The sequence below is a fragment of the Anaerotignum sp. genome, assembly GCF_030625865.1.
In the GTDB taxonomy this organism is placed as follows: Bacteria; Bacillota; Clostridia; order Lachnospirales; family Anaerotignaceae; genus Chakrabartyella.
The window spans coordinates 1-43,878 of sequence record NZ_DAOUQB010000026.1 but is presented as its reverse complement, the minus strand read 5'-3'; the positions used below and the strand labels follow the sequence as shown (position 1 = coordinate 43,878).

Genomic DNA, 43,878 nt, shown 5'->3' with positions numbered 1-43,878 from the left:
AGAATAACTCAGACATCTTTTTGTAAGACTGGTATTTTTCTGTTGCCTGTTCTGCGGCTTCTTTCAACAATATTTTGGCTGTTTCAGGGAAGGTACGAACCAAAGAGGAATAACGAACCTCACCCATAATAAAGTCATTGTAATCCATAGTAGGCTCTTTGGAGTCTAAAATAAACGGATTTTTCCCTTCTTTTTTCAAATCAGGGTTGTAGCGATACAAGAACCAATAGCCCGCATCTACCGCTAGCTTGCTTTCCAGCTGGGCGTTTGCCATACCTTTCATAATACCGTGGTTAATACAAGGCGCATAAGCAATAATTAAGGATGGTCCTTTATAAGCCTCTGCCTCTTTCATTGCTTTAATCAGCTGTGCTGGGTTTGCACCCATAGCAACCTGTGCCACATAGATATAGCCATAGCTCATGGCCAGCATACCTAAATCCTTCTTTACTGTAGGTTTACCACCGGCAGCAAACTGTGCAACTGCGCCAATAGGAGTTGCTTTGGAGGACTGTCCACCTGTGTTGGAATAGACTTCTGTGTCAACAACCAAAACGTTTACGTCTGCACCGGAGGCTAAAACATGATCCAGACCACCATATCCAATATCGTATGCCCAGCCGTCACCGCCGTACATCCACATGGATTTTTTGGTAAGGTGTTCTTTGTTATCCAGGATAAAGGCTTTCAATTCAGCACCTTCTCCGGAAACCTTAGCTTTTTCCAAAGCGACAATCAAGGCCTTGGTATCTTCTTTACTTCTGTGGCCGTCATCGTAATGGTCAAACCAAACTTTTGCCGCTGCATGTAAAGCTTTATCATCGCAAACAGCCAATAATTCTTTTAACTGCATTTTAATGCGTTCTCTTTGCTGTTCTACAGCAAGAACCATACCCATAGAGAATTCAGCGTTGTTTTCAAACAAAGAGTTACTCCATGCAGGGCCCCAACCGTCCTTATTCGTGGTATAAGGTACGCAAGGAGCTGCTGCGCCCCAAGCCTGGGTGCAGCCTGTTGCATTAGCAAGATACATTCTGTCACCGTAAAGCTGTGTCATTAGTTTTGCATAGGGTGTTTCACCACAGCCGGCACAAGCACCGGAGAACTCAAGTAAAGGCTGTTCAAACTGGCTTCCCTTTACACTGTATTTGTCCATAGGATTTTCTTTATGGGAAAGGGCTAAAGAGTATTCCCAGTTTGTCATTTCACCCATTTGTGTATCCAAAGGTTTCATGGTCAAGGCTTTTTCTTTTGCAGGGCAAGCTACAACGCAAGCGCCGCAACCCTGGCAATCCAGAGGATCAATTTGAATACGATAACGATATTTGCCAATTTCCCCAGCACCGTTTGCCTTCTTTGTTTCATAGCCGTTAGGTGCATTGTTTGCTTCTTCCTCGGTAAGGAGGAAAGGACGGATGCAGGCATGAGGGCAGACATAAGAACATTGATTACACTGAATACAGTTATCGATGTTCCATTCAGGTACGTCGATAGCAACCCCACGTTTTTCATAAGCAGAGGTACCCAAAGGCACTGTGCCGTCCTCTCTGCCTAAGAATACGGAAACGGGGAGGGTATCACCCTTTTGCGCATTCATAGGAATTAAGAGTTTTTCCACATATTCTGGAAGAATGCGTTTTAGATCATCTTTATTTACATCCTTTGCATTTTTCCAGCTTTCAGGCACATCAATTTTTTCTAAACCGCTTAACCCTGCGTCTACCGCAGCAAAATTCATATTTACAATCTTTTCACCTTTTAATCCATAGGATTTTTCAATGGCAGCTTTCATATAGCCTACGGCATCCTCTGCAGGAATAATGTTTGCCAATTTAAAGAAAGCAGACTGTAAAACGGTATTTGTTCTGTTACCCAGACCAATTTCACGGCAGATTTCCACAGCGTCAATGGTATAGAAAGAAATATTGTTGTTAGCAATATATTTTTTTACTTCCGCAGGAAGGTGGGTATCCAATTCATCTGCTTTCCAGCCACAGTTTAAAAGGAAAGTACCACCCGGTTTGATTTCGGAAACAATATCATATTTATTAATATAGGATTGATTATGGCAAGCAACAAAGTCAGCCTTAGAAATCAAATAGCTGGAGCGGATTGGTGTGTCACCAAAACGCAAATGACTTTTTGTGATACCGCCTGATTTCTTTGTGTCATATTCGAAGTATGCCTGCGCATATTTATCGGTATGGTCCCCAATGATTTTAATGGAGTTTTTATTGGCGCCTACGGTACCATCAGAACCAAGCCCCCAGAATTTACAAGCAATGGTAGATTCGCTTGCTACTTCCGGTTCTGCACCAACAGTAAGAGAACTCATGCTTACATCATCATGAATGCCCACGGTGAAGTGATTTTTTTGTTCTCCCTTCATGTTATCAAATACGGAGATAATTTGAGCAGGCGTAACATCTTTGGAGGAAAGGCCATATCTTCCCGCAAGGACTTTAAGAACTCTGCCTTTTTCCATTAAAGCGGAACAAACGTCTTCGTAAAGGGGTTCGCCTAAAGCACCGGGCTCTTTTGTCCGATCCATAACAGTGATGACTTTGGCTGTTTCGGGCAGAGCCTTCATAAAGTGTTCCATGGAGAAAGGACGATACAGATGAACCTGTAAGAAGCCAATCTTTTCGCCTTTTTCGTTAAGATATTCCACAACTTCTTGAATTGCACCGGAAACGGAGCCCATGGCAATGATGACATGTTCTGCATCGGTAGAACCAAAGTAGTTAAAAAGCTTGTAGTTTCTGCCTGTAATTTTATTGATTTCGTTCATATATTCTTCCACAATGCCAGGAAGTCGTTTGTAAAAAGGAGAGCAAGCTTCTCTGTTTTGGAAGAAAACATCAGGATTTTGTACGGTGGAACGCTGAACGGGACGCTCGGGATTCAAGGCGTTTTTGCGGAACTTTCTCAGTTCATCCTGATCCATGAGTTTTCCGATTTCTTCATAATCCATGATTTCGATTTTTTGCAGTTCGTGGGAGGTTCGGAATCCATCAAAGAAATGGATAAAAGGAACACTGCCTTTAATTGCTGCCAAATGGGCAACACCGCCCAAATCCATAACTTCTTGTACGGATGCAGAGGAAAGCATAGCACAACCGATTTGACGACAGCTCATTACGTCGGAATGATCGCCAAAAATAGAGAAGGCATGGGTTCCCACGGTTCTGGAGCTAACGTGGAAAACACCGGGTTTTAGCTGTCCTGCAATACGATACATGGGGGGTATCATTAATAAAAGGCCTTGAGAGGCAGTATATGTAGTTGTTAAAGTCCCTGCTTCCAAGGCACCATGCATAGCACCTGCAGCACCTGCTTCGGATTCCATTTCAACCAAACGAACGGTTTGACCAAAAAGGTTTTTCTTGCCATTGGCTGCCCAGGTATCAACATGTTCCGCCATAGGGGAGGATGGGGTGATAGGATAGATGGTTGCAACTTCAGTAAAAGCGTAGGAAATATACGCAGCAGCTTCGTTACCATCCATAGTTTTCATGATTTTAGTATTCATGAGTGTTCTCCTTTCATATACAGTATACAAAATACTTCTAAAATACATCCCGTATCCATCGAAACGAACACAGGGTAAATACGTCTTTCCTAATTTGATGATAGTTTGCAAGTTTGTTGTTGTCAATATTTCACCAATAAAATTTATTGGAAAGAGTGCTGAATCAGCTATAAAAAATAATTTTTGTGTATTTTTACTATATAGTAATTGTATTCGATTCAAAACATATATAATTATATTAAAAAGGAAAAGGCGATATGATTTAGTTGGTAAAAAATAGGAACTGCGAAACGAAGAAAATTGTACAAAAATACAAACAATTTATTTTTTTTATGAAAGCTAAGGGGTTTTAAATAGGTTATTATGAAAAATAAGTTGGAAGCATTTCTGCATTGTATGACAATAAATACATATTTTTATGGGGAAGAGGGGGAGATTATATGAAAATTGCAGAGGTTCGTTTTTTGGAAGAAAGAGAACAATTATCCTTACCTGGTTGGACCAACATTTTAACGAAGAAATTACGGGAAAAATATATTCTTTCAAAGAAACCTTACACCATTTATGAAAAGGACGATACACTGTTTGGGGTGTTGTCCACTGTTCCAGGGCAAGGCTTGCCAACACCTTGGCGGGGCAAGGCGGAGGCTTTGATAAAAACCTTGGCGGCAGAAGGCGCGGGAATCATTGTTGGGCCCCATGAAGGTGAATTTCCTCAAAAAATTTTGCCTGTTGCCAACGGGAGAATTTTGGCAGCGTTATTTGCCTTTGACGGAGCGGCAGAAGCATTACGACGTCAGGGGAAAAATCCGGAGGAAGCACATTATGTGATTTCCGGTACCGATCCCCAAGTATTGCCGCTGGTTTTGGCAGGTATGGGTGATTATGTGAATCATCTTTCGTTTTTTGCGGATAATACTGGGGAACTGGAAGAAATACAAGAGGAGCTTTTTGCAGAAAAGGGCTTGTTGACAGAGGTATTTTCTTCCCCCAAAAATCCCTTGTTTTCTGAAGGGGATGGGATTATCGTTTGCGGTATGGAGCAGACGGGTTATGAGCATATATTAAAAAGATATGCCGTTTTTATTGATGCTGCGGGAAACCGTCCCACATTACGCAGATTGTCCCAAAGACGTTGGGATGTTGTAGCAGCCGAGGGGTTTTATTTTATCTTAGATGGCAAGCAGTTGGAAGGCAGAAGGGCAGAAGCTGAGGCATTTATCAATTGTATGAGTTTCCAAAATTTTTGGTTGGATCATTTTCCCAAAATGCAGGCTGAGGAAATTTATTTTGACTTAAAAGAGAAGGGCTTTTGTGTCAGCGGGTTTTCCACTCTGGGCAAGCGGGTAAAAATTCCGAAAAATCAAGGATGATTTCCATTTTCGGGGGATTTAAACATTGACAACCCTTCTTTAAGTATTATATAATTTATCAATGAATTTTGAGGGTCGAGGCCCTCTTTTTTCCTTAGTTAATGTAGTATGGACAAGGAAAAATGAAAAAGCGGAGAATTCCGGGAAAAAGGGAGATGACAACGGCCATGGCTGATAAAAAGGTTGTTTTAACTTATGATGGATTGAAAAAGATGGAAGATGAACTGGAGAATTTGAAAACCGTCAAAAGAAAAGAAATTGCAGAAAAAATTAAAGAAGCGAGAGGACAGGGTGACTTGTCTGAAAATGCGGAATATGATGCAGCCAAGGAGGAACAGGCTGAAATTGAAGCAAGAATTGTTGTTCTTGAAAAAATGCTGCGTAATGCAGAGGTAATTGATGATGAAGATGTTTCAAACGATGTAATTGGTTTGGGTTCCACGGTAGAGCTGTATGATGAGGAGTTTGACGAAGTTATGACCTATACCATTGTAGGTTCTGCAGAGGCAGATCCCATGAATGGGCGTATTTCTAATGAGTCCCCTGTGGGTAGTACCCTTTTAGGACACAAAAATGGTGAAAAAATCAGTATTGAAACGCCGGATGGTGAAGCAGTTTTTGAAGTAAGATCTATTAAAAGATAACGGAGTGTGAAGTTGGCAGAACAAAAGCCAAAAGGGAATGGAGGAAAGAACGTGGCAGAGCAGAAGGAAAACGTACAGGAGAAGGAATTAACGCAGCAGGAGTTGAGCGAGCAAATTCTTATCCGTCGTGATAAACTGGCACAATTGCAGGCAGAGGGAAAGAATCCTTTTGAAATCGTGAAATTTGATGTAACCCATCACGGCGATGAAATTAAGGATGGATTTGATGCGTTGGAAGGAAAAGATGTGGCCATTGCAGGGCGTTTGATGAGTAAACGTATTATGGGGAAGGCGTCTTTTTGCAATATTCAAGATCGTAACGGAACCATTCAGTCTTATGTTAGCCGAAACGATATTGGCGATGAGGAATACGCTGCATTTAAAAAATTTGATATTGGCGACATTATCGGCATCAAAGGCTTTGTTTTCCGTACCAAAACAGGCGAAACCTCTGTACATGCAAAAGAAGTGACTTTGCTTTCAAAAAGCCTACAGGTTCTGCCTGAAAAGTTCCACGGCTTAAAGGATCAGGAATTGCGCTATCGTCAAAGATATATGGACTTAATTGTGAACCCGGAAGTAAGGGATACATTTATTAAACGTTCCAAAATTATCAGTGAAATCAGAAGATTTTTGGACGGAAAGGGCTTTTTGGAAGTGGAAACCCCTGTTTTGCAGACCATTCCCGGCGGTGCCTCCGCAAGACCGTTTATTACCCACCACAATACACTGGATATTGATATGTATTGCCGTATTGCCTTGGAATTGCCTTTAAAGCGTTTGATTGTGGGCGGCTTTGAAAGAGTATATGAAATTGGACGTGTATTCCGTAATGAAGGGATTTCCGTAAGACATAACCCTGAATTTACGTTGATGGAATTGTATCAGGCATATACGGACTATAACGGCATGATGGACATCACAGAAGAGATGTTCCGTACCGTTGCACAAAGTGTGCTTGGTTCAACAAAGGTTCAATATGGCGGTCATGATTTAGACTTGGGGCAGCCTTTTGCAAGAAAAACCATGGTTTCCCTGGTTAAGGAGTTTACAGGAGTAGACTTTGATTTGGTGAAAGATACTGAGGAAGCAAAGGCTTTGGCAAAAGAACGCCATGTAGATTTTGAGGATCGTCATGTGAAAGGGGATATTCTACTGTTATTCTTTGAAGAGTTTGTAGAAAAGAACTTGATTCAGCCAACCTTTGTTATTGACTATCCTGTGGAGGTTTCTCCTTTGACGAAGAGAAAGCTTGAAAACCCTGAATATACAGACCGTTTTGAGTTATTTATTGTGGGTAGAGAATATGCAAACGCATACTCCGAATTAAATGATCCCATCGACCAGCGTGGACGTTTTGAATATCAGGAAATGCTCCGTGAAGCGGGAGACGACGAAGCAAATATGATTGATGAAGACTTCTTAACTGCATTGGAGTATGGTATGCCTCCTACCGGTGGTTTGGGCGTAGGAATTGACCGTTTTGTTATGTTGTTGACAGAAGCTGTCTCTATCCGAGATGTTATTTTGTTTCCGACGATGAAGCCCTTGGATAAATAATTTCCAATGTAACATTTTTCAGAATGCTGATATGAAAAATATGCTTTTATTTGGGGCAGGGATACAGTTTCAATAAACTGAATTTTGTAAGAACACTTTCATGGAGAAATCTTGGAAGTGTTCTTTTTTGGTGCTGAGAAGATTTCATTTGCCATATTCTGTTCTATAGGGGTTTTCATAGACTTTATATAACAATTCAGTTGCGTTTATGCTATAATGTGTATAAAGAATGCAAACAAGAGTCTATGTGTATTTTTACAGGAGCTTGAAGTTCGAAAAAATGTTCAATAAAGATATGCAATTTTTTTCTGCTTCTTAAGATTCTATGGTATGATATATAAATGGGAAGGAAGTCAATTTTTAAGGAATTGGGTGTGTATTATGGAAGCGTTTATGGGTTTTTTTGATAACTTAGGGGTAACCGGCTTTGTACGGCCTTCTTTTGGTTTTTTTGATATTTTGGACATTCTGATTGTTGCATATATTATTTATAAAATTATTTTTTGGATTAAGGAAACCAGAGCGTGGGTTTTGTTTAAAGGTATTTTGGTTATTCTGGCTTTGGCGGCGATTGCAACCATTTTGCAGTTAAATACAATCCTTTGGATACTGTCTAATACGATTTCTGTTGGTATTATTGCTGTTATTGTTGTTTTCCAGCCGGAATTGAGAAAAGCCTTGGAACAGCTGGGAAAAGGTCAGTTTTTTTCCTATTTTATGCGCACAGAGGAAGAGGAAGGCAAGAAAGTAAGTGTCCGTACGGTGGATGAAATTATCAAGGCCGTAGATAAAATGGGAGCCGCACGCACAGGGGCTTTGATTTTGATTGAACAGGAAGTGCCTTTAGGAGATTTAGAAAGGACGGGAATTCCCATTGATGGGGTGATTTCCAGTCAGCTTTTAATAAATATTTTTGAACATAATACACCGTTGCATGATGGTGCAGTGATTGTTCGCAGAAACCGTGTGGCGGCGGCAACTTGCTTTTTGCCTTTGACAGACAGTAATGAAATCAGTATGGAATTAGGCACGAGGCACCGTGCGGCAATTGGTGCCAGCGAGGTATCGGATGCCTATGTCATTGTAGTGTCAGAAGAAACGGGCTCTATTTCTGTGGCAAGGGGCGGTGTCCTTTACCGGGATTTGACCGCGGAGCAATTAAGAACGATGCTTTCACAAACCAAGAAAGTTGGTAAAAAGAAACTCTCTTTTTGGAAAGGAAGGCAGGCTAAATGAAAAAATTTCAAGAATTACTGATGAAGGATTTGGGATGGAAACTTCTCTCCATCGGCATTGCCATTATTATGTGGTTCATGGTAATCAATATCAATCAACCTGTGGATACCAGAACCTATTCGAAATACATTACTTTAGAAAATATGAATGTTTTAACCAATAGAGGGCTTACTGTGGAGAATGCGGGGGATTTAACCGCAACAAAGGTAAGTATTAAAGTCAAAGCTCAAAGAACGGCTCTTGACCGTTTGAACCAGTCTAATGATTGGCTTGATGTTTCTGTAGATTTATCGGGGCTAACCTCTGTTATGGATGGAGATACCGTTTCATTACCAGTTAATGTGGAAATGATAGGTGTTTACTCGGGATATACCATTGTGAGTAAGGTGCCCACGACGGTTGAGGTGCATATTGAAAAAATTGCAAGCAAAGAGCTTCCTATTACCATATCCATGGAAGGGGAACTTCCGGCAGACGTTTTATATTCCGGGCCTGTTCTAAGTGCGGAAACGGTTACAGTGAATGGACCTGCGTCGGCGGTGGAACAGGTTGCAACAGTAAGCGCCGGGATAAATGCCAAGGATGTTGCAGATAATATACAGCTTGGTGCGAAGCTGATTGCTTTTGATGCCAAGGGGGTTCCTGTGAAAGGGGTTAGTCTTGGGATATCAGAAATCAGTGTTACATATCATGCGTTGAATTTAAAAACAATCCCCATTAAAGTTAATATTTCTGGCACACCGGCTGAGGGCTATGAACTAGGAGAAACAACGTGTACCCCTCAAACTGTAGAGGTGGTTGGCGCTGCGGAAGCGCTAACTGATTTTGTGTATTTACAGCTTCCGGATATTGATATTTCGGGACGTAGCTCTGATGTAAGCAAAAGCTTTCCAGTGGCAGATTATCTTCCGGAGGGCGTACAAGTAAAAAATGGGAATAGTTCTACAATATTGATTGATGTACAAATTTTAGGAGTGAATAGCCGTGAAGTAACAGTTGATTCAGATCAGTTGACTGTCCAGAAACAGGAAAAAGGAAAGGACTACCAACTTAGTGGAAGTACCAATGTGAACATTACCGGTGATGAAGCGTTGATTAATAGCATAGATGAGAGTACTTTGACAGGAACTGTTGATGTAAGTGGACTTACTATGGGTCAGCATAAGGTTCTTATTGCATTAGACTTGCCTGATGATGTAACGGCAGGTTATGCTTATATTGATGTTATCGTTACGGAGGAAACAGCCGTATCGGATAACGAATCGTGATTGTTGGAGGAGAAAGAAGATGGGAAGATTATTTGGTACTGATGGTGTTAGAGGTGTTGCCAATACGGAATTGACCGGTGAGATGGCATATCAGCTTGGTCGGGCTGGGGCTTATGTTTTGACGAAGGAGAAAAAACATGCTCCCAGAATTTTGGTTGCAATGGATACACGAATCAGTGGGGATATGCTGGAATCTGCTTTGGTAGCAGGAATATGCTCTGTGGGGGCGCATGCAGTGCTTGCAGGGGTAATTCCTACACCTGCTGTGGCATATTTGGTACGTCACTATCGGTTGGATGCAGGGGTTATGATTTCCGCATCCCATAACCCTGTTGAATATAACGGCATCAAGTTTTTCAGTAATCAAGGTTATAAATTGAGTGATGAATTAGAGGAAGAAATTGAAGATATCGTATTAAGCCGTATGGAAGTTTTACCTTGCCCAATAGGCAGTGGGATTGGAACAAAATCCTATGCAGAGGATGCACTGGATGATTATATTGCCTTCCTTAGGGATACTACAAAAGAGCGCTTCCGAGGGATAAAAGTAGCATTGGATTGTGCCAATGGAGCAGCTTTTAAGGCGGCACCCATTACGATGCTGGAACTGGGTGCACAGCTTTGCATTATACATAATGAGCCTGATGGAACAAATATTAACGAAAAATGTGGTTCTACCCATATGGAGGATTTAGCTGCGTTGGTGAAAGAAAATGGCGCCGATATTGGTTTTGCCTTTGACGGTGATGCAGACCGCTGTTTAGCTGTGGATGAAAATGGAGAATTGATAGACGGCGACAAAATTTTGGCAATTTGCGGTTGTGAAATGAAAGCCAAGGGAGAATTGAAAAAAGATACCGTTGTGGGCACAGTTATGTCTAACCTAGGGTTGACGATTATGGGTCGTGAACAGGGAATTTCTGTGTTGCAGGCTAATGTTGGTGACCGATATGTTTTAGAGTGTATGCTGGCAGAAGAATATAATTTAGGCGGTGAGCAGTCAGGGCATATCATTTTTCTGGATTATAATACAACGGGTGATGGTGTTTTAACGGCAATTCAGCTTTTAACTGTCATGAAACGCAGTGGCAAAAAAGCATCAGAATTGGCTAAAATTATGGAGGTTATGCCTCAGGTTTTAGTAAATGCTCGGGTTAACAATACCAAGAAAAATGATTATATGAGGGTGCCTGAAATAAAATTGGCCATAGAAGCTTTGCAGGAAAAATTTTCTGGAGAGGGAAGGGTATTAATTCGTACTTCAGGGACAGAGCCTTTGGTTCGTGTAATGATCGAAGGTAAAGACAAAGAGGCCATGGAGAGAGAAGCGAAAAAGTTGGCTTCTTTTATAGAAGATAAGCTTCAATAAAAAAATTCCCCTGTTGTAGCAGAAAATAACTTGACTACAACAGGGGTTACGCATAAAATAGAAAAGGACTGATTATTAAATGCTTTTATAAAATCTGTCTCCGTAATATATGTCTCAGTAGCTCAGCTGGATAGAGCGTCCCCCTCCTAAGGGGAAGGCCGCAGGTTCGACTCCTGTCTGGGACATCATAAAGGGTTGAAGATTCAAGGTTTCTTGGGTTTTCAGCTCTTTTTCTTTACTTAAAATTCTACTTTCCTAATAAATGGAAGCAAGATGACCTGTGAGGGGTGGTCTTTTTTATTTTTGCTTTTTTAATCACAGGTTAAGTTTTTGAAGCGTTAATTAAACAATTGCTCAATTGTAAATGCACAATATCCACGTTAAAATGAATGTAAGAACAGGAGGTCGAGATAATGAAAATGAGTGAACAGATAAAGCTTCATAGAAAAGATATAGGTTTAACTCAAGAACAAGTGGCAAATTATTTGGGGGTTTCAACTCCAGCGGTGAATAAATGGGAAAGAGGAAGTACATATCCTGATATATCATTGCTTCCTGCCCTGGCTCGGTTGTTGAAAATAGATATGAATGAACTGTTTTCTTTCTGTGAGGAGTTGACAGAGCTTGAAATTGCGCAGTTTTCAAATGAACTTTCGGAAGTTGCACTCAATAAAAATATTGATTTTGCTTTTGAAATGGCAGCAAAAAAAATTCAAGAATATCCACATTGTGATTCATTGATTTATATGGCTGCAACAATCTTGAATGCCGCATTGACATTGTCTGCAACTAGGGAAGAAAAGAAGGAAGAATATGAAAAAAAAAATTATGGTATGGCTTGAACATTCTGCGAATAGTCAAGACGAAAAAATAAAATTTCCAGCTATTTATATGCTCGCTACAAAATATATTCAGCTACAAGACCATGAAAAAGCCAACCTTCTTTTGGAAAAAATCCCGGATATCAATATTGATAAAGCAATGTTACAGGTAAATATCTTAATGCAGCAGGAAGAGAAAGATGCAGCAGCTATTCTTTTGGAAGGAAAAATTATACAAATTTTGGCAAGGCTACAAAGTTACCTATATAAGCTGATTGAGATTGAAGAACAAACCGGAAACCATTCTGAAGCAGATTGGATAACAGAAATTGCAGACAAAATGGTCTCCTTGTTTGGTCTTTGGAATTATGGTTCGGTTGTACCTCATTTACTGATTGCGACATATAGGAAGAATGTAGAGGAATGTGTTAGATTGATAAAAATAATGTTAGAAGAAGCGCAGAGACCGTGGAGTATGAAAGAATTTCCATTGTACTACCGATACCCCGCAAAGAAATCATTTGAAAATGTTGGGCATAGTTTTATCCATGCAATTATTTCTGAAATTAAAACCCAGAAGGAGTATGAATTTTTGAAGGACAATGAAGAAGTCAAAAAGATACTTGTTAAATATGGCGAATAACCAAAACCTTGAAAGTAACATGCATAATTGAATATTTGTTGCCTGCGTATGGACTAAAAAGCAGGGAATTTTTATGGTTCTCTGCGTCTTTTATACTCTTGCACTTCATGTAAATGAAAAATCCATCACCGGATAGTAATAAAATCTCTTACTTTCTGTTGAAAACGTTGCTTTGTTAATTCAGAGGCTTTGGGAATTTTAAAATATTCAATTAAGTATTTCTACATTTCCTGTTGGATCTTAGGACTTAGAAGGTTTGATGCGGCATATAACTAAGTTGGAGGGATACCGAATAAAAAAATCCATGTACTGGCATAAAAATGGGTACATGGATTTTTTTATTTATTGAATCTTTGCAAGTATCCGATGGATGATATATAACGCAAGGGTGAAACTACATGCAGCGAATATATTTACAGTAAAAAGTGTTGCTTTTCCTACCCAAGAAATAAATAGAAAAATTGCCATGATACCTGCGCATAGGAAAAAAACTTTTAATTTACCCATAGCTTCTTTTTTTCCCATTTGGAAAGAATTTTTAGTTACGATTCTGACGACCATCATGGCAATTATGATAATGGAAATGGCAGAAATGATATTTCCAACTGAAATAGAAATCATGTAACTTAGCGCTTTCCCCGTGGCAAAATTTCGGATCAGGGCGATGGTTTCATCTGCCATAATAATATTGATTGCGCTTAAAATAGATAAGCTGTAGACGATGATGTCCAAAAACTCCAAAGCTTTTTCTTTCGTGTTTCTTGGTGGCAAGTTTGCGATGATATCATCACAAAAGTCTTTATAATCCGCCCCAATGACAGACTGAATATGTTCCCCTCTTTTTTGTGCGGATAAGATTATGTCCAGCAAATCCTGTCGGATTACCTCTTGGTTATATTCAGAGATATCTGCGCCACGCAAGTAGCAGACAATATCGGTGTAAGCCTCCTGGTTTTCAGTATGAATCTGTTTATCTAATTCGTTGTTGAACTGATTCAGTTTTTTTGTTTGTTTGTTCATTTTATTTGCCCTCCATCTTGAAACAGCAGGTTTACAGCCTGTTCCAGTTTCATCCAATTAGAATAAAAGAGATCCAATTCCTTTTTGCCTGCCATGGAAATGGAAAAATATTTTCGTTTCGGCCCCAGTGGAGATTCTCGATATTGTGTTGTAATCAATCCGTTTTTCTCAAGCCTCAATAAAAGGGGATAAATCGTTCCTTCTGAAATGTTTGAAAAGCCGTATTTTTGCAGTTCTTGAGATATTTCATAGCCATAAGTTTCTTTATAGCTGATTACTTTGAGAATACAATTTTCCAATGTACCCTTTAACATTTGTGATGGGATCAAGTACTATCACCTCTTTTTACTATTATGTATTGCAATATACTTGCTATATTGTAATGCATAATAGATAGGGTGTCAATATAATTATAAAAATTTTAAGATCGATTAATTACAAATTTGCCCTAAGTGTCACTCCATAAATACAAATTGAAATAAAATTCAAAAGAATTTTACAAAAACGGGAAAGGACAGCATTTTGTACCAATTTTATCTTGACAGGAAAATTCTGTATAGGTATAATACTGTTTAGATACTATACGATAAGGAAGTGACTTTATGCATGACTACCGAGAACTGTCCCGTTTAAGCGAGCGAACAATGCACAAGTATTTGCAGTTTGAGAAAAGGGCAAGATGTTATGGCACGGAAACACCATTGACCCAAGCAGAGATTCATACCATTGCTATCGTAGGAGAAAATCCGGACATTAACATTACTGAGCTTGCCAAGCTTCGGGGGATTACTAAAGGGGCGGCATCTCAGATGGTGTACAAATTGGTGGACAAAGGCTTTCTTTCAAAACGTGTTTCTCCTAATTCTGATACGGAGGTGTGCTTGACACTGACGGAAAACGGAAGAACTGCTTTTCAAGCCCATCAGAAATACCATGAAGAATCAGGTACAGAATTTCTGAAAATATTGAGTGAAATGCCTCAGGAATATCAAGATTATTTGGTACAGTTCCTCCTTGATTTAGAGAAATTTTTGGACGAAAAATTGAAAAAGTAAAAGAATTTGCTGACAAAGTCGGCATTTCTTTTTTGCTAAAAAGTATAGTTTCTATACAGTATTATAACGAAACAGTTGGAGGTATTAACATGGACACAAATAAAAATTTTAACATGCTTTCACAAGCGCCTATTTCAAAGGCTCTATTAAAGCTAGGAATTCCTACCATGGTAGGTATGATGATTTCGGCACTGTATAATTTGGTGGATGCCTACTTTGTGGGCACCCTAGGTACTTCTCAGCAAGCAGCAGTGGCAGCGGTATTTCCTATTGGCCTTGTTATGTTAGGGGTTGGTTTGTTGTTTGGCTGCGGTGCAGGCAGTTATCTTAGCAGACTTTTGGGCAATGGGAAAAAACAAGAAGCGGATGAGTGTGCATCCACCGCCCTTGGTCTTGCCGTGATTTCCGGCATTGTACTGGTGGGGATTATGCTTGGAGCCATCAATCCATTGCTGCGTTTATTGGGCTGTACGGATACGATGCTGCCGTATGCCAAGGAATATGCAATCCCCTTTATCTTTGGGCTTGTTATTAACGTGTTTAATGCAACAATGAGTAATCTTGCCACAGGAGAGGGTGCACCTATTTATTCCATGCGTGCTATGCTTTTGGGGGGTGTGGCAAATATTATTCTAGATCCGTTACTGATTACTATCCTGCATATGGGTGTTTTTGGTGCAGCAATTGCTACATTAATATCAAGGCTTATTTCATTTTCTGCCTATTTACTATACCTTTTTCAGAAAAAAAGTAGCCTTCACTTTTCTTTCGGTAATATTCGTATGGACAAAAAATTGTTTTTGGAAATTGCAAAAATTGGAATTCCTACTTGTATCTATCAAATTTTGTGTAGCGTAGCTTTGTCTGTTATGAATAATCTTGCCATGCCTTACGGAGATGCAGCCATTGCCGCAGTAGGTATTGTCAACCGTATTGTTACCCTTGGATTTATGACAATCATGGGATTTTTAAAAGGGTATCAAACTTTTGTGGGATTCAATTATGGTGCAAAGAATTATGTTCGAGTACGCCGTGCCACCCAAACAGCACTTCTTTGGACGTCTTCTTTCTGTATCATTTGTTGCACGGCAATGCTTGTGTTTCGCATTCCTTTGATACAGGCTTTTAACAAAAATGACCCTGAGGTTTTATCTATTGGCACACGGGCGTTGATATTTAATGCCATTACTTTTTTAGTGGCAGGTTTTCAATATGTCTATACCACAAAATTTATGGGCCTTGGAAAAGGGCTGGAAGGAGGGCTTGTAAGTCTTGGAAGACAGGGGTTTTTCTTCATTCCCATCATCTATCTTTTTACAGCAACTTGGGGCTTACATGGTCTTATTTTGGCACAACCTGTAGCGGATTTTCTTTCCTTCGCCTTGGTAGGAATCCTTGCTTTTAGAAACAAAAAAGAAGAAAAGAGACTGATTTATGCTAATGCAGTTTGAGAAAAGTGTGGTGGATGTTTACAATGTTATGTGCTGCAAAGGAAAATAAAGGTAAAAACGTTTTACGAATCATTTTTTGCGTGCTATACTTACCAAATAGGAAATTGGTATCTTAAGATAAAAAGAGATATTGTTTTATAAGTGAGGTGATATAGTGAAAGATTTTATAATTTTATTAATTCCGTTTCTTGGGACTTCGTTGGGCGCTGCCATGGTTTTTTTAATGAAAGAAGAAATGAATCTTCAAATAAAAAAGCTGCTTTTGGGGTTTGCGGCGGGTGTTATGATTGCGGCATCCGTATGGTCATTATTGATTCCGGCACTTGAACTGTCGGAAGCGCAAGGAGGGATTTCCTGGTTACCTGCATTAATAGGATTTTTGCTTGGGGTTGGATTTTTACTCCTTTTGGACAGTATCATTCCTCATTTGCATATGGACAGTGATACACCAGAGGGAATGCCCAGCAAATTATCAAAAACATCTATGCTCATTTTTGCCGTGACATTACATAATTTCCCCGAGGGGATGGCAGTTGGCGTAACTTTTGCGGGCGCAATGCTTGGGGATAGTAATATAACGATGATGGCCGCCCTTGCTTTGGCGGTGGGGATTGCAATACAGAACTTTCCTGAGGGTGCTATTATTTCCATGCCATTGCGTAATGAAGGAGCAAGCAAGAAAAAGGCCTTTTTCATGGGCGTGGGATCGGGTGTTGTGGAGCCCATTGGTGCGGTGATTACCATTCTTCTTGCAAAGCAAGTAGTGCCCTTATTACCTTATTTTCTCTCTTTTGCTGCAGGGGCAATGATTTATGTGGTTATTGAAGAATTAATTCCTGAGGCTCAGGAGGGAGCGCATTCCAATATTGGGACAATCGGTGCGGCATTGGGTTTTGCGTTAATGATGGTGCTGGATGTAGCATTGGGATAATCGCATAAAAGGCTAATCGCTATGTATTTTGGTTTTTTCAGATGGGACAGCTGACAAAATGAATTTCAGTAATATTGATTCAAAACAAAAAAAGCCCGTATTGCAAGGTTTAACAGATAAACATTCTGTTTTGCAATAGGGCTTTTTTCTATGATTCTTCAGAAAATCCTAAGAGGCAGGCTTTTTTGAAGATTTAGTTTTTAAATCAGAACGCGGTGTGGTGTATTAGTCTAACAAACCTTTGCTTGTCAGGAAGTCGGTAGCAACTTGAGCTACGTCCTTCTGCTCAACATTTATCTGATAATTTAAATCTGTCATTTCTTCATCAGAAATTTGTCCGGAAAGGAGATTAAGCACATCTTCCAGCTCAGGATGATTTTTCAATGTTTCGTTTCGAATGATTGGAGCTGCATAATAGGGTGGGAAGAAGTTCAAATCATCTTCCAGTACCTGTAAATCATATTTTTTGATTTCCGCATCAGTAGCATAAACATCAGTAACATCCATATCACCGTTGCCGATTGCTTGATATTTCAGAGATACGTTCATCATTTTTGGATCACCTTTAAAGGAAATTCCGTATTTTTCACAAAAACCCTCAAATCCATCTTCACGGTTAAAGAAATCGTTTTCGCCGCCGTATACAAGATTTTCAGATACGCCTACAAGATCAGAGGATTTTACCAACCCATATTGGTCGGCAACTTCGCGTGTAACTGCAGTTGCATAAGTGTTGTTAAATCCAAAAGGCTTCATCCATTTAATATCAAATTGTTTATCAAATTCCTCGGAAACTACTTTATAAGTTTCGTCAGGGTCACTAATAACATCCATTTTTAATTCGGCAACCAAACCGGTGCCGGTATATTCGGCATAAATATCAATGTCACCTTTTTTAATTGCTTCAAAATTTATAAAGGTTCCACCCATATTGAGCTTACGTTCTACTTTCAAATCTGTCTTGTTTTCAATCAGCTGTGCAAGCATTTCACCAAGTACGATATTTTCACTGAAATCTTTAGAGCCGATTGCTACGGTGTCCTTGCTTCCGCATCCAGTTAGTGCCAAAGATAAGATTGTTATGGCGCTTAACGCCAAAGCTAGTATTTTCTTTTTCATATTTTATTTCCTCCTTAGAAAATTATTTTGCTCGATTTACGAGTTTTTGTTCCACTTTCGACATAAAGAAATCGAAAACCAGTGCCATAATTACAACGGGAATCGTCCCTTTCATAATTGCGGGAAAGTTCATAGTCTGAATTCCTCGGTATATTGGAAAGCCCAGTCCACCAGAGCCAATCAAAACGCCGATGACTGCAATTGACAATGCAGTAACGGTGGCGATTTTGATGCCAGAAAAAATCATGGGGAAGGAAAGGGGCAGTTCCACCCTAAACATCCGCTGAAGCTTGGACATTCCCATACCCCGTGCTGCATCTTTTAAATGGGGCGAAACCCCTGTCAGTCCGATATAGGTATTACGAACAATGGGCAGAAGGGAATAAAGTATTAGTCCTACAATCAGTGTTACATTGCCAAGACCGAAAAAGATCATTAGCAAAGCAAGAAGTGCCAAAGAAGGAATTGTTTGTAACGAATCTACAATCCAGAGAATCACTTTATCAAGATAGGGAACCCAATAGGAAATAATTCCAAGAAATATTCCTAAAACTGTAGCAATTCCAATGGCAATCAGGACAATTACCATATGCTCCACAATTAGGGAAAATAAATTAACCATTCTATCACCTCCTGATCCTTAAGCCTTTGGGCGTAATTGCACGCTGAATAAAACCGATGAGTGCACTTGCCACAAGAGCTAGAATGGCAGCGGGGATTGCCCCGGCAAGAATGTATTTCGTTTCATAGCTGGAAAGACCTGTCCAAATCATATCTCCCAGACCGCCTGCACCGATCATACCTGCAAGAGTTGCCCAGCTGATGATGTAAACAGTGGATAGACGTAGTCCACCAATGATTGCGGGCATGGAAAGTGGAAGTTCAACTTTAAATAAGATTTGGTTTCCGCTCATTCCAATACCTTTTGCTGCTTCTATATAATGCATGTCTACCTCTGTGATACCAATATACGTATTGCGCAGAATCGGCAAAATGGCATACAAGGATAGTGCCGCAATTGCCGGGGGCTTACCTATGCCAAAAAGAATGAGCATAATACCCAGTAATACAAGCCCTGGGATGGTCTGGATGACACCAACAACTGCTAAAACATATTTTGCTATTGATTTATGACGTGACAGCACAATTCCAAGGGGAACAGCAATGATAACACCAATGCCCACAGAGATAAAAACAATTTCAATATGGACGAGCAAAGCCTTTAGAATTTCGTTAAAATGTTTTGTTAAAAATTCTGAATAACTCATTGCGTCATCTCCCCCCACAGAGCTTCGCCCATAGCTTTTGCCATACTGGTTTTTGTGATAAGGCCGGCAACGGTATTATCGTCGTTCAGCACCACAACATACCCGGTAGGAGAAGCGATCAATAGCTCGAATGCCTCCTGTGCATTGGAATTTCGATTTACAGTCATGGATTCCATGGTGACAAGCCCTGCGATTTCTTTTCCCGCTTTTCCTTGGGCTTTGATTTTATCAACAGAAACGGTACCACAATAGGTATCATCATCCTCCACAACAATAAGTGAGGATACATCTCTTCTGCTCATCAGTTCGATACATTCCAAGGTTTTCTTTGTTTTTGGCACTGTAAGAACTTTTGCACGCATAAAATCAGAAGCCACCATATTTTCGGCGTCATTTCCGTTATTCATATGCTTGCCAAGGAAGTCTTTAATGATGGGATGGGCGGGGCTTTGCAGCATTTCCTCGGGAGAGGCCATCTGCAATACTTTACCTTCATTCATAAAAACAATGGTGTCTGCAAGACGTAACGCCTCGTCCATATCATGGGTAACAAAAACAATGGTTTTACCAAGTTTCTTTTGAATTTTTTTGATTTCCTCCTGAAGAGAATCCCTTGTTACAGGATCCAGAGCACCAAAAGGCTCGTCCATCAAAACGATGGGAGGGGATGCTGCAAGGGCACGCAAAACACCGATACGCTGCTGCTGTCCGCCGGAAAGCTCCGAAGGATATTTTTTTGCATTTTCTTCATAAGGCATATTAACCAAATCCAACAAGTGGTGAACGATTTCGTCGATTTCTTCTTTTTTATAGTTGAGTAACTTTGGTACAATGGCGATATTCTGTTCTACTGTCATATTAGGAAAAAGCCCGATCTGCTGAATGACATACCCGATAGTACGGCGTAATTTTACCGGATCCATCTTGGTAATATCTTTACCATCTATATAAATTTCACCGGAGTCCGGTTCGATTAAACGGTTAATGGTTTTCAAAGTTGTTGTTTTCCCACAACCGCTGGGTCCGATGAGAATTACAAATTCACCTGCTTTTATATCCAGAGAAAGATTATCCAAAATAGTTTTCTTTCCATAACTCTTTTTTACATTGCGAAATTGAATCATCTATACAAAATCTCCTTTCATTTATTTTTAGACTGACAACTTAAATTATACATATAAAGTTGTCAGATGTCAAGTTGTGGAAGGTTTTGTAGGGTAGACAGCAGGCGGGATTAGGCTTGCGCAAGGGTGCGAAGTCATAGTTTTTTTATCAGAATTAAAGGTTCTTGAATTTTATGAAATAATAAAAAAAGCCCGACTGTTTGGGAGAAAAAATTCCCTACAATACGGACTTTATTATTTGTAAATATTTAGAGAAAATACAGTTTTTAAAAATAAAATTTATTTTCAATTTTATTTGTGAAACGAAAGAACTTCGCAAGGTAAAAATTCCAGCCAAGATCTACATTTTATTCTAAAATAGAGGATAAATGGGGTTTTTATTCCTGGTCTAATGGCGGCTGCATAATATATTTTGTAACTGTTTCAATGGTTGAAATATCTCCCACGAAAATCAGTGTATCATCTTCCGTGAGAACAGCATAAGGCCCTGGGGAGAGGATAACTTTATCCTTTCTGCGAATAGCAATGATTGTTGCACTGGTTTTTTGCCAAAACTTAAGTTCCAGCAGGCTCTTGCCGATTACTTGAGAATTGGCGGGAATATCAATTTCATAATTCTGAAATGGATTGCTTTTTGAGAACTTTTCGCTGGTACGCACCAAATGAGACACCATTTCACGTATCTGTTCACTTAACTCATGCTGTTGCTCCAAGAGTTTTCTTAATTTACGTTCTATGAGACGAATATCATTTTGCTCGCTGAAACGCAGGGCAAATTCCTTTGCTTTTTCCACCGATAGGATAACCACGCCGCTATTTTTTCGCACTTCCACAATTCCCATATCTTCAAGGAGTTTTAAGGCTCTGCGAATTGTTTCCGGAGAAACGCCATATTCCGATGACATGACAGAACGTCCGTAAATTTTCGTGTTTTCTTTCAGTTCTTCTCTTGAAATACGCAGTGCGATATCTAGCGCAATCTGTGAATAAACGGGTGGATTGATTTTTTCCTTCATAATAAACACCATTTCGCTTTTCATTATAAATTTTTTGCAAGTTATTTTTGTATAATAAATACAGTTAGTATTGCCTTAATAAATGAATGCATTCATAATAGAGGATACAATTCTGCATTATAAATATAGACAGATAAGGTACTGGAGTGTTATAGTCCTCCAAGCACTATGAAGCATTCTAACATATTTCCCATATGAAGTCCAGTAAGATTCACTATGTATACATACTATAATTCATTTCAATCAAACAGGGGAAATTTATAGAATCAAAAAGAATAAAAAGCCTCAAAAACAGGGGATAATTGTTGATCTCTTACGGTTTCGCCTTGACATTTATGTTGGGTTGTTATATACTTTTTCAGTATATAAAGCGATTTTCAGCGGAAGAGTTTTCCTCTTACAGACGACAGAAAACGCATAGAATTTTCATACTTAGAATGGAGATGAAACCGTGGAGAGAATTAAAACAATTAAAACTCGTGACCTGAAAAAGAGCGTAGCTTTTGGCGGCTGTGGCGAATGCCAGACATCTTGCCAGTCTGCTTGCAAGACCTCCTGTGGCGTTGCAAATCAGCCCTGCGAGAATAAGCAGAAGTAAGCTCAAAAGGCTTGACAACGAATTCGCCGCCTGCTTTCAGTAGGGCGGCATTTTTCGTATTAGGGGAATGCCCCAAAGGCTTGTGTATTGCCCTTTAAGTAGAAAGGATGGAATAGATTGGTACATCAGTATAAATTAAACGGATATAACATTGTATTGGATACCTGTAGCGGCTCTGTTCATGCTGTGGATGAGGTCGCTTATGATATAATCCAAATGTATGAAACAAATGGAAAAGATGAGATTGTCAAAGAAATACTGGACAAGTATAAGGATAGGCCCGATGTGACGGAAGAAGAGATCTTGCTGTGCGTAGAAGATATCCAAACTTTGATTGAACAGGGAAAACTGTTTTCCAAGGACGAATATGAAAATCTAGCCATTGATTTTAAAAATAATAGCAAAGTGGTAAAAGCCCTTTGCCTACATGTTGCCCATACTTGCAATTTAAATTGCAGCTATTGCTTTGCAAGCCAGGGGAAATATCAAGGGGAGCGTGCTTTAATGACCTTTGAGGTTGGGCAGCAGGCGTTGGATTTTTTGATTGCCCATTCGGGAAGCAGAGTGAATTTGGAAGTGGATTTTTTTGGCGGCGAACCATTAATGGATTGGGACGTTGTGAAAAAGTTGGTTGCCTATGCAAGAGAGCAAGAGCCCATTTATCATAAAAAATTCCGTTTTACCCTGACAACAAACGGTGTTTTGATTGACGATGACGTGATTGATTTTGCCAATCAGGAAATGCATAATGTGGTATTGTCTTTGGACGGAAGAAAAGAAATTCATGATCATTTGCGTAAAACCATTTCAGGAGAGGGCAGTTACGATTTAATTCTACCTAAATTTAAGAGGCTTGTGGAAAAAAGAGGGGGAAAGGACTACTATATGCGTGGAACCTTTACCCATAATAACGTAGACTTTACAAATGATATTTTCCATATGGCAGATATGGGCTTTACGGAATTAAGTATGGAACCCGTTGTTTGTGATCCATCCGATCCCTATGCACTGACTGAAGAAGATTTGCCGAAATTATATGAACAATACGAAATCCTTGCCAAAGAAATGGTTCGTCGGAAAAAAGCAGGGAATGGTTTTGAATTTTATCACTATATTCTGGATTTGGAAAACGGCCCTTGTGTTTATAAAAGAATTACAGGGTGTGGTTCCGGAACGGAGTATATGGCGGTAACGCCTTGGGGTGAATTGTTTCCCTGTCATCAGTTTGTTGGAGATAACAAATATAGCTTGGGAAATGTTTGGGATGGCGTAAAAAATACAGAGATTCAGGATGCCTTCCGTCATTGCAATGCCTATGCAAGAGAGGAATGCAGAGATTGCTGGGCAAAGATGTACTGTTCCGGCGGTTGTGCCGCGAATTCTTATCACGCAACCGGCAGTATTCGAGGGGTTTATGAATATGGTTGCAAGCTGTTTAAAAAGCGCATCGAATGTGCCATCATGATGAAGGTTGCAGAAAACTGCGAGGATTAAATGCCATGGATACACCAATTTATAACTTTGTAAAAAAATATCAAGAAAAAGGGACTGTTCGCCTGCATATGCCGGGGCACAAAGGCAGCCCTTTTTTGGGTTGCGAACCATTGGATATTACAGAGATTAAAGGAGCAGACGACCTATATCATGCTCAGGGAATTATTCGTCAGAGCGAGGATAATGCAACGGGCCTGTTTGGGGCGAGAAAAACATTTTATGCTACGGGGGGATCTTCCCAATGCATTGGGGCCATGGTTTATCTGGCTATGCTTCATGGTGAAAAAGGACAGCCTATTTTGGCGGGTAGAAATGCCCATAAGGCTTTTTTGCATACCTGTGCTTTGTTGGATTTAGATGTGCGGTGGATCTACCCGGAGGAGGAAGCACCCCTTTGTAACTGTCCTATTTTGCCACAACAGCTTGAGGGGGTATTGGCGTCTATGGAGGTTTTGCCTTTTGCCCTCTACATAACATCCCCCGATTATTTGGGAGGAATAGCAGACATTAGAGGAATTTCCCGGGTTTGCAGAAAATTTGATATCCCTCTTTTGGTGGACAATGCCCATGGTGCCTATTTACGGTTTTTACCCCGTTCCTTACATCCATTGGACTTGGGAGCAGATATGTGCTGTGATTCTGCCCATAAAACCCTGCCTGTTTTAACGGGCGGGGCATATTTGCATATCGGGACGGAAGCCAAGAAATCCTTTGAGCATGATGGTGAAAATGCTTTGGCGCTATTTGGATCTACAAGCCCTTCTTATCTTACATTACAGTCTTTGGATTTATGTAATCGTGTATTGACGGAGGGATTTAGGGAGAAGATTGTTGATTGTGTCAAAAGGATAGATCGGCTTGCCGAAAATCTACAGGACATGGGGTATTCTTTGCAGCATTTTGAACCGCTGAAGTTGGTGATAGAAGGGGGAAAAGTGGGCATTACAGGGTATGCATTAGGCGAATTTTTGCGGGAAAATGAAATTGAACCGGAGTTTGCCGATGCAGATCATCTTGTTTTAATGTTTACACCAAACACAAAGGAGGATGAATTTGAAAAAATTGAGAGTGCCCTTCCACCTATTATTGCTAAGGCTGAGGCGGAGAAGAGAACGACGTTACCTTTTCGGGGAGAGCAAGTAATGTCTATCCGAAATGCCATGTTTGCAAAACGGGACACTGTGGCAGCGGAACAAGCTTTGGGACGGATTTGCGCAACACCTGCGGTTTCTTGCCCACCAGCTATACCCATTGCTATCAGCGGTGAGCGGATTACAGAGGAAATGATTCGATTATTTTTGCTTTATGGTATAGAAGAAATTGAGGTTGTTATGGAAACGTGAAAAATTTGAGGGCATTCGGTGTGTGTTTACCCATTTTTTTCGATGAAAAGAGAAGTGGTAAGAAGGGGCGAGGATGAATGGGTAGCGAAGTAGTCATTTCGGGTTCAAATTTTATAATGCTAATGGTGGCTGTTTTTTTAGCGGGTTTTTTGGATTCCATTGCGGGAGGTGGTGGGTTAATTTCCTTGCCGGCCTATACTTTGACTGGGATTCCAATGCATTATGTTTATGGATGCAGCAAATTTTCTGCTGCTTGTGGAACGACTATGGCCACCTTGCGGTTTTGGAAACATAAAATGCTGGATATACAAGTGGGTATATTAGCAGCCATAGGTGCTTTTGCCGCATCAGCTGTTGCAGCAAAGGTTGTAATTTACTTAAGCGACAGTACCTTAAAGACTATGATGCTGATTATTTTGCCCATTGTAGGGTTGGTTACGGTTCTGAATAAAAATATGGAGAGGGAGAATTGTTCTGATTCTTATTCTATGAAAAAAAAGGTTATTTTGGCTGTGCTAATCGGTGGGCTAATTGGGTTTTATGATGGGTTGCTTGGCCCGGGAACGGGAACGTTTGCTTTGATGGCTTTTTGTTTTCTCATGAAATATGATTTACCCACTGCTTCCGGAAATGCGAAATGCTTGAATTTGGCATCCAATTATGCGGCCTTAGCTGTATTTTTATTGGAAGGGACGGTATATTTTAAAATTGCCGTTCCGGCAGCGATTTTTAGTATTGCTGGAAATTTCCTTGGAGCAGGGTTTGCTATAAAAAAAGGTGCAAAGGCAATTAAATTTATGCTAATGGTAGTCATTGTGCTATTATTCATAAAAATGGGTGTGGATGTTTTATTGTAATATAAAAAGACGTCAACAAAGTATAAATGTTGGCGTCCTTTTTTTATGCTTCTTTTTTTCTCTCGTTATATTCTTTAATTAGTTTTATGAGAAAAACTGCGATGGCGGCTGAAATACATAAGAGCAAAATTCGAACAAGGATGCTTACAGTCATTTTAAATGCCAGATAACTAAATAAAATCATGACACTTACTGACACAGCGAGTACGATACCCAATAAAAAAATTCGGATTGTTTTAGGTATGGTTTTACTTTTTATGCCTTCCATCACACCCTCAAAAATTAAATCGAAGATAAATTCTATGATTATTTCCATAGTTTCACCTCATCAATCCGTTCATTTTTAAAACAACAAGCCCTCCGCTTTAGCGGATTCAATATCCTGTAGGATACCTTTTTGTTTTTCTTCAAACAACAATTCTTTATTATACTGATAATATTTTTTACTGCCGTTTTCGCTAATGAATTTCACGCTGTAAAAGTTGGTGGTTAGTTCTGTGATGAAGATAACCATTTCTTGTCCTGCACCGAAAGCTTCTTCTAAAAATAGAAAGGCATTTTCCAGTTCTTTTGCTGCGGTATCAATGAAGGTTTGTCTTAGCTCAACGTCATTGGCAAAGGAGGTTTTTATTTGTTGAAACACCTCATCTTTTTCACGAAGTCCCAGGCTCTTCATTTCCGTTTCGTAACCCATGAGTTTTTCTATGGTTATGCGGCGGCTTTTTTTGGTACTTTGATCCAATAGGTCCGCTTTTTGTGCTTGTGTGTAGGCAATTTCATTTTCCTCAATTAAGCCTTCAAGCAATTTATCCCAAGGAGTTTCTTGGCAATAAGAGCTTTGAAAACGTTCTTTTAATTCCAATAAACTTTGGTGCAATTCTGTGGTAAACAAATCCCTTTCATAGGTCAGCCTGAAATCATCGGAAAGACGGCTGAGCAATAGTCCAAGAACGCTGAGTTTTTCGTCAAAAGCGGCGGAAGAGAGCTTGGAGACTGTCTGCTCATTAAAGGCACCTTTCAAAATATCTTCTACATGATAATCGGTTTTATATTTATTATATAGGTCTAAATAGTTGGCGAAATCTCGGGCGATTTTTTGATGCTGCAAATATTGTATAATCATACTTGCATCAACTGCAATTCCCATGGTTTCGTAAATCTTCAAAATTGTGGAAAGGTCTTCCCATCCTCTGGCGGTTACGAAACGTTTTCCGTCCACAGTGGTTTCCATGGCATAAAAATAATTTTTCTTGATTTCCAAATAGGACAAAATAGCCCCATGGATGGACTGTTTATAGGCGTATTCTTTCCAAACTTGAAAATTCGGCTCTACATCAATTTTTTTCACACGATCTAAGGTTACAACGTCAAATTCCCGTACGCTTTTGTTATATTCCGGTGGATTTCCTGCCGCCACAATCAGCCAGCCCTCTGGAACTTGGTGAGCGCCGAAGGTCTTTGCTTGTAAAAATTGAAGCATGGCGGGAGCAAGGGTTTCCGAGGCACAGTTGATTTCATCAATGAAAAGAATGCCCTCTGAAAGGCCTGTTTCCTCCATTTTATTATAAACGGATGCAATGATTTCGCTCATAGTATATTCCGTTACGGCATATTCTTTGCCACCATATTCCTTATGGCTGATAAAGGGCAGACCTATGGCACTTTGACGGGTATGATGGGTGATGCTATAAGATACCAGACCTACACCGCACTCCCTTGCCACCTGTTCCATAATGGCGGTTTTGCCGATGCCCGGAGCACCCATGAGTAAAATGGGGCGTTGACGTACACGGGGGATTTGATATTCCCCCAATTCGTTTTTCAGTAAATATGCCTTTATGGCTCTTTGGATTTCTTCCTTTGCTTGTTTTATATTCATATTCATTTCTCCTTATCGTAAATGGAAAGATCCTCAGGTCCAAGAACAACCTTTATTGCCCAAGATGGTACATTCAGATCCAAATATTCTTCGTGGAAAAATACAAAGGCTGTATCATAGGAAGGTCTGCGACGGGGAAAGGTGCCATAACCATCGGTAAAATAAATCAGCCCCTTCAGGTTTTGAAAGGTTTTTTCCCCGATGAGTTGATTCACATATTCAAACACCGGGCGAAAATCTGTGCCGCCGCTCCCCATGAGGCGAAAGTTTTCCATATAGTTTTCCAATTCCTCTTGAGAGGTGATGATGGTATCTTGTTGTATTTTTGCATCACATTGCAGGATGTGAATATTCATTTTGTGAAAAAAGGATTCACTGCTCTTTAAAATAGCGTAGGTTTCCTCCAAAAAGCGGCGAACGGTTTCCCCTTCACAGGATTCAGAGGTGTCAATGGCGATAACCAATTCTTCTATTTTTTTTACTTCTTTATATTCCAAAGACTCAATTAAAGGAAGATTTCCGTAGAGAGATAGCCCATAAGTGTAAAAAATATAATCGTAGGAATCATCATCTACCCGCAAGTCCTCTTTGAGAGTTACAAATTTTTCAAGAAAACGACGGTAGTCATACTTCTCTCGATTTTCTATTTTCAAAACCTGCAATAGGTCTCCCGCATTTTCCCCCATGTCTTTGGAGAAAGTTTCTAAATTGGTTTCTGTTTTTTCCCCGATTTGCTGCCATTTTTCTTCCAATTGTTTTTGTTTTTCCTGAGATTGTTCTGATTGGTCGTTTTGATCGGATGGGTTGTCATTTTGGTTATCATTGTCCTGATTTTGTTTGTCTTCCTTTTTTTGTTCCCAAAAAACATGGTCGTCCACCCAAAATGCAAGTTGAAGCTTCCCAAATTCTTTATCCGTAAATTTTCGTTGGGAAAGCTTTCGATAAACACCCTCGGCAGAGAGTACCTTTAGATCTTTTTTTAGTTCATCGTACATTTCATTTCTAAGGTCGGAAACCACCAAATGGGTGGCCTTCACAGGCAGTGTGTCAATAATGGATTCTACTGCGATATCGCAGGCAAGGCCCCAAAGGGCTTGGTCCCGTTCTCCTGTGTGAAAGGGGTGGCGGAAGATACAATGTAAAAGCATATGCAAATAAAGACGGTTTACCAAAACGGGATCGGATTGATACCGTTCTACCAAATAGCGGGGGTTAAACAAAACTTTTTCGCCGTCTGTCCCTACATAGAGGGACGAAAGGTTCATTTGATAATTTAGACCGCTTAAAGCAAGATCCAAAAATCGTAAAGATAAATATAATTCATTGCGAGAAGAATTTAAAATTGCATTGCCGATTTGTATCAGACGTTGATGATTTTCGTTCATAATACCCTCCTTTACAAATCAAAACTTTTTTTCTTTCCCGATACAGCATTTTTATGCTGATAATCCATAAGAAAACTGAGTATTTCTGTTTTTCCTTTTTTCTGCGCCAATTCAATAATTTGGGGTAGGGATTCAGGCGTGAAGAGCTCCCATATTGAAAATTGGCGAAGAACCTCCAAATCATTGTGCTCCATATAATACTCTGCCGCAAAAAGCAAATGCTCTCGCACATAGGAAAGATAGGTTTCTCTGCGGTTTTCCTGCAAGCGGTAGGGATAGGAAAGGCGGTAAACTGCCAAAAGAAGTACTAAAACCGCCGCATCCTCCCGCTTTGTCAAATAAAACAATTCGTCGTATCTGCGAAAATCAATATCCGAATTGCGGATGCACTGACGGAACAGATGGCCTGTACCGTAATTGATCTGATGGAATTGTCTTGCAGGGGTATCTTCGATATATTCATACTGGAAATCGGGAATCAAAAGCTTTACTCTGGCATCGGGAAAATCTATGGTTAGTAACAGTTCATGATTTAAAACAGCGATTAAGTCGGAAATATGCTTGCACGCGCCGAAATGAATTTCATAAAGGCAGTCGCAATTCAAAAACAAGCCTGTTTCCAGATGAATGGTGTTTTTTGGAATATTAATTTTAGTAAGTGCCCTACAGTTATAAAAAGCGTAACGTCCGATGGAAGAAACTTTTTCCGGAATAGGAAGGGCTTTCAGACAGCGGCAGTCATAAAAGGCGTAGCCGTCGATTTCCTGTATGGTTTCCGGTAGGGTTAGCGACTCTAAAGTAAAACAGCCGGAAAAAGTATAGGGCGCAATTTTCTCCAGTGTATCAGGTAAAGGAACGGTACGCAAAGCACTACAGCCATAAAATGCATAGGCGCCAATGCGGCGAATGGTATCGGGGAGGATGATGCCCACGATAGCATCTCCCTCATCCTCCAAAGGAGTAGCAGTTCGCTCTTCTGAGGTTTGGCAAAATGATAGTTCCCCTAGGCTTTCCTCCTCAGCTAGAGGCTGTTCCGTTTCTATGGCAAAAGCAAAATTACCAATGGCGGTTACGGGTTTGCCGTCTATGGTTTCGGGAATATGGAGTCGGCTTGCTCTGCCTTTCACTCCTAAAATGGTGATACCATCCTCAGAAGCTTTATAAAATAATACAACCTTTTTTGTTGGTTTCATAGTGATGTCCTCTTCAAATTTAATCTATTTTCCCATTATACTTCCTTGTATGGATAGTGTCAAAAAAATCACATGGATTAGCATAAAAAATAATAGGTAATTTTCATTCCTGAAAAGAAAAATAAAAATCGCCACAAAAATGTAGCGAAAAAAATTTTACATATATTGACAGGTGGGTACAAGTGTAGTATCATATCAACTACAACAATACTTAGTGCAAAGATTATGTTTTAATGCAAAAAAGGATAAAAGGCTGGATATTAATACATAAAGTTTGTTTTCAGTGATTTTTATTAATTTAACAAGTTTGAAAGGAGGCGGCTATATGGAAGTTATAACAAAAATAAGAAAGGAGGATGAAAAATACCTCGAATGAAAATTTAAAGTGTGCGTACAACACAAATTCTGGTTCATAACAAGGTATTTTATGGAATTATTATAATTGAGACGAAAAGGATTTTTAATTATAATCTCTAGTGAAAAATAATTAAAATTATTACTGGAGGGTATTTTTATGAAAAAAGTAGAAAAATTTTTATCATCGATTTTATGTTTAACACTTGTAGTATCTTCCTTTGGTTTTACGAATGTATATGCATCTGACAAAAAGGATTTTGTAGAAAATATAGTTGTTGATGGGAATGAATATGATGAATACGGAAATATTATTTACGATACAAAAGATATTGAAATTGTAACACGAGCCAATCCTTTTCAAACTTATTATACAGTAAAAAACAAAGATTATGAAGGTACTATAAAAAAATTAACTTCATTTTTGACCGGTGCGTGGGCTCCAGCAAGTCAGTATACTATTGATGAAGGAAAAAGTTATACTTCAGGCTTAACTGTTAGTTTAGGGAGAACATTTAAAAATGGTATTACTGCAAGTGGAGAATTTACAAATAGTAAGACTATTAGTTATGATGTAACTACATATGTTCCTGCGAATTCTTCAAAAAATAGTAAATTAGCTAAGTTCACAAAATATAAAATTTATTCAGCAGATTTATACTCATACAGGAGTAACGGAATTCAACAAACTTCAGAAAAGTTTATTGATAGTGGAAAAGTGTATGAACCAAAATCTATTTATATACAGGTTGCTTATGAAGAGGATTATGAATAAGCGGGCGGATGCCACTTTGGCACTAAGTCTCTTATTTATTGGAAATACTAGCGTTTTAATCTAATTATTTTAATAGGGAATTTGAATGTGCATAGTTCTTTACAATGACTTAAAATGTGATAAAATAAATTATTTCTGGGATGATTTAGAGTAAAATGCTTTTAATAAGCAAACTATGCAAGTAATCTGATAGATTTGCCTTTGTCTTGATATCGGATAATCATTTTATGAACCAATAAAGTAAACTACAGGTATAAAAATGAATGCTTGTAGTTTACTTTCACTACATATAATTCATATCGGAGGACGAAATGAATATAAAAAAAATAAGTATTATTATATTAATTGCGGCAATTTTTTTAGCAGGATATCGGTTTGTGTCTTATAAACAGATGGAAAAAGAACTTGATTTATATGAAGTGGAGTTTTTAAGTTGTTTTGGGGACATAAGTTGTGATGTTAATGATGAAAATTACTTAACGTTAGGCTTGGTAGTAAGGACAAAATTAAATAATATCAATAAAATCATTGAACAGTTAAATGATAGCGGAGAACTAAAATTTGATAACGATGCAATATTGATAAAAGATTATAAATTTGTTGGGGGAAAGACAAAAGATAAAAATGTAAAATATCTAACACTTAATATTATATTTAATATAAATAATAGTGATAGTATGAATGAGTTTGAAGCAAAAAAAATATTTTTTGGAAAGAATCCTTATGAGATAGGATCACTTTTTTTTATACCCACAGAATTTGTAAATAGTGGGGAATTAGACGTAAGATCAACATCCGCTATATGTTTGGGAAGAGGACTAGAAGATTATTATGTTGTGTTAGACAATAAGGGAGAAGAAACACTAGAAGTTGATTCCATTGATACGAGACGGTTTGAGAACCATATATCCAAAATTCTTGTAGGCAGGGATGAAAATGTAATTGAAACGAAAGCACCTAACTTTAGCTTTGTGTTAAAGGAAAAGGAAAAAGATGTGGAAGTAACTGTATGTTTTGACCCTGCGAATTTGTCGGACTATGATGTTTTCTATTTTTCTCCGTCACTGGTTTATCATTCTTTAAATGGGGAGCAACACAGATTGGATTTGAATTATTATATAAGTGGATTGATGATAAGTGAAGATGATTTAGAGCAGATGCATTTAAGTCAATAAACGAAAGCCAGTGTATTATTGAGTGATTGAGATACTTCAATGTTCATGAAGAGGGTTATATTGCACCATTGTATATAAAAATATGATGCAAAAAGGTTGGAATGATCATGAAAAAGAACTCAGGAAAAACAAGTTTGATTTTTGTATTGACATGCCTCGCCATAGGTGTTTTTTTCGATGTAAATAATGTACAAAACCCGTTTGGTTATTTGAACACATTACCCCCGCCAGCCATGACTGCTGATTTGGTCGGTTCTTATAACCATGAGGATGATTCTAAAATTTCTTTGACATTTGCTTTTGATGGAAAGGATGAATTTCATTATGTAGATGGCATAAACAATATTGAGGATATTGGTACCTTTGAAAAGGTGAAGGAGGGTGTTTATTCTTTGGAAGGAAGTCTGATTGAACGGCAAGAGATAACAGTAATGGAGGATTTTTCTTTTGATATTAAAATAAATGGTGTGAATATGCTTTTCAAGAAAGAAAGTCAAGAGGCTATTTGGATTACGGTACCTAAGCAGTAAAAAGTTAATAGGAATTTAAAAAAACTTTTATCAGGATAAATAGGAATTTAAGCTATTATAGATTTTTATTTTAATACATGAAGCAATAAAATGAGTATAAGAAGATTTGATATACCAAAAGCCCGATTGCATAGGATTTTGTTTCAATCCTTGCAATACGGGCTTTTTTTGATATATTTTAGTGTGAAGCCTTTACTTTAATCCAAAGCTCAGCCAACTTTTGTTTCAAAACAGGGTTATCCTCAAAAACTTCATCCTTCTCATAATCCGTTCTGGGCAAATATGCTTCATTTTCAGCATAGACTCCCTCGGGAGCGGACATTTCATCCAAGACCTCTTGATTGGAGGATGGATAGCCTACCGTTTCAGAGTTATCATAGGAAGCATCATGGGTTAATACATAATTGATGAACTCATGAGCCAAAAGAGGATTTTCTGCGTTTGCAGGGATTACCATGGAATCACTCCAAAGGTTGGTACCTTCCGTTGGCAAGAAGAAGCTCATATCTTCGTTTTCATCCAAAATGGTTGCCGCATCACCGCTGTAAACAACTGCAATATCTTTATTTCCGTTAATCATACCGTCAATGACTTCGTCAGTAACATAAGCAGGGTCCATAGTGTCGTTCATTTGAAGCAGCCACTGGTAAGCCTCCTCAATTTCACTTTCGTTTTCCGTATTCATGGAGTAACCCAAGGCCTTTAATGCCATCATAAAGGAGTCTCTTTCCGAGTCGTATACGTAAATGCGACCTTTATAGGCTGTATCTTGGAGAATACCATAGCCTAATCTTTCTACTTCGGCAGGGTCCACGTTGTTATGGTTATAAACAATCCCTACGTTGCCCCAGAAATAAGGCACGGAATAAGTGTTATCGGGATCATAAGGGAGATTCTTTACCCCTTCTGCCAGATTGGATATATTGGGAACCAAGGACAAATCCAGTTTTTGCAGCATATTTTCCTTAATTAATCGTTCAATCATATAGTCGGAGGGGACAATCACATCGTAAGCGTCACCCGCCTGCAATTTTGTATACATCATTTCATTGGAATCAAAATATTCCACGATCACCTTTACGCCAAATTCATCTTCAAAATTGGAGATGAGGTTTTCCCCCATATATTCTCCCCAATTGTAAAGCTTCAGTGTAGAGGAACCATATTTTTCTTCTGCATCGGAGGTTGAGGAACCGCCGCCGCAGCCGGAGAGCAATAATGCTGCACCAAGAGCCAATGCAATCATTTTTTTCATGTCAGTTTTCTTCCTTTCTTTTCTTTAATGATAGGGATAATATTTACAATGAGTAAAGCCACCGTAATCAACAGGATAACCAATGTACTTAATGCGTTGATGGATGGATTTACTCGCTTGCTCATGGTATAAACCAAAATAGAAATATTATTCACACCGTTGCCTGTTACAAAATAGGAGATGACAAAATCATCAAAGGACATGGTAAAAGCAATCAGTGCGCCGGAAATGATTCCCGGTCTAATTTGAGGAACGATAACCTTCCAAAGTGCCTGCATAGGGGTTGCACCAAGATCTAATGCCGCATCTGCTAAATTAGGGTCTAAGGAACGGAGTTTTGGCGTAACGCTTAATATTACGTAGGGGATACAAAACATAACATGGGCAAGCAATAATGTTAAGAAGCCCTTTTTTACCCCTAAAGCGCTGAAAAACATTAACAATCCAATTCCCGTGACGATTTCCGGGTTCAGGATGGGTAAATTATTGACCTGTTCTACCATACCTCGTATGAGCTTGCGGGATTTTGAAAGTCCAATTGCTGTTAATGTCCCCACAATTGTGGAGATGATGGTAGCTAAAACTGCAATGATTACGGTATATGCCACAGCCGCCATCATGGTGGAGTCTGCGAACATTTTCTCATACCAACGCAGAGAAAATCCTTCAAATTTTGTCAGAGAACGGGAGCTATTGAAGGAAAAAAGAATAATGTACAAAATGGGTACATAGAAGAAAGTAGCGGTCAATCCCAATAAAATCTTGGAAAGTAAGCTCTTTTTTTCCTTTTTCATCAGTTACTCCCCCTTCCTTTTGCTGTTGGGTCATTATCCACTTTTTTGGTAATATACATGGATATCATAATAATGACAGCCATTGCCAAAGAAATGGCACTGCCGAAGTTCCAATCTCCGGAGGTTAAGAATTCTGTTTCAATCACATTACCAATCAGCACATATTGTCCGCCCCCCAATAGCTTTGGAATAAAGAAGCTGGACACGGCAGGAAGAAAAACCAAGGTGATTCCGCTTATGACTCCTGGGATAGACAAGGGGAGTGTAATTCGTAAGAAAGACTGCACACGGTTGGCTCCAAGGTCACTTGCGGCTTCAAGATAGCTTTTATCCATTTTTGTAAGGGCGGTATAAATTTGCAAAATCATAAAGGGAATAAAGTTATAAACCATACCCAAAACAACGGCAAAGGTTGTGTGTATCATGGTAATCGGTCCAATTCCAAAAAGACCCAGGAATCCATTGATTACCCCTTCATCCTGCAAAATCCCCATCCAAGCATAGGTGCGTACCAGCATATTAATCCATGTGGGCAATGTAATTAGGAGGATCCAAAATATTTTGCTTTTTTCACTGCGATTTGCAATTACATAGGCAATGGGATAACCCATTAAAATGCAAATGATAGTTGTAACAATGGCGATATATAAGGAGCGTTTCAAAACACTCATAAATACGGTATCACTGAAAAAACGTGCAAAGTTTTCCAATGAAAAGCGTATGGTAGCTACGTCATTTCCTTTATTGGTAAAGGCGTAGAGGATAATGAGCAGCATGGGAACCACAATCATAGCTGCCATCCAAACAATATAGGGCACAGCCATATTTCGAAATTGTTTCACCAAATACCCTCCCCTCAGTTATCTTTCGTCATGATATGAATATCCTCCGGCTGGAAAATAAGACCCACTTCATTGCCAATTTCATAGCGGTCGGTGGTGTCTACTTTGTATTCATAGCCTTCCGTAGCAAAGGTTACTTCATATACTCCCGGGGTTACGGTTTCCGGGTCAAAGTCATACTTAACATTGGTAATTTCAACGGAAGTACCATCCTCCAAACTCCAGGCGGAAGCATTTGCCCAAGTTTTCAAATCTGTCTCAAGGGCGATGGATTCGTGAATTTCATCGGCTTTTTTAAAGAAATTCACTGCATAAATTTCTTCTTCATATTCTTTGTTTGCTACGCGGTTCTCGTCCTTGACAATCATATTTACGGTAACGGAAGTGCCTGCGGCAGTGGCAAAGGTGACAGGATAGCTTCCATTTTCTTTTTTAATGGAATAGTTGATTTCTTTGATGGAGATAAACTCATCTGTTTCGGGATCCCAAGCTTGCGCATCGGCACGGGCAACAATGGTGCCTTCGTTCAATTTTTCCACGTCGTCCATATCCAGATAAAAGTCGTTGGCAGAGATTTTTTCGTTTGCACTTTCGTTAAAAACAGGACGGTCATCGGAAACCATCATTTTTACGGTGATAGAGGTACCTACTTTGGTTTCTACCAGGGTTTCGTAGTGTACGCCCTTAAAGAGCACAGATTTCACAATACCTTTCAGCTTACCTTCAGCCCTTGGCACAATATCCAGATCTTCAGGGCGGATGACTACGTCAACCTTTTCATTGGGGGCAAACCCAAAATCAGCACAGTTGAATTTTTTGTCCTCAAACATAACAACATAGTCTTCCAGCATCACGCCGTCCATAATGTTGCTTTCGCCGATAAAGTTGGCAACGTATTGATTGACGGGTTCATTGTAAATGTCGGTAGGGGTACCGATTTGCTGAATTTCTCCTTCTTTCATAACGACAATCTTGTCGGACATGGTCAAGGCTTCTTCTTGGTCATGGGTAACATAAATAAAGGTGATGCCAACCTCCTGCTGTATTTTTTTCAGCTCTTGCTGCATTTCCTTTCTAAGCTTTAAATCCAAAGCACCCAAGGGTTCATCCAAAAGCAGGACACTTGGTTCATTTACCAATGCCCGGGCAATGGCAACACGCTGCTGCTGTCCGCCGCTCATTTCTGTTACGTTGCGGTCTGCGTATTCCTCTAAGTTTACAAGCTTTAGCATTCGCTTTACCTTTTGCTCGATAATATCCTTTGGTTCTTTTTTGATTTTTAGACCAAAGGCGATATTATTATAAACGTTCATATGTGGAAATAAAGCGTATTTCTGAAATACGGTGTTGATTTCTCTTTTATATGGAGGGACTTTACTGATTTCTTCTCCGTCGAAAAGAACCTGCCCTTCATTTTGTGTTAAGAATCCACCCAAGATACGCAGAAGGGTTGTTTTACCGCAACCACTGGGGCCAAGTAACGTAACGAATTCGTTTTCATAGATATCCAAATTGATGCCCTTTAAAACTAATTTCCCGTCAAAGTTTTTGACGATATTTTTGAATTGAATCAGCTTTTTCATGTCTGCCTCCCATCATATCAGAATAACGGCGGCGTTGAGATCCATAGAACTTTCGCCTTCGTTTTCTTATCATTTCTTAAAAAATGGCTTGTTTTGCCGGAAAGGTAGAAGGTTTCTCCTTTGTGTACAATATGGCTTTCATCCCCGCAGTCAAGGGTAATGCTGCCCTCAAGGACATATCCAAACTCTTCACCACAATGGGGGTCCATTTGAAAGGATTCCCCCCCTTGGGGCAATTCCAATAAAATGGGTTCCATTTCATTTTTTTGTGTGTTTGGTACAATCCAATGAACAGTGTAATGTTCCTTTTTATCAACAAAAAAATCTTTCTTATGAAAAACCAATTTTTCTTGTTTTTCTTCTTTGAAAAACTCGGACAGTGTGGTGCCCAAGGCTTCTACAATATCGTTTAAAGTAGAAATGGAAGGAGACGTTAAATTTCTTTCCATCTGGGACAAGAAACCCTTTGTCAGCTCGCTGCGGCTGGCCAATTCTTCTAAGGTTAGGCCTTTTTGCACACGAAGCTGCTTGATTTTATGTCCGATATCCATCCTCAACAACTCCTTTTATTTATCCATAAAATTTAGTGATACTAAACTTTTGTATTATTGTTAGTAAACTCCAACCATTATACAGCAAATAGGGCGGAATGCAATAGAAATGAAACAAAAAATTCGATATATAAAACTTTTTGACAAAATGCAGTAAAATACTTCTTTTTTTTATCTTTTTTTTAGTTTGTTCGCTAATATCTAAGGAAAAATTGATTTTTACAATTTGCATATAAGAGGGATGGTTTAATATTACCAAACATCTAAAAACCATATAATAAACAGTATAAAGAAAAGATAATGGGAAGGGGAGGAAACATGGAAGTTATGGGACTTCTATAGAAAAAAATGATGAAATTTTATATTTTTTCCAATGCCTCAATTGTTGTTTTGACCAGACGGAAAGAAAGCACGAAATGAATCCCTTATTTTTTTAATCAAATCATACAGGATTTGAAGAAATCTTCCCCAAAAAATCACCATTATAACTGTATTTAATGAGATACAAAGCTGGGAAAATAAGATTGACAGTTAAGGTGATTTATGGCTTAATTACTACATGTCTTTAAAAAAATACATTATTTAGGTTGAAAAACCGCAATGAAAGGGGAATGGAAATATATGGTTCGTTTTGCAAAAAGACTAGACCTTTTGGACAGCTCAGATATCGGGGATCTTTTAAAGCTTATTGCTAGACCTGACATTATTTCTTTTGCAGGCGGCTTACCCGCGCCGGAATTATTTCCTGTGGAAGAATTGAAACAAGCTGGTATTGCGGTCATGGAAGAAATGGGTACCGTTGCATGCCAGTATTCCTCAACCGAAGGTCTGCCACAGTTAAGAGAAAAAATTGTAGAAAGAATGGCAGCAAAAAATAATATTCATGCTTCAGCAGATCAGATATTGATTACCAGTGGTTCTCAGCAGGGGCTTGATTTTGCGGCAAGGGTATTCATTGACCCGGGTGATGTGATTTTAGTGGAAAGCCCTTCCTACTTAGGTGCAATTAACGCTTTTAAGGCCAGTGAACCCACTTTTATAGAAGTACCTACCGATGATGGTGGTATGATTATGGAAGAGTTGGATAAAATTCTTGCAACCACAGAAAATGTAAAAATGATTTATGTAATTCCCGATTTCCAAAATCCCACAGGACGTACATGGTCTTTGGAGAGAAGAGAAAAATTCATGGAAATTGTAAACAAATATGAGATTCCGGTAATTGAGGATAATCCTTACGGTGAATTACGTTTCGAAAATGAAGATATGCCTGCGTTAAAGTCTTTGGATACAAAAGACCTTGTGATTTACCTTGGCACATTGTCAAAAGTCATGGTTCCCGGCTTCCGTATTGGCTGGGTTTGCGCAGAGGATGAAATCCTTTCAAAGTTTAACACCATGAAGCAAGGGGCAGACTTGGCAACCTCAACTTTAACACAGCTTCAGGCTAATAAGTATATGGATATGAACGATTTGGACGAGCATGTGGCAAAAATCAGAGAAGTTTATAAGCATAGACGTGATGTAATGATGAATGCGATGAAGGAATACTTTCCTCCTGAGGCAAAGTTTACATATCCCGACGGCGGTTTGTTTACCTGGGTAGAGTTGCCTTCTTATATTAACACAAAAGAAATGGCATTGCAGTGCTTGGAAAAGAAGGTTGCTTATGTTCCAGGGGGAAGCTTCTTCCCCAATGGTGGAAAGAATAACTGCTTCCGAATGAATTACTCCTGTATGAGTGATGAAAAAATTATAGAAGGTGTTAAGGCTTTGGCAGAAGTAATCAAAGCAAACCTGAAATAAAAAATAAGTGGCTTTTTGAAGTGTGCTAACGTTATAAACCCTCGAAGTACATCCAAAGATGGATGTTCGGCGAGGGTTTTTCTGTTAAAACAGATATCGTTATTTTATTGACGAAATAGAACGAATAATATACAGATTTGTTATTTTAAATAAGTAGAATAGCGGAAGAAAACGTATGAAAACTGATACAAAAATTGTTTTGGTGATATGCTGTTTTTTGGTTGAAATGTTTGTTTTTAAATACAATTTAGTAAAAGTATTTATTGTTTTTTCGTAAATTGTTTTGTTTTTTATACAAAAAAATCCTTCTGTATGTTTTTGTTTTATGTCATTTTTTAAATGCACATTTCATAAAATTACATTGACTTTGTTAATAACTTGTGTTTTAATTAGCATAAAGAAGAAAATTTTAAATAATTTGACAATGTATTAAAAAAAATACGAAACTTGTCGGACAATAGTTTATTTTTTAAGGAGGAAGAACCAAATGTTACGTTTTGCAGACAGAATGAATCTTTTAACAGGCTCCGAAATCAGAGAATTACTTAAGCTTACTTCTCAGCCTGATATTATTTCTTTTGCCGGTGGTATGCCTGCGCCGGAATTATTTCCAGTTGAAGGTATGAAAGCTGCATCCGTAAAAACTTTGGATGAACAGGGTCGCGTTGCTTTGCAGTATACTTCTACGGAAGGAATCCCTGCGCTTAGACAGAAAATTGTGGACAGAATGAAAGCAAAAAACAATATTGCTACGGATATTGATCATGTTTTGGTTACCAGTGGTTCTCAGCAGGGTCTGGACTTTTCCGCTCGTGTTTTCCTGAATAAAGGCGATGTTGTTTTATTAGAGAGCCCTTCTTATTTGGGGGCAGTAAATGCATTTAAGGCTTGCGAACCTAATTTTATTGAAATTCCTACCGACAACAACGGTATGATTATGGAAGAATTGGAAAAGGTTTTGGCTTCCACAGAAAAGGTTAAGATGATTTATGTGATTCCTGATTTCCAGAATCCTTCCGGCAGAACTTGGACATTGGAAAGACGTAAAAAATTCATGGAAATTATCAATAAATTTGAAATTCCTGTTATCGAAGATAACCCTTATGGTGAATTGCGTTTTGAAAATGAAAATATGCCTTCCTTGAAATCTTTGGACACGAAGGGTCTTGTGATCTTCTTGGGAACCTTTTCCAAAATTTTGGCTCCTGGTTATAGATTGGGCTGGGTTTGCGCTGAAAGCGAAATTCTTGCAAAATATAATTTTATGAAACAGGCTTCTGACCTTCAAGCATCTACAGTTGCACAGTTGGAAACCAATACATTCTTGGATATGAATGATTTGGATGCCCATGTTGCAAAAATTAAAGAAGTATATCGCAAGAGACGTGATTGTATGTTAAAGGCTATGGAAGAGCATTTCCCCAAAGAATGCACATGGACACATCCCGATGGTGGTTTGTTTACATGGGTTGTATTGCCTGAGTATATTAACGCAAAAGAAATGGCAGAACAGTGTTTGGCACAGAAGGTTGCATATGTTCCCGGTGGTGGGTTCTTCCCCAATGGCGGACATGAAAACACGTTCCGTATGAATTACTCTTGTATGCCTGAAGAAAAAATTGAAGAAGGCATCAAGCGTATTGCAGAAGTAATCAAAGCAAACTTGAGATAATCTTGTTTCTTTGAACATACAAACCATAACTCCATATGCATAAAACCCTCGTGGCTACCTCTGCGGGGGTTTTATGTTATATTAAATTTTATTTTGTATAAAGTCCCTCGGTGAATCAGCCGTGGGTTTTTTATTTGGGAGAATAGGATTCCTCTTTTTGTATGAATTTTCATCCAAAGCGCCGCTATACTTTATTGTTCTATTGCTTTTTATATTGGCATAAACTTTGTATGAAAGGAGGCGGTGTCAGTGGAGCAAAAAGGTGGCAGGGGGCAACTCGGCCTAAGCCTTTTTGGCCTTTTGCTTTTTCTGCTATCCATGCCGCTTTTTTTGCAGATGGGTGGTGGCCGATGGCTTTTGGCAGAAGTACTGCCTGGACAAGTCCCCCATGGGACATTGTCTATACAAAGTTTGTGGACAGAACGAGGAACGACCAATGAAAGTGCGGAGGTTGCTGTTTGGGGCGTCAAAGATGTGGAATTTGAGCAAAAAGACATTATTCCGAGTGGCGAAAAGGGTTTGTGTGTAACTGCGGCAGTCCTTGAAAAGATGAAGGACTTTTCTTATTTAAAAAGTAATTTTTATACTGTGGATTCCAGAACGGCTCTTTTGGAAGGCGATGTAAATGTGGAAGAAGATTTATCTATGGACTTTTCCATAGAACCAACTTTAAAAGAGCCAAAAATTTTAATATTTCATACTCATACCCATGAAGATTTTGTGGATAGTAATGGAATAGAAGAAGGGGTATGTGGTGTAGGCGAGGAATTAAAACGTATTTTGGAAGAAGATTATGGCATTAGTGTATTACATGACATGAACGTTTATGATGCCGTAAATGGTGTTTTACAGCGTGAAGGGGCATATGAACGCAGTGGCCCTGCTGTGGAGGAAATTTTAAAAAAGCATCCTTCCATTGAGGTTTGTATTGATTTGCACAGAGATGGGATACCGGAAAATTTAAGGTTGGTTACAGAAATTGATGGAAAAACTTGTGCCCAAGTAATGTTTGTAAACGGAATTTGCCGCTTAAACAAAGACGGTCAGGCAGAGCCTGTTTCATGGTTAGAAAATAAATATATTAAGCAAAATTTAGCCTTTAGCCTGCAAATGAAAACACGGGCAGGGCAAGAATATCCCGGTTTTATGCGAAAAATTTATTTGAATCCTTATCGCTTTATTTTACATTATATGCCGCGTTCTGCACTGATTGAAGTGGGGGCGCAGACAAATACCAAGCAAGAGGCACTAAACGCAATGAAACCATTAGCAAAAATTTTGGCAGAAGTGTTGTCAGAGGATACCCCTTAGAGAAAATCTTTAGGGGGTTTTTTATTTGCGGAAAAAAGCCTTTTGCGGTAAAATATACGAAACTTTATGGAATAAAAGGCGGATTCGGCTGAGTTTCTTTAGCCGATTATGGAGAAGAGGAGAAGGAATATGGAAAAATTACAGCAAAGTATCGTAATATTTGACTTGGATGGAACATTAACAGATTCTGCCGAGGGTGTTATTCGTTCTGCCCAGCACATGCAAGAGAAAATGGGAATTACCAAATGGGCGGATAAAGATTTGAGGTTTATTGTTGGCCCGCCTTTAATAAAAACATTTACCGAGGATTTCCATATGAATCATGAAGATGCCCACAGAGCCTTGAAATTTTTTAGAGAACGATATGCCACGATAGGTTTATTTGAAAACAAAGTATTTGATGGCATTCCCCTAATGTTGGATGAATTGAAGGAAAAAGGTAAGCGTTTGGCAGTAGCCACCTCTAAAAAAGAAGAGACTGCAGTTCGTATTTTGAAGCACTTTCAGATTGACCATTACTTTGAGGTGATTGGTGGTGATAATCGAGAGATTGGCCGCGATACAAAAGCAAAGGTCATTGATTATGTATTGGACAAGATGAATGGAAAAAAGGAAGAGGCTATTATGGTGGGTGATCGCAAGTTTGACGTTGAGGGCGCTCATTTGGTAGGTATTCCCTGTATTGCTGTGGAATTTGGCTATGGCGACAAGGCGGAATTTGACGCCTGCGGAGCCGATTATATTGGGGCTACGCCAAAGGCTGTAGCAGATATGTTCTAAAAGATAAAGCTTTATTTTGGTTTTTGCTTAAAAATATCTAATTTTCAAAAGACCTTTTTTTACTATCACAATAAGTTTTAACACAAAGATTTTAATGAAGATATGAGAACAATCAAACAACCACCCGCTTAGTGAAGTTGTCAAGTCAATGTAGACATCTAAAAACCACCTTAAGGAAAGCCTTGTTCAGTTCTATATTGAACAGGGCTTAAGTATCCTAAAGCATATGCGGGACGCTCATTGTTAAAATATTGAACATATTTGTCTAAAA

The 43,878-nt window shown here is 39.0% G+C and carries 39 protein-coding genes, 1 tRNA gene and 1 pseudogene; 23 read left to right on the top strand and 18 right to left on the bottom strand.

Annotation, left to right across the window (positions count from 1 at the left end; genetic code table 11):
• Positions 1–3,532 (bottom strand): pyruvate:ferredoxin (flavodoxin) oxidoreductase (gene nifJ / locus P9Q65_RS08985; RefSeq protein WP_304509067.1); only part of this gene is annotated, 3,532 nt, incomplete at its 3' end.
• Between the two features lie 440 nt (positions 3,533–3,972).
• Here nifJ and P9Q65_RS08980 point away from each other — a divergent pair.
• The 9 genes from P9Q65_RS08980 (at position 3,973) to P9Q65_RS08940 (ending at position 12,446) form a co-directional block, all read left to right on the top strand.
• Positions 3,973–4,905 (top strand): hypothetical protein, encoded by a 933-nt coding sequence (locus P9Q65_RS08980; RefSeq protein ID WP_304509066.1) that lies wholly within the window; start codon positions 3,973–3,975, stop codon positions 4,903–4,905.
• Positions 4,906–5,072: 167 nt separating this feature from the next.
• The gene (gene greA, locus P9Q65_RS08975; protein WP_304509069.1) at positions 5,073–5,549 is read left to right on the top strand and encodes a transcription elongation factor GreA; all 477 of its coding nucleotides are present in this window, start codon (positions 5,073–5,075) and stop codon (positions 5,547–5,549) included.
• 102 nt (positions 5,550–5,651) lie between these two features.
• Positions 5,652–7,109, top strand: coding sequence for a lysine--tRNA ligase (lysS, locus tag P9Q65_RS08970; protein ID WP_442870847.1), 1,458 nt, complete (start codon positions 5,652–5,654; stop codon positions 7,107–7,109).
• Positions 7,110–7,490: 381 nt separating this feature from the next.
• On the top strand, positions 7,491–8,345 hold the full coding sequence (gene cdaA / locus P9Q65_RS08965; protein ID WP_304509064.1) for a diadenylate cyclase CdaA: 855 nt from the start codon (positions 7,491–7,493) through the stop codon (positions 8,343–8,345).
• The gene (locus P9Q65_RS08960; RefSeq protein ID WP_304509063.1) at positions 8,342–9,613 is read left to right on the top strand and encodes a CdaR family protein; all 1,272 of its coding nucleotides are present in this window, start codon (positions 8,342–8,344) and stop codon (positions 9,611–9,613) included. The genes cdaA and P9Q65_RS08960 overlap by 4 nt, the downstream gene beginning before the upstream one ends.
• Before the next feature lie 19 nt (positions 9,614–9,632).
• Positions 9,633–10,982, top strand: a complete 1,350-nt coding sequence (gene glmM, locus P9Q65_RS08955; RefSeq protein ID WP_304509062.1) for a phosphoglucosamine mutase — start codon at positions 9,633–9,635, stop codon at positions 10,980–10,982.
• Between the two features lie 111 nt (positions 10,983–11,093).
• Positions 11,094–11,167, top strand: a tRNA-Arg gene (locus P9Q65_RS08950).
• Between the two features lie 228 nt (positions 11,168–11,395).
• On the top strand, positions 11,396–11,824 hold the full coding sequence (locus P9Q65_RS08945; protein ID WP_304509061.1) for a helix-turn-helix domain-containing protein: 429 nt from the start codon (positions 11,396–11,398) through the stop codon (positions 11,822–11,824).
• Positions 11,796–12,446, top strand: a complete 651-nt coding sequence (locus P9Q65_RS08940) for a hypothetical protein (protein ID WP_304509059.1) — start codon at positions 11,796–11,798, stop codon at positions 12,444–12,446. The genes P9Q65_RS08945 and P9Q65_RS08940 overlap by 29 nt, the downstream gene beginning before the upstream one ends.
• A 342-nt stretch (positions 12,447–12,788) precedes the next feature.
• Here P9Q65_RS08940 and P9Q65_RS08935 read toward each other — a convergent pair whose 3' ends face one another.
• Together P9Q65_RS08935 and P9Q65_RS08930 are read right to left on the bottom strand one after the other, a co-directional pair.
• Positions 12,789–13,466, bottom strand: coding sequence for a hypothetical protein (locus P9Q65_RS08935; RefSeq protein WP_304509058.1), 678 nt, complete (start codon positions 13,464–13,466; stop codon positions 12,789–12,791).
• Positions 13,463–13,795 carry a PadR family transcriptional regulator gene (locus P9Q65_RS08930; protein WP_330695326.1) on the bottom strand — a complete coding sequence of 111 codons (333 nt, stop codon included), beginning with the start codon at positions 13,793–13,795 and terminating at the stop codon, positions 13,463–13,465. The genes P9Q65_RS08935 and P9Q65_RS08930 overlap by 4 nt, the downstream gene beginning before the upstream one ends.
• Positions 13,796–14,068: 273 nt before the next feature.
• On the opposite strand from P9Q65_RS08930, the gene P9Q65_RS08925 reads away from it, so the two are divergent.
• From P9Q65_RS08925 to P9Q65_RS08915, 3 genes are all read left to right on the top strand, one after another.
• Positions 14,069–14,521: a MarR family winged helix-turn-helix transcriptional regulator gene (locus P9Q65_RS08925; RefSeq protein ID WP_304509057.1), complete on the top strand. Its 453-nt coding sequence runs from the start codon at positions 14,069–14,071 to the stop codon at positions 14,519–14,521.
• An 89-nt stretch (positions 14,522–14,610) separates the two neighbouring features.
• Positions 14,611–15,972, top strand: coding sequence for an MATE family efflux transporter (locus P9Q65_RS08920; protein WP_304509056.1), 1,362 nt, complete (start codon positions 14,611–14,613; stop codon positions 15,970–15,972).
• 154 nt (positions 15,973–16,126) lie between these two features.
• Complete coding sequence (locus P9Q65_RS08915; protein WP_304509055.1) at positions 16,127–16,903, top strand: ZIP family metal transporter; 777 nt, start codon at positions 16,127–16,129, stop codon at positions 16,901–16,903.
• A gap of 225 nt (positions 16,904–17,128) precedes the next feature.
• On the opposite strand, the gene P9Q65_RS08910 is transcribed toward P9Q65_RS08915, so the two are convergent.
• The 5 genes from P9Q65_RS08910 to P9Q65_RS08890 all read right to left on the bottom strand — a co-directional run bounded on the left by P9Q65_RS08910 (position 17,129) and on the right by P9Q65_RS08890 (position 21,430).
• The gene (locus P9Q65_RS08910) at positions 17,129–18,022 is read right to left on the bottom strand and encodes an ABC transporter substrate-binding protein (RefSeq protein ID WP_304509054.1); all 894 of its coding nucleotides are present in this window, start codon (positions 18,020–18,022) and stop codon (positions 17,129–17,131) included.
• A gap of 22 nt (positions 18,023–18,044) precedes the next feature.
• Positions 18,045–18,644: an ABC transporter permease gene (locus P9Q65_RS08905; RefSeq protein WP_304509053.1), complete on the bottom strand. Its 600-nt coding sequence runs from the start codon at positions 18,642–18,644 to the stop codon at positions 18,045–18,047.
• Between the two features lie 4 nt (positions 18,645–18,648).
• Positions 18,649–19,290, bottom strand: coding sequence for an ABC transporter permease (locus tag P9Q65_RS08900; RefSeq protein WP_304509052.1), 642 nt, complete (start codon positions 19,288–19,290; stop codon positions 18,649–18,651).
• Complete coding sequence (locus P9Q65_RS08895; RefSeq protein WP_304509051.1) at positions 19,287–20,414, bottom strand: betaine/proline/choline family ABC transporter ATP-binding protein; 1,128 nt, start codon at positions 20,412–20,414, stop codon at positions 19,287–19,289. Before P9Q65_RS08895 ends, P9Q65_RS08900 begins: the two co-directional genes overlap by 4 nt.
• 377 nt (positions 20,415–20,791) lie before the next feature.
• Complete coding sequence (locus tag P9Q65_RS08890; protein WP_304509050.1) at positions 20,792–21,430, bottom strand: TrkA C-terminal domain-containing protein; 639 nt, start codon at positions 21,428–21,430, stop codon at positions 20,792–20,794.
• Between the two features lie 451 nt (positions 21,431–21,881).
• On the opposite strand from P9Q65_RS08890, the gene scfA reads away from it, so the two are divergent.
• The 4 genes from scfA (at position 21,882) to P9Q65_RS08870 (ending at position 25,722) form a co-directional block, all read left to right on the top strand.
• The gene (gene scfA, locus P9Q65_RS08885; RefSeq protein ID WP_066053385.1) at positions 21,882–22,028 is read left to right on the top strand and encodes a six-cysteine ranthipeptide SCIFF; all 147 of its coding nucleotides are present in this window, start codon (positions 21,882–21,884) and stop codon (positions 22,026–22,028) included.
• Positions 22,029–22,145: 117 nt separating this feature from the next.
• Entirely contained in the window at positions 22,146–23,522 is a 1,377-nt protein-coding gene (scfB, locus tag P9Q65_RS08880) for a thioether cross-link-forming SCIFF peptide maturase (protein ID WP_304509049.1), read from the top strand.
• A gap of 5 nt (positions 23,523–23,527) precedes the next feature.
• Complete coding sequence (locus tag P9Q65_RS08875) at positions 23,528–24,865, top strand: amino acid decarboxylase (RefSeq protein WP_304509048.1); 1,338 nt, start codon at positions 23,528–23,530, stop codon at positions 24,863–24,865.
• A 77-nt stretch (positions 24,866–24,942) separates the two neighbouring features.
• Entirely contained in the window at positions 24,943–25,722 is a 780-nt protein-coding gene (locus P9Q65_RS08870) for a sulfite exporter TauE/SafE family protein (protein WP_304509047.1), read from the top strand.
• Positions 25,723–25,765: 43 nt separating this feature from the next.
• On the opposite strand, the gene P9Q65_RS08865 is transcribed toward P9Q65_RS08870, so the two are convergent.
• From P9Q65_RS08865 to P9Q65_RS08850, 4 genes are read right to left on the bottom strand one after another with little or no spacing between them, the layout of a single operon-like run.
• Positions 25,766–26,038, bottom strand: a complete 273-nt coding sequence (locus P9Q65_RS08865; RefSeq protein ID WP_304509046.1) for a hypothetical protein — start codon at positions 26,036–26,038, stop codon at positions 25,766–25,768.
• A 27-nt stretch (positions 26,039–26,065) separates the two neighbouring features.
• On the bottom strand, positions 26,066–27,601 hold the full coding sequence (locus P9Q65_RS08860; RefSeq protein ID WP_304509044.1) for an ATP-binding protein: 1,536 nt from the start codon (positions 27,599–27,601) through the stop codon (positions 26,066–26,068).
• A 2-nt stretch (positions 27,602–27,603) separates the two neighbouring features.
• The gene (locus P9Q65_RS08855) at positions 27,604–28,986 is read right to left on the bottom strand and encodes a vWA domain-containing protein (RefSeq protein ID WP_304509043.1); all 1,383 of its coding nucleotides are present in this window, start codon (positions 28,984–28,986) and stop codon (positions 27,604–27,606) included.
• Positions 28,987–28,997: 11 nt separating this feature from the next.
• Positions 28,998–30,179, bottom strand: coding sequence for a leucine-rich repeat domain-containing protein (locus tag P9Q65_RS08850; RefSeq protein ID WP_304509042.1), 1,182 nt, complete (start codon positions 30,177–30,179; stop codon positions 28,998–29,000).
• Positions 30,180–30,693: 514 nt separating this feature from the next.
• Between P9Q65_RS08850 and P9Q65_RS08845 the strand changes: the two genes are divergently transcribed.
• The 3 genes from P9Q65_RS08845 (at position 30,694) to P9Q65_RS08835 (ending at position 33,013) form a co-directional block, all read left to right on the top strand.
• Positions 30,694–31,308, top strand: coding sequence for a hypothetical protein (locus tag P9Q65_RS08845; RefSeq protein WP_304509041.1), 615 nt, complete (start codon positions 30,694–30,696; stop codon positions 31,306–31,308).
• 311 nt (positions 31,309–31,619) lie between these two features.
• Positions 31,620–32,483: a hypothetical protein gene (locus tag P9Q65_RS08840; RefSeq protein ID WP_304509040.1), complete on the top strand. Its 864-nt coding sequence runs from the start codon at positions 31,620–31,622 to the stop codon at positions 32,481–32,483.
• 107 nt (positions 32,484–32,590) lie between these two features.
• Positions 32,591–33,013, top strand: a complete 423-nt coding sequence (locus P9Q65_RS08835) for a hypothetical protein (RefSeq protein ID WP_304509039.1) — start codon at positions 32,591–32,593, stop codon at positions 33,011–33,013.
• A gap of 178 nt (positions 33,014–33,191) precedes the next feature.
• Here P9Q65_RS08835 and P9Q65_RS08830 read toward each other — a convergent pair whose 3' ends face one another.
• The 5 genes and pseudogenes from P9Q65_RS08830 to P9Q65_RS08810 form a co-directional block, all read right to left on the bottom strand.
• Positions 33,192–34,268: an ABC transporter substrate-binding protein gene (locus tag P9Q65_RS08830; RefSeq protein ID WP_304509038.1), complete on the bottom strand. Its 1,077-nt coding sequence runs from the start codon at positions 34,266–34,268 to the stop codon at positions 33,192–33,194.
• A complete protein-coding gene (locus P9Q65_RS08825; protein WP_304509037.1) occupies positions 34,265–35,062 on the bottom strand; it encodes an ABC transporter permease in 798 nt (265 codons plus the stop codon). The genes P9Q65_RS08830 and P9Q65_RS08825 overlap by 4 nt, the downstream gene beginning before the upstream one ends.
• A complete protein-coding gene (locus P9Q65_RS08820; RefSeq protein ID WP_330695323.1) occupies positions 35,062–35,904 on the bottom strand; it encodes an ABC transporter permease in 843 nt (280 codons plus the stop codon). Before P9Q65_RS08820 ends, P9Q65_RS08825 begins: the two co-directional genes overlap by 1 nt.
• 578 nt (positions 35,905–36,482) lie before the next feature.
• Positions 36,483–37,487 (bottom strand): annotated as a pseudogene (locus tag P9Q65_RS13455) (ABC transporter ATP-binding protein); the annotation flags it as partial.
• Positions 37,488–37,504: 17 nt separating this feature from the next.
• Positions 37,505–38,038, bottom strand: a complete 534-nt coding sequence (locus tag P9Q65_RS08810) for a helix-turn-helix domain-containing protein (RefSeq protein ID WP_304509034.1) — start codon at positions 38,036–38,038, stop codon at positions 37,505–37,507.
• A gap of 621 nt (positions 38,039–38,659) precedes the next feature.
• Between P9Q65_RS08810 and P9Q65_RS08805 the strand changes: the two genes are divergently transcribed.
• The 4 genes from P9Q65_RS08805 to P9Q65_RS08790 all read left to right on the top strand — a co-directional run bounded on the left by P9Q65_RS08805 (position 38,660) and on the right by P9Q65_RS08790 (position 43,607).
• Positions 38,660–39,844 carry an aminotransferase-like domain-containing protein gene (locus tag P9Q65_RS08805; RefSeq protein WP_304509032.1) on the top strand — a complete coding sequence of 395 codons (1,185 nt, stop codon included), beginning with the start codon at positions 38,660–38,662 and terminating at the stop codon, positions 39,842–39,844.
• 487 nt (positions 39,845–40,331) lie between these two features.
• Complete coding sequence (locus P9Q65_RS08800; RefSeq protein ID WP_304509031.1) at positions 40,332–41,516, top strand: aminotransferase-like domain-containing protein; 1,185 nt, start codon at positions 40,332–40,334, stop codon at positions 41,514–41,516.
• A 249-nt stretch (positions 41,517–41,765) separates the two neighbouring features.
• Entirely contained in the window at positions 41,766–42,827 is a 1,062-nt protein-coding gene (gene spoIIP, locus P9Q65_RS08795; protein WP_304509029.1) for a stage II sporulation protein P, read from the top strand.
• 129 nt (positions 42,828–42,956) lie between these two features.
• Positions 42,957–43,607: an HAD hydrolase-like protein gene (locus tag P9Q65_RS08790; protein ID WP_304509028.1), complete on the top strand. Its 651-nt coding sequence runs from the start codon at positions 42,957–42,959 to the stop codon at positions 43,605–43,607.
• Positions 43,608–43,777: 170 nt separating this feature from the next.
• Here P9Q65_RS08790 and P9Q65_RS13450 read toward each other — a convergent pair.
• On the bottom strand, positions 43,778–43,878 hold a 101-nt coding region (locus tag P9Q65_RS13450), incomplete at its 5' end, for an IS3 family transposase (protein ID WP_442870846.1).

What these genes read in the sequence shown, in the direction of transcription:
- P9Q65_RS08905 (WP_304509053.1), bottom strand. Translation starts at nt 18,644, where the DNA reads ATGGTTAATTTATTTTCCCTAATTGTGGAGCATATGGTAATTGTCCTG.
- P9Q65_RS08940 (WP_304509059.1), top strand. Translation starts at nt 11,796, where the DNA reads ATGAAAAAAAAAATTATGGTATGGCTTGAACATTCTGCGAATAGTCAA.
- P9Q65_RS08870 (WP_304509047.1), top strand. Translation starts at nt 24,943, where the DNA reads ATGGGTAGCGAAGTAGTCATTTCGGGTTCAAATTTTATAATGCTAATG.
- P9Q65_RS08875 (WP_304509048.1), top strand. Translation starts at nt 23,528, where the DNA reads ATGGATACACCAATTTATAACTTTGTAAAAAAATATCAAGAAAAAGGG.
- P9Q65_RS08960 (WP_304509063.1), top strand. Translation starts at nt 8,342, where the DNA reads ATGAAAAAATTTCAAGAATTACTGATGAAGGATTTGGGATGGAAACTT.
- P9Q65_RS08910 (WP_304509054.1), bottom strand. Translation starts at nt 18,022, where the DNA reads ATGAAAAAGAAAATACTAGCTTTGGCGTTAAGCGCCATAACAATCTTA.
- P9Q65_RS08920 (WP_304509056.1), top strand. Translation starts at nt 14,611, where the DNA reads ATGGACACAAATAAAAATTTTAACATGCTTTCACAAGCGCCTATTTCA.
- P9Q65_RS08810 (WP_304509034.1), bottom strand. Translation starts at nt 38,038, where the DNA reads ATGGATATCGGACATAAAATCAAGCAGCTTCGTGTGCAAAAAGGCCTA.
- P9Q65_RS08830 (WP_304509038.1), bottom strand. Translation starts at nt 34,268, where the DNA reads ATGAAAAAAATGATTGCATTGGCTCTTGGTGCAGCATTATTGCTCTCC.
- P9Q65_RS08825 (WP_304509037.1), bottom strand. Translation starts at nt 35,062, where the DNA reads ATGAAAAAGGAAAAAAAGAGCTTACTTTCCAAGATTTTATTGGGATTG.
- P9Q65_RS08945 (WP_304509061.1), top strand. Translation starts at nt 11,396, where the DNA reads ATGAAAATGAGTGAACAGATAAAGCTTCATAGAAAAGATATAGGTTTA.
- P9Q65_RS08890 (WP_304509050.1), bottom strand. Translation starts at nt 21,430, where the DNA reads ATGAAGGAAAAAATCAATCCACCCGTTTATTCACAGATTGCGCTAGAT.
- cdaA (WP_304509064.1), top strand. Translation starts at nt 7,491, where the DNA reads ATGGAAGCGTTTATGGGTTTTTTTGATAACTTAGGGGTAACCGGCTTT.
- glmM (WP_304509062.1), top strand. Translation starts at nt 9,633, where the DNA reads ATGGGAAGATTATTTGGTACTGATGGTGTTAGAGGTGTTGCCAATACG.
- P9Q65_RS08860 (WP_304509044.1), bottom strand. Translation starts at nt 27,601, where the DNA reads ATGAATATAAAACAAGCAAAGGAAGAAATCCAAAGAGCCATAAAGGCA.
- P9Q65_RS08925 (WP_304509057.1), top strand. Translation starts at nt 14,069, where the DNA reads ATGCATGACTACCGAGAACTGTCCCGTTTAAGCGAGCGAACAATGCAC.
- P9Q65_RS08850 (WP_304509042.1), bottom strand. Translation starts at nt 30,179, where the DNA reads ATGAAACCAACAAAAAAGGTTGTATTATTTTATAAAGCTTCTGAGGAT.
- P9Q65_RS08835 (WP_304509039.1), top strand. Translation starts at nt 32,591, where the DNA reads ATGAAAAAGAACTCAGGAAAAACAAGTTTGATTTTTGTATTGACATGC.
- P9Q65_RS08845 (WP_304509041.1), top strand. Translation starts at nt 30,694, where the DNA reads ATGAAAAAAGTAGAAAAATTTTTATCATCGATTTTATGTTTAACACTT.
- P9Q65_RS08935 (WP_304509058.1), bottom strand. Translation starts at nt 13,466, where the DNA reads ATGAACAAACAAACAAAAAAACTGAATCAGTTCAACAACGAATTAGAT.
- greA (WP_304509069.1), top strand. Translation starts at nt 5,073, where the DNA reads ATGGCTGATAAAAAGGTTGTTTTAACTTATGATGGATTGAAAAAGATG.
- P9Q65_RS08865 (WP_304509046.1), bottom strand. Translation starts at nt 26,038, where the DNA reads ATGGAAATAATCATAGAATTTATCTTCGATTTAATTTTTGAGGGTGTG.
- P9Q65_RS08895 (WP_304509051.1), bottom strand. Translation starts at nt 20,414, where the DNA reads ATGATTCAATTTCGCAATGTAAAAAAGAGTTATGGAAAGAAAACTATT.
- P9Q65_RS08840 (WP_304509040.1), top strand. Translation starts at nt 31,620, where the DNA reads ATGAATATAAAAAAAATAAGTATTATTATATTAATTGCGGCAATTTTT.
- P9Q65_RS08855 (WP_304509043.1), bottom strand. Translation starts at nt 28,986, where the DNA reads ATGAACGAAAATCATCAACGTCTGATACAAATCGGCAATGCAATTTTA.
- P9Q65_RS08805 (WP_304509032.1), top strand. Translation starts at nt 38,660, where the DNA reads ATGGTTCGTTTTGCAAAAAGACTAGACCTTTTGGACAGCTCAGATATC.
- P9Q65_RS08900 (WP_304509052.1), bottom strand. Translation starts at nt 19,290, where the DNA reads ATGAGTTATTCAGAATTTTTAACAAAACATTTTAACGAAATTCTAAAG.
- P9Q65_RS08790 (WP_304509028.1), top strand. Translation starts at nt 42,957, where the DNA reads ATGGAAAAATTACAGCAAAGTATCGTAATATTTGACTTGGATGGAACA.
- P9Q65_RS08980 (WP_304509066.1), top strand. Translation starts at nt 3,973, where the DNA reads ATGAAAATTGCAGAGGTTCGTTTTTTGGAAGAAAGAGAACAATTATCC.
- P9Q65_RS08800 (WP_304509031.1), top strand. Translation starts at nt 40,332, where the DNA reads ATGTTACGTTTTGCAGACAGAATGAATCTTTTAACAGGCTCCGAAATC.